Below are 57,671 nucleotides of genomic sequence, written 5' to 3' on the forward strand. Positions count from 1 at the left end.
CACTTGCTTTTCTTCCCTGGTCATTTTAAAATTCGCTTAAATTAAACTTTTATCTACGGTTACCGCAGGGCTCATTGTGCTAGACAATGTTACGCTTCTGATGTAAGTACCTTTGGCCGATGATGGCTTTAAACGGTTCAGGGTAGCAATAATTTCTGCAGCGTTTTCGGCAATCTGATCTGGTGAGAAAGAAACTTTGCCAATGCTGGTATGGATAATACCGGTTTTATCAACTTTAAAGTCAATTTTACCAGCTTTTACTTCTTTTACCGCTTTCGCTACATCTGGTGTTACTGTACCAGATTTTGGGTTTGGCATCAGGTTCCGAGGACCTAGTATTCTACCTAAACGACCTACTTTGGCCATTACCGAAGGCATGGTAATAATTACATCCACATCGGTCCAGCCTTTTTCAATCTTCTGGATATATTCATCCAAACCTACAAAGTCAGCGCCGGCATCTTTTGCTTCCTGCTCTTTATCAGGCGTGCAAAGTACCAAAACGCGAACCTGCTTACCAGTACCATGAGGTAAAGTGGCAATACCACGCACCATCTGGTCGGCCTTCCGCGGGTCTACGCCTAAACGTACATCAATATCTACAGAAGCATCGAACTTGGTGTAAGTAATTTCTTTTACCAGGCTTGCGGCATCCAGCAGTGCATATTCTTTATTCTGATCTACTTTCGCGAGAGCAGCTTTTCTTTTCTTTGTTAATTTTGCCATTTCTGATCCTCCTGCTTATTCGCTCCAGGGAGCTTTACCCGAAACTGTAATACCCATGCTACGCGCAGTACCCGCAATTAATTTCATTGCTGATTCTACTTTAAAAGCATTTAAATCAGGCATTTTAATTTCTGCAATTTCTCTGATTTGATCCCAGGTAACAGAACCTACTTTGTTCCGGTTAGGCTCTTTGGAACCACTTTTGATTTTAGCAGCATCCATTAACAATACTGGAGCCGGAGGAGTTTTCACCACAAAATCGAATGATTTATCGGTGTAGATGGTAATTAATACCGGACAAACCTGGCCGGCTTTATCCTGGGTTCTGGCATTAAACTGCTTACAGAATTCCATGATGTTTAAGCCCTTCGAACCAAGTGCAGGTCCAATCGGCGGCGATGGATTCGCGGCGCCTCCCTTTACCTGAAGCTTCAGATAACCTCTAATTTCTTTTGCCATTTTTTTCTAAGCTTCGGGCCTTTTACCCGTTGCGCTAAACTTTATTTAAATTTTGCCTCTTTTATATAAATTTTCTCCCGAGGCACTTCAGAGAAAACTTTTTAAGATTCTTTTTCTACCTGCATGTAGTTAAGTTCTACCGGTGTATTCCGGCCAAAAATCTTAACCATTACATTCAGCTTTTTCCGTTCTTCAAATACCTCTTCTACCGTTCCGGAGAAACCATTAAAAGGACCATCCATTACTTTTATGGTTTCACCCACAATAAACGGTGTATCCAGGGTTTCTACCTGCTCTTCGGTTTCGTCTACCTTACCTAAAATCCGGTTAACTTCCGACAAACGCAACGGAACTGGTTTCTTTACCGTTGTTCCTTCATTTGCACCCAAGAAACCAATCACCCCCGGAGTACTAATAATAATATGCTCCGCCTCGCCGTGGCTTAAATCCGCGTGAATCAGAATATAGCCAGGAAAAAAGCTACGTTCCCGTACCCGCTTCTTTCCATTCCGCATTTCATAAACTTTCTCTGACGGAATGAGCACTTGCGGCACGTATTCTTCCAGTTTTTGCCGGGCAATTTCGTTTTCCAAGTAAGCTTTCGCCTTCTTTTCCTGCCCGCTTACGGCTCTAACCACGTACCACTTTAAATCTGCCATACTTCTCCTGTTTAAAACTGGCTATAAAACCAACTAAGAGCAGTATCATAAACAAAGTCCATCGCACCCACTACAATAGCAAACACAACAGACCCTACCAGAACCAATACAGAGCTCTTCTGCAACTCAGCAAATTTAGGCCATGAGACTTTAAATCTCATTTCCTCTATTGTGTCGTTAATGTAACTTTTTACTTTGTCCATTTTATGCTGGATAGACTTTTTTATTCTTTGCACGGGTGGAGAGACTCGAACTCCCAGCCAATGGTTTTGGAGACCACTACTCTACCAATTGAGCTACACCCGTAAAAAAATGCACACCGCGAATATACTTTCAGATTCGGGAGTGCAAATGTACTTATTTTATTTAGATAAACAAAATCCGTCCCGGAAATTACTCCCAGGACGGATTAAATTTATTTAAAATTAGTCTAAAATTTCAGTTACCTGACCAGCACCAACGGTACGGCCACCTTCCCGAATCGCAAAACGCAGACCTTTTTCCATTGCCACCTTGTTAATCAGCTCAACTGTAATGGTAATGTTGTCGCCTGGCATAACCATTTCTACACCTTCTGGTAAAGAAATAACACCAGTTACGTCGGTAGTACGCAGGTAGAACTGCGGACGGTAGTTGTTAAAGAATGGCGTGTGACGACCACCTTCTTCTTTAGACAGTACGTAAACCTCAGCTTTAAATTTCTGGTGCGGTGTTACAGAACCTGGCTTACAAATAACCATACCACGACGGATTTGGTCTTTGTCAATACCACGTAACAATAAACCTACGTTATCACCAGCTTCGCCTCTGTCTAATATTTTGCGGAACATTTCCACACCAGTTACAGTAGACTTCAGGCCTTCTGCACCCATACCTAAGATATCAACCTGCTCACCAGTGTTTACAACACCACGCTCAATACGGCCGGTAGCAACAGTACCACGACCAGTAATTGAGAATACGTCTTCCACCGGCATCAGGAATGGCAGGTCAGTTAAACGAGTTGGAATTGGAATCCAGCTGTCAACGGCATCCATTAATTCTTCAATGGTTTTTACCCATTTGGCATCGCCATTCAGACCACCCAGGGCAGAACCTTGGATAACCGGAATGTTATCGCCGTCGAAATCATAGAATGATAATAATTCACGGATTTCCATTTCAACCAATTCTAACAATTCAGGGTCATCTACCATGTCCACTTTGTTCATGAACACTACCAGCTGAGGTACACCTACCTGACGGGCTAACAGTATGTGCTCCCGGGTTTGTGGCATTGGACCATCAGTAGCGGCAACTACCAGGATAGCACCGTCCATCTGAGCAGCACCTGTAACCATGTTTTTCACGTAGTCAGCGTGACCTGGGCAGTCAACGTGCGCGTAGTGACGGTTAGCAGTAGCATACTCTACGTGTGATGTATTGATAGTAATACCACGTTCTTTTTCTTCAGGAGCATTGTCAATTGAAGAGAAATCTCTTTTCTGGGCAAGACCTTTGTTCGCTAGAACCTGAGTAATAGCAGCAGTCAAAGTTGTTTTGCCATGGTCAACGTGACCGATAGTACCGATGTTTACGTGCGGTTTGGAGCGATCAAAATTTTCTTTAGCCATTTTATTAGAATTGTTGAATTGTTAATTTTTCGTTTAAACCTCTAACACAAAAAAAGCATAGGCAATCTGCCCTGCTTTTATCCAGTTAAGTTTGAGCCAACGATGGGAATTGAACCCACGACCCCTTCCTTACCAAGGAAGTACTCTACCCCTGAGCTACGTCGGCTTTTTAGTTATTAGTAATTAGATATTAGTGGTTAGTAAAAAACTAGATACTATTAACTAAGTACTCCTTACTTTTCTTGAGCGGGAGACGAGGTTCGAACCCGCGACCTACAGCTTGGAAGGCTGTCGCTCTACCAACTGAGCTACTCCCGCTTGTACTAATTAATGAGCGAATGTTTGGATTGTGAATGCCTGAATTTTATATTCACACATTAAACAAATCACACATTCACTCATTATTTGGTGTGGGGAGAGAAGGATTCGAACCTTCGAAAGATTACTCTAACGGAGTTACAGTCCGTCCCATTTGGCCACTCTGGAATCTCCCCAAACATAAGTAAAGTAAAAACTAAACTTAAGAACTACCCCCCGAAACCGCCGTTGTTTTACCAGTTGCCTTTCGTAAGGAGTTGCAAAATTAGAGGCTTTTTTTTCTTTGTCAAATATTTTAGTAAAAAAAATCTTTATTTGTTTTTGTTTACAGGTATATGTGGCTCTTTTATAACAGGTTACTTTTACAAAAAATCTATAATTATAAATTCCTTAAGTTTTTAACAGTATATTATTGAGTCAACTATTCTCCTGCTATTTCCCAATTTTATTTGTCCTTTTTCTTCAAATATTTAAGTAAATCATTGTTCCATTTTACGACCTAATTCGAATTTACACTTTAACTTACGCGTGCTGCTCCATTTTTACGCAATAATTATAATTATATCAATATTTTTTTACATCATTTTCCTTTAACCGCCGTAAGCTGATTAACTAGCGTTTTAGTAAATATCTCACCTACTTGAATTCAGTTGTAATTAGCCGAACCAGTATAATAGGGTAAAATTCAGATAAAAGATCAGTTATGTCAGAAACTCGCCCGGAAAAGGGAAATGCTTTTGATGAGGTTAATGCTAAGTTTGTAAGCCAACCTAAACCAATTCTAAGAATGGCTGATGCTATTTCTTTAATTGTTGGTATTGTTGTTGGTGCCGGTATTTTTCGCACGCCATCGCTGGTAGCTGCCAATACCAATTCTACCACCATGTTTTTAGCGGTATGGATTGTGGGCGGCATTATTTCGCTTATCGGGGCACTTTGTTATGCCGAGCTCACCACCACTTTTCCTAATACGGGTGGCGATTACCATTACATAACCAGAGCCTTCGGCCGGCGGCTGGGTTTTCTGTTTGCATGGGCCCGCATGAGCGTTGTACAAACCGGCTCTATAGCGTTGCTGGCTTTTATTGTCGGCGATTACCTGACTCAGATTTATAGCTTGGGCGCATTTTCTTCTGTTATTTACGCGGCATTAGTGGTTATCTCGCTTACAGGTATCAATATTATTGGCGTTAGATTTGGGACCAGCACGCAAAAGCTTTTAACTATGGTAGAGGTTTCGGGGATATTATTGATTACCCTGGCTGGCTTTCTTTTCACCCCAACCGCTAGTATTACCAGTACAGTTGCCGAAGCTTCTGTAACCCACAGCTCTTTAGGAATGGCTATGGTTTTTGTTCTGCTTACTTTCGGTGGCTGGAACGAAGCGGCCTATATATCTGCCGAACTGCGCTCAGGGCGTAGGGGCATGGCAAAGGCCTTAATTTTTGGTATAGTTATTATTACCCTTATTTATTTGCTTATTAACTTATCTTACCTGAAGGTGCTGGGGCTAAGTGGTATGGCAAAATCAGAGGCCGTTGCCGGCGATTTAATGCAGGTTGCTTTTGGTGAAGGAGGCATGGTGCTAATCGGAATTTTGGTAGCTATTTCGGCTTTGACCTCGGCAAACGCCACTATTTTTACGGGCGCTCGCACCAATTACGCCTTAGGTAAAGATTTCTCAGTTTTCAGAGTGCTTGGCAAATGGAATGCGCAGGCCAATTCACCGATAAATGCTTTGGTGGTACAGGGATTAATTTCGCTGGCGCTATTAGGCCTGGGATTATTCACCCGCCAAGGATTTGAAACCATTATTGATTATACGGCCCCGGTTTTCTGGTTTTTCTTTTTGCTGGTAGGAATTGCTGTTTTTGTTCTACGCCGCAAAGAACCAAACCGGGAACGGCCCTTCCGGGTACCTTTATATCCGCTTACCCCCCTTATTTTCTGCCTGACCAGTGCGTACCTGTTATATTCCAGTTTGGTTTATACCGGTTTAGGCGCCTTGGTGGGCATTGGGGTATTGATGGCCGGCCTGCTCTTGCTGCTGGCTTTACCAGTAATCGAAAAGTCTGCGCTGGCCAACCAGAAAGGTTAAGATTACAAATCCACTAAGAGGAAAAGATTCTCATTCTGTTCTGGGCACCTGATTTATATAAATTTAGTAATTAGCTTTCTGCAATTAGCTTATTAAATGTGTGGATTTACAAGTTTTTAACAATTAATGGTAAAAAGATGAAAACATTAACCAAATTACTCTCTATTGTTTTCCTTACTGTCTGGGTTACCACTTTTGCGTTGGCTCAGGAAACTGCCACCCGTACGCCGGATGTGCCTTACGTGCCAACCCGGCAGACCGTAGTTGACGCAATGCTTAAACTGGCAAAAGTTACCAAAAACGATGTGGTTTACGATTTGGGTTGCGGCGACGGACGCATTGTAATTACAGCGGCCAAGCAATATGGAGCCACCGGCACCGGTATTGATATTAACCCGGAACGCATTAAAGAAGCAAACCAAAACGCCCAGGTTGCTAAAGTAACCGACAAGGTAAAATTTGAACAAGCCGATTTATTCGAAACAGATTTTAGCAAAGCATCGGTGGTAACACTGTATCTATTGCCATCGGTAAACTTAAAGCTCCGTCCTATTTTGCAGAAGCAGCTAAAGCCGGGCTCCCGGATTGTTTCGCACGCTTTTGATATGGGCGATTGGCAACCAGACCAAAAAATAGAGGTTGATGGCTCTACCATTTACTTCTGGACGGTACCTGCTAAAAAATAAAACAGCTTCCAGCCTTCTCTGGTGACATAAGTTGTAATTTAAAGGATAATATCCCAGCACTATAAACATGCTTATAGTGCTAGGCTATTATTTAGCCGGATTCTGGTAATATGCCAGCTTGGAACAATGGTGTTAATTTATTAAATAGAGCTCTTATATTCCTGGAGAGTAGCAGCTATTTAATTACAGCATATAGCTGTTTAACCTAAACAGTATCAACACCCTATTGGGTATGGTGTTAAATCTAAAACTTAATAAGTAATATTTTCATAAATATCTATCAGCTTCGGGTCTTTTTCTTTGGCTTTTATGTCCTGCTTCAAGGCTTTCATTTCGGGTGAGTCGGAGGCCAGCGTAAGGGCCTGGTAAGCGCCTAACCGCACGTAGTAAGTTTCGTGGTGGCGGGCAATATTTTCCAGCTTAGCAATCGCTTTCTTTTGTTCGGCCGGCGATACTTTCATTAGATAGCCGCCAAAATTCTGCAGAAAGAAAAACATATCTTCGCCCCGCATTTTATCTAAAGTACTCAGGTACCAATCGTATTTTTCCGGACCGCCAAAATAAGCGTAATAGCCCGATAGCGCCCGCATTACTTTCCGGGAATCTTCTTTCTCCAGAGGCGAAAGGCGCGGAACCAAGTTACCCACTTTAGCCGCTACCAAACCATCTATAGCCGCCGCTACTACCGCATAAGAACTATCGGTTAAAGCCTGGTTATAAATACTACTGTTGTCAGTTTTCTCTAAAGTAGCCAGCATGGTAAGCGCATCGGCGCGCACGGTACTTTTAGGGTCTTTTAAAGCTAATTGCTGCACCTGTTGTACCAGCACATTGTCAGAAGCAGTATATTTTTCTAAAGCCGATAAAGCATCGCTCCGGATTTGCCAGAATTCATGTTGCAGCGCTGCCTTAAAAACAGCCACTACTTTCGGGTCGTTTACTTTGGCTTTTAACTGCTGCAGCGCTTCTCTTTGGGGCACGTATTGCTTGGTATTACCAAACTGATAAATATATTCGGCATCGGTTTTCGGGTGCGTTACCTGGGCAAGCAATTGCTGTTCGCCATCAAACAACACCAGATCCGGCGCAGCTGGCAAATCAAAAGTAAAAGTTTGGTAAGCTTTATTTATGTCTACCGGGTAATCGGTGCGCTTGTTTTTACTCCAAACCGAAACTTTTAGCGGCAGGCGGTAAATAGGGGTATAGGCCGAGTCTTGTAATTGCTGCACGCCTACTGTTAGCTTGCCGTTCTGGTACGTATGCTGCACACTTAATTGCGGGTGCCCCGGCGACAGAAACCACTGATCGAAAAACCAGTTTAAATCTTCGCCGGTTACGTCTTCAAATGCCATCCGCAATTCGGCTACTTCCACGCTCGTAAACTTGTGGGTGGTTAAGTACTGATTCAGCGCCGTAAAAAAGGCATCATCGCCCACGTAGTTCCGCAGCATGTGCAGCACCCGGCCGCCTTTAGCATACGAGTGGCTGTCGAACATATCTTCTTTATCCTGATAATGGTACCGGATTAAAGGTTCCTGCTTGTTTTCCGCTTCGGCTAAATATTGCTCCAGTTCTTTCAGGCCCGATGCATCAGCCGCCATTTTACCGTTTTTGTGTTCTTCCCACAAATATTCGCTGTAGTTGGCAAACGCTTCGTTCAGCGGCAAATTAGCCCACGATTCCAGGGTTACTAAATCGCCGAACCACTGGTGAAACAACTCGTGGGCAATAATATAATCCCAATTGGCATCCAGCAGGCCCCGGCGGTTTACCTGTAGCTCTTCCATAAACACCGAAGCCGTAGTATTTTCCATGGCCCCCGATACAAAATCGCGTACCACTATCTGGGCATATTTATTCCACTGAAAATCCATGCCCAGCTTTTTACTGAAAAAATCGAGCATGGCGGGCGTATTTCCGAAAACGGCTTTGGCGGTATTCCGGTAAGCCGGCTCCACGTAATAATTTACTTCTTTATCGCGCCATTTATCGGGCACCACCGCAAACTCACCTACAGCCATCATAGCCAGATAGGGCGCATGGGGTTTATCCAGTTTCCAGTGGTCGGTGCGGGTATTATCCGAATTTTTCTTAGCGCTGATTAACTGTCCATTGGAAAGCGTGGTATACCGGGTATCGACCGTGATAAAAATTTCCTGGGTCATGCGCTGGTTGGGCTTATCGATGGTGGGCAGCCAGACAGAGTTGGCCTCGGTTTCGCCCTGGGTCCAGATTTGGCGCGACCGATTGGGGTCGGTGCCCAGCGGGTTAATAAAATATAAGCCTTTATCGGAGGTAATAGCGGCGCTGCCTTTTGCTTCCAGTTCGTTGGGTTTGGCGGTATATTTAATATAAACCTGGTAGGTATCGGTGCGGGTATACGTTTTATCCAGCGAAATATTCAGCCGGGCTTTGTCGTAGGTATATTTCAGATTCTTTTTGCTGCGGCCGGTAACCAGTTGTACCTGGTCAATGTCCATACCCTTGGCATCGAGCACCAAGGTTTGCTGCGGATAAAAATAAGGCTTCAGGGTAAGCGTGGCCTCGCCGTAAGCAAATTGCTTTTGCCAATCGAACCGGATCTCCAGCGAAGTATGAATTAAATCGTGCAACTGGCGGGCCGATGGATTATAAGCGCCTTTCTTAGTAGCCCAAACCGGCGCTCCATCGGGTATAGTATCGGGCTTTACCATTGTTTCTACGCCTAGTGGTGCAACCGGGGCAAGGCTGGCCGCCGGGGCTTTAGGCGTTTGACAACTGATAAACCACCCGGCCAGACCCAGGTAACCGACTAATCCGAAAAGCTTAAAATTCATAAAGGAAAGTTTTATATTTGCCGCCAATTTGGAAAATTACTTTTAGATTTAAGCTAACTTTAAACCCGAAAATAATTCCGCGGTATGCTACAGGTTTTAACTGCTAACGATAAAAAATGGCAGATTGATTTTAATAAATCCGAAATACTTGTAGATAACACTCCTTTTGCGTGGGATATTACAGTAATCCGGCCCGGCATTTTTCATATTATAAAAGATGCGGTTTCTTACAACGCCGAATTAGTGCAGGCCGATTACCAGAATAAAACCTTCGTTATCAGAATAAATGGCCATTTACACAGCCTCACGGTAAAAGACCGGTTCGATTTGCTGCTCGATAAAATGGGCATGACGCAGGCCAATGTTCACAAAATAAACGAAATAAAAGCTCCCATGCCCGGCCTGATTGTGGCTATTAAAGTAGAAGCAGAACAGGAAGTAAAAAAAGGCGATCCGTTGCTGGTGCTGGAGGCCATGAAAATGGAGAATATTTTAAAATCGCCGGGCGATGGTGTGGTGAAAGCCATAAAAGTTAACCTGCGCGACAATGTGGAGAAAAACCAGGTGCTAATTCTGTTTAAGTAAAAAAGAGCGGAAAATATTGCTGATTGGCGCTTCCGACGTACCTGCCAATAAGCATTACTAAACCAAATAGAATATTTAAAGTTTAAACAAGTCGGGATAAAAAAGAATAAACTAACAACTAATATAACAGCGTGAAATACAAACGGATTCTTTTAAAGCTCAGTGGTGAAGCCTTAATGGGCGACCAGCAATACGGCATCGACACCAACCGGCTCCTGCAGTACGCCGAAGATATTAAAGGAGTAGTAGAAAGCGGCGTAGAACTAGCCGTGGTTATTGGGGGCGGCAATATTTACCGGGGCTCGCAGGCCGAACACATGGGTTTAGATCGTGTGCAGGGCGATTACATGGGAATGCTGGCCACCGTTATAAACAGTATGGCGTTGCAAAGCGCTTTGGAAAAATCTGGCATCCACACCCGTTTGCTCTCAGGTATAAATATTCAGCAGGTGTGCGAACCTTACATCCGCCGGCGGGCCATGCGTCACTTAGAAAAGGGCCGGGTAGTTATTTTTGGCGCCGGCATTGGCAGTCCTTACTTTACCACCGATTCGGCTGCCAGCTTGCGCGCCATTGAAATTGAAGCCGATGTAGTACTAAAAGGTACCCGCGTAGATGGTATTTATTCGGCCGATCCGGAAAAAGATCCCACCGCCGTGCGCTACGAAAATATTACTTTCCAGGACGTGTTCGAGAAAAACCTGAACGTAATGGACATGACGGCCTTTACCTTATGCCGCGAAAACGAATTGCCGATAATTGTTTTTGACATGAACAAACGTGGTAACCTGCGGCGCGTAACCGACGGCGAAAGTGTAGGTACGCTGGTATCTGTTTAACCAATTCTTCTCAGGGTAATTAAGCTAATAACAATATTGGTTCGCCCTGAATCAGAGGATGTAATTTTTAGTCATTTTTCTTTTAGCATAAAATATTGTTTTTTTGAAAACAACTTGGCGCCAGATTAGTAATTAAAGCTATTGCCAACTAGCGCCACACTACCAGAAACGGACAACTAAATAAATATGGAAGAAGAAATTCAGTTTTATCTGAGCGAAGCCGAAGAATCGATGCAGAAAGCTTTGCAGCACACCAGCACAGAGCTAAGTAAAATCAGAGCGGGTAAAGCCTCCCCGGCCATGGTCAATGATATTCGGGTAGATTACTACGGTACCCCTACTCCATTATCGCAGGTAGCTAATGTTAGCACCCCCGACACCCGCACCATCTTTATTAAACCCTGGGAAAAAAATATGGTTGGGGAAATTAACAAAGCTATCAAAAACAGCGATTTAGGCATTCAGCCGTTGCAGGAAGCCGATGGCGTGCGCCTGAATATTCCGGCCCTGACCGAGCAACGCCGCCGCGACCTGGTAAAGCAGGCTAAATCGGAAGGTGAAAGCGGTAAAGTGCGGGTTCGTAATATCCGGAAAGATGTAAACGACTCGCTGCGGAAACTCCTGAAAGAAGGGGCGGCCGAAGACGCCGTGAAAGATGCCGAAGGGAAAGTTCAGAAACTGACCGACAGCTACATTGTAAAAGTAGATGAATTGCTTAGCAAGAAAGAATCAGAAATAATGACTATCTGATTTAATATTCAAGTATAATAAAAAAGCCTCCTGTTAAAGTAACAGGAGGCTTTTTTATTATACCCGAGCTGTGGTAGTACGAATCGGGGCTCTGAATTTTTGTTTCTTCTTCCGGTTTTTCTTCAATCGGTTCAGCCACAATATTACCCCGGTAACCGGGAAGGTTACGCCTAGCAAGCAAGTAATAAGGGCAACAATTTTAGAAGGCAGGCCAAAGATAGACCCGGTGTGGACCGGCTTAAACGTAGATCTTACGCGCTGCCCCAGGTTTTTGTCATCAAACTTTAAAGAGCCAATTACCTGTCCGCTATACTGGTCGATGTAATAATTATCGGTGGCAGATTCCTGCCGGCCCGGCTGGTGCACGTTAATGGCATAAATGCCCGCCGAATCTTTAGGCGCCGAAATATTATAAAAATCGCTGTTCTGAATGTGTTGGGTAGCGGTTTGCAGCACGGCATCTAAAGTTACCGGCGAAGCACCTACTATATATTCTGAAACCGGCGGCTCGGCTGGTTTCATATCCGAGTTGGTTACCTTGTAAATACCATCGTTAAACCACTTAAAAGACCAGGCTAAACCGGTAAAAGCAAAAATAAACAGGAAAATAGCCGAATAGAATCCGAGCACGATATGAAAATCGTGGTTCAGGCGTTTCCAGCCGCCATCTAGCTTAACTTTTAATCGTTGGGCCAATACTTTTTGGGTTTTAGGCCACCACAAAATAATACCGGTTAGCAAAATAAACAGAAATATAAAAGTAGATACGCCTACAATTAACTTACCAATGCCGTCCTGGCTGCCCAGCAGCCACCGGTGCAACGCGAACATGGTGTAGAAAAATGTTTCGCGGTAAGTATAGACCTCCTGCACATGCCCGGTATACGGGTTTACGAAAGCAGTATGGCTGGGCCGGCCACCACCGCTTTTCTTAGCTTCGCCTCCACCCGAACCGCCAGGCCCTTTTTTACCGGCTTCAGCTTTGTCTGCCTGGGCTTTTTCAGGGCCGTGGCCACCACCACCTTCGCCCTGTTTCTCCGGCATCATCAAACCCACTTCTACGGTACGGGCCGGATTGGTGTAAACTTTAACGGATGCTACTTTACCGGTCGGCACTTCCTGCTGTACACCTGTTACTAATTGCGCCAGTGGCAAAGGCTTTCCGGAGGGGGTTACATAATACCTATCGGGGTTAAAGGCTTCCTGCAGTTCTTTTTCGAACACCAGTACCGCCCCCGTAAAACAAACCACTGCTATTACCAGCCCCGCAGCCAGGCTCAGATACAAGTGAATAACCCGGAAAAACTTTTTCATGTGTGCCTTATTTATGCGTTATCAGGTTTAGAATTTAATATTTTTTTTGGAAAGTTTTTAAAAATCAATTTCCGGCGCTGCCTGAACATCGCCGGAAATCAGGTAATTTATTTAGTTATCTATTATAGTTTAAAATTTGTAAGAAAGCGTGGTTACCACCTGGCGCGGCGGTATTGGGTTTACACTATAGTTTTCGTGTACATAATAATTCAGCTCGTTGGTAATATTCGACAGCTTACCGATGAAGGACAGTTGTTTATAAGAATAACCCAAAGATAAATCGAAGGTAGTAAAGCCAGATACCGGAACCAGACGATAGTTCAGGGTTCTGGAAACTGAACCATCTTTTCCGTATTTTACCACGTGGGCGGTATTCCAGCCGGCATTCCGTTCGCCGGTATAAAAGCCAGATACACCTACTTTCAATCCTTTTAAAGCGGTATATGGCAGGGTATAAAACAGAGTGGCATTGGTGGTGTGGGCCGGATTACTAACCAACCGTTCTCCTTCCAGGTAGCTGCCATTTTCACCGGAAGTTTTGGTATAACGCATAAAGTTATAGCTGTAGCCGGCCAAAAAGTTTAATCCTTCCACAATAGAACCATTTACATCTACTTCTATCCCATCGCTGGTAGTTTGGCCGGTTAATTCTTTAATATTGGCATCTGTATTAATAGTTGTCCCATCGGCTAAAAATTGTGCCTGCTGGGCCAGGTTGTTGTTGATTACTTTATAAAAAGTCAGGTTTACCGATAATTTATCTTTCAGGAGATCATTTTTCACCCCCACTTCATATTGGTCGATAATTGATGCTTCCAGGTTTTGTTCGTACACATCTTTACCGGTGTTGGGCGTAAAATTATTAGAATAACTGGCAAAAAACGAGGTATTGGTGCGTGGCTGGTAAACTAAACCTACCCGGGGAGAAAAAGCCCGGTCGTAGCGCGTGGTAGCGGTGGTACTCTTGGTTACTTCATTGGAGGTAACATCGTAAATTTTAGCCACGGCTAATTTCTGGTACGACCAACGTAAACCGGCCAGTACTTTAAATTTATTCGAAAGGCTGATTAAATCCTGAATATAAGTACCAAAACGGTAAGTCGGCGTTTCGGTCCGGGACTTTATCGGGCTGACCGGCATATCGGTGCGGGCAATATATTTAGTAGGGTCCAGAATGTTAATGCTATCGTAAGCTGTTTTTAGGTTAAAGGTGTGGGTGGTGTTTAAATAGCTTTCGGCGTCGGTTCCTACCAAAAGGGTGTGGCTGATACTGCCGGTTTTAACCGTGCCGGTTAAGTTTACCTGCCCGGTGTAATAATCTTCGGCAATTTTAGAACGGGTTAAGTTCCGGCCCCAGTCTCCTCGTGCATTGGCCTGGATACGTTCCGTAGAAAAGTAGTCGCGGTTAAACAACTGGCGGGAACCCACAAAATTTAACTTCCAGTTTTGGTTCAGCTGGTGATTTACATTAACCGAAGCTGTGGTCTGCTCTACTTTATTATAAGCCCATGGCGTGTTAAAATAGGCGGAGCGCGAAATAGAAATGGGTATTTTACTAGCCAAAGTGCCGATACCAAAATCCGGGGTAAGATCATTTTTCAGGTAATCGCCTTGTACCAGAATTTCGGTTTTAGATCCTAATTTATACAACAAAGAAGGGTTTACATAAAAACGTTCCGATTCTACGCTGTTGCGGTAACTCTTGGCGGTTTCATAAGTTCCAATCAGCCGGAAAGCCAGGTTTTGGGTAATCGGGCCGTACACATCGGCAATAGGCTTGTATAAATTAAAGCTGCCGGCCCGCAGCGCTACCTCGCCTCCGTATTCAAATTTGGGCTGTTTGGTAACCATGTTTATTACCGCACCACCGCTTACGTTACCATAAAGCAAAGCCGCACTACCTTTTAATACTTCTACTCTTTCTAAAGTACTGGCTTCCGGAATTACGGCCGAGTTAGAACGGGCCCCGTTCTTAAAAATATTATTAGCGCCCAAATTATAACCCCGGGCAAAAAAGGTTTCTGATGTTGCACCGCGGGTAGTGCCTAGGGCCACGCCGTTTACGTTTTTAATTACATCACTTAATTTAGAGGCCTGCTGCTCCGAGATAATTTTATTATCAATCACGGCCATGCTCTGGGGCATATCCAGCGGGTTAATGGCTATTTTACCAATGGCAACCGGCTTTTTATTCATGCTTCTGGTTTCGGTTACCACTACTTCGTTCAACTGCTGAGAGCTGTGAGGTAAAACCAGGTCAATCTGGCTGGTTTGGCCCGCCTGTACGGTAACTTCTTTTTCCTGTGCCTCCAAGCCTACGTAAGTGGCAATTAAGGTATAGGTACCTGCCTTAATATTTCTAATCTGAAATTTACCGTCTTCGGTGGTAATACTTCCCTTAGTAGTACCTTTTAGCATCACGCTTACAAAACCAACCGGGCTATTATCGTTGGTTTTAACTTCGCCGGTTATGTTGCCGTTTTGGGAGTTCCCCTCAAGCAGGGCCAGGGTTTGGGATTTGGCAGATAGAATAGTAAAGAAGGAAATTAATATAGCAAAAATGAAGGTTGCACGGGAATTAGTATAGTTTAATCTCATAGTTTAACAGGATTGCGTTGGTTTACTATTTATCTTCTGAGGGCCTTTATTATTTAGAATCATTTTAAACAGCAGCAAAGGAAAACACTATTTAGAATTAATCCAAATAAAAATTTAATAAAAAATGAGGCTATCCAATACTGCTAAAATGAGGCTATCCAATACTGCTAATTTTAAGTGACTGAGATAATCACATTAACACTATTTAATACTTCTGAATAACAAGTATGTATAAAGCCGAAAAAAATTAATACCGCATATAGGCGCTGATGAATATCGCTTTAGGCTATTATGCGGCTGTTTGGCAGAAGTTTTAGCATTAAACCCGGGTGGCTGCTGGTTAATTTTAATTATGTTAAAGCGGTTAGTGGGGAGTTCCTAAGCTGCCTGTTGGTCTATTGGATAGATGTGTCTTGTACCTGATAAAGAATAAAAAGGGGAATTTTCAAATTATTCCGGGCTAACCAACCCTAAATTATATTACCGGCAACAGTCTTGTCCGGAAAAAAACTATCTTGTTCCGTAAATAATTCGTTTATTCAGGCAAGTTCTGTTACTATAGATTAAACTATGAAAAATATACCACCGGTGCTGCAATTGGTTAAGGACGATCCCTGGCTTACACCTTACGAGCCGGACTTGCTCGAACGGCAGCAAACGTACCAGCAGGTTAAAAGAAATATTGAACAGGAATATGGTTCGCTGGATTATTATGCCCAAGCCCATAAATATTTAGGTATTAATTACGACCCGGAGCAAAAAGGCTGGTGGTACCGCGAATGGGCTCCGGCCGCATATGCCTTATTCTTAATCGGCGATTTTAATAACTGGAACCGCGAATCGCATCCACTTTCGGTTAATGAACGGGGCATCTGGGAAATATTTTTGCCCGATGCCGAATACCAGGATACTTTTACGTCCGGTTCTTTGGTGAAAGTACATATAAAAGCGGCTAACGGCAATTTAGATCGTATTCCACCTTATATCCGGCGGACGGTACAAAACCCCGAAACATACGATTTTGCCGGACAAGTCTGGCAAATGGCCCCGTTTACCTGGCAGGACGAAAACTTTAACCCCGCTACTATAACTGAACCAATCATATACGAAGCCCATGTGGGCATGGCGCAGGAAAAAGAAGGTATTGGTACGTTCCTGGAATTTACCCAGAATGTGTTGCCCCGTATTCACGCCGTCGGTTACAACTGCATTCAGCTAATGGCCGTGATGGAGCACCCGTATTATGGTTCTTTTGGCTACCACGTTTCAAACTTCTTTGCCGTTTCGTCGCGGTTTGGTACGCCCGAAGAGTTAAAGCAACTGGTAAACGAAGCGCACAAGCTGGGCATTGCGGTTATTATGGATGTAGTGCACTCGCACGCCGTTAAAAACGTAGCCGAAGGTCTGGTAAATTTCGATGGTTCCGGCCACCAGTATTTTCACCCCGGCCCGCAGGGCTATCACCCGGCCTGGGATTCGCGCGTGTTCGACTACGGTAAAAAAGAAGTGCGGCAGTTTTTGCTTTCCAATATCCGCTACTGGCTGGAGGAGTTTCATTTCGACGGTTTCCGGTTCGATGGCGTCACTTCTATGCTGTACCAGCACCACGGCGAAGGCGTTTCTTTCGACCATTACGACCGTTATTTCCGGGCGGGGGTAGATAAACACGCTATAACCTATTTACAACTGGCCACCACCATGGTGCAGCAGATAAAACCAGGCGCACTCTGCATTGCCGAAGATATGAGCGGGATGCCCGGCTTGTGCCGTACCATTGCCGATGGCGGCATTGGTTTTGACTACCGCCTGGGCATGGGTATTCCGGATTACTGGATAAAACTGCTGAAACACCAGCGCGACGAAGACTGGAATATTTACGAAATGTGGGGGGTACTTACCAATCGGCGCTACAAAGAAAAAACGGTTGCCTACGCCGAATCGCACGACCAGGCCATGGTGGGCGATAAAACCTTAGCCTTCTGGCTGATGGATAAGGAGATGTACTTCCACATGAGCGTAGACGATCCGAACCTGGTGATTGACCGCGGACTGGCTATACACAAACTAATCCGGTTGTTTACTATTTCGCTCGGCGGCGAGGCTTACCTCAATTTTATGGGCAACGAGTTCGGTCACCCCGAGTGGATTGATTTTCCAAGGCAGGGCAATAACTGGAGCTACAAGTACGCCCGTCGGCAATGGAGTTTGGTTGATAACCCAAATTTGAAGTATAAATATTTCGCTGCTTTCGATCAGGCCATGACCCACGTTATCCGGAAATACAAAGTAGTTTCGGCGCCGGCTGCCTGGCAGCTAAACATGGACACCAGTAATAAAGTAGTAATATTTGAGCGCGGCGGCCTGATATTTATTTTTAATTTCAGCCCAACTAACTCTATTCCGGATTACAAACTCTGGGTGCCGGCCGCCGGTTCTTATCAGATAATTTTAAATTCGGATCGTCCGGAGTTTGGCGGCTTTAACCGCATTGCCGACGATATTTTATATCCTTCTTTCAGCGAAGACAAATCGAACAAACTCCGGTTATACATTACAAATCGCACCGCTTTGGTATTGAAGCGGCAGGAATAACCCGGAATAAATATTAAATAAAAAAGGAGATGCAGATTAAATGGCATCTCCTTTTTTATTTTAGGTCCAGTATAAAATGGGGGCCTGCGGAAAGCGCTGCTTTAGTTCGCTGTAAAAGAAGCTGCGCAGGGCTGCCATGGTTAAGGGTTTATACACAAACTTTTTCCCTCCGAATTTATTAAACTTCAAGACCCGGTTAGTTTCGTCAAAATCGATGCTGGTATTGGGGTACCATTCCTGCAAAATAGCCTTAGAACCCGGGGTAAATCGGTGGCTGATTAGCTCAAAGGTAATATCACAGGAAAAATCCAGGGTTTGTTCTAATTTATCCAGCAAATGGGTATACTGCTCTTCCCAGTCGGGTAGCGGCATAATGGGCGCAATTACCAAACCTACTTTATAGCCACCACCACCCAAAGCCCGCGGCAGAGCCATTTTGCGCACGGCCGCTAACCGGTCGTCTAACGAAGCGGTACCCCCTTCCATCCGCCGGGATACAAAATCGGTATTTAAACTGAAGCGGGGGCGCACCTGGTGTTTATGGTCGAGGTTAAGCAAACCATCTACCTGGCTGTACTTGGTAACCCACCGTAAATGCATATCCTTCTGCTCGCCAAAAAACCGGATAGTTTCGGCCAGGCTACGGGTTAAATGCTCAATGCCCAACGGGTCGGTATAACAACTGGCCTCAAAGGAAGTAACCTGCCCCGGCTTTTTGTAATGCGGCAAATTATTTAGGATAGTAGGCAAATTGGCGAAAACGCGGATAACCGGCGGGCCCTGCAAACTACCTGCTAAATAACAATACTGGCAGTGCGCCGGGCAACCTTCAGCCAAATGGAACTGGTAATCGGCAGAGGGCGGGATGGGTTGTAATTTTAGGGCACTCGCCGGGGCTGTAACAATAGCCAGAGTGTTTTTAGCAATGCGGTAAGTTTCCCGCTCATCTTCTCCTCTTAAATTTATCAACCGGTTTTGTTTGAGTTCCTGTACCGGCAAGCCTAATCTTTTTACCCGTTCATAAATTTGCTGGCCCCAGGGTTCTTCCAGGGCTGCTGGGGTTACTAATACCTGTTTAGGCATCCACAACTTGGCAGCACGCGGTTCAACAATATTATTTATACTTTCAGCAGTAGCAATCATGCGTTAGTTCTTGATTTCGAATATTCGATTAACCGCTCCGAACTGGCAAAAACCAGGAAGCCATGGTTATAAAATAAACAAAATACACCGCTGTATAATTCGAATTAAGCGGCTAACAAGCCTAAGTAATCGCATTGATTATCAGAAACTTAATATACTACTTAAAATAACTTAAATTAAATACCTGGTCAAAATTAAATCACACCCTAATCACCTACCCAGGACTCATTGTTTATGTCTTAATAATTAATTATTGAGAACCTAATAATTGCTGCTTACTTAAAATACCATTGATGCGAAGGCAAAATATCCCTAGCAGATACCATTTCAAAAATAGAAATTGATGTTGAAGCGTGGTTACTACCCAGGAAGTTTGGTTATAAGTAGTAGGAAAGGAAACGGTTCCTAACTTTATGAAGTAGGCAGGTGGCAGCAGCTAATAGAAGATAGAAGACAAGTGAACAGGCAATAAATTCTACATACCGCAGCTGGTCGGAAAAATGGCAGAAGTAATAGCTTCGTCTGGTGAATATAATATTATCATTCATGTCCCGGCTGCCATTATCAGAGCATGAGAAATGTCAAATATTTTGAGGTTCTAATTCCCGATGACACCAAAAAAGGCTTAAGCAAATTAGTAATAACAGATGAGGCTGGTGTTGGTTAAACGTTATCAAGTTTCACCAACCTCAGATTATGTTACGAAACCCGTAAAAAGAATAAACTTCGCCCGCTGAAAACGTACTTTGTTTTTGCGGCAATTCCAGAAAACCATCTGCCGAAAGTAGTGCGGCAAAATCACCGGAGCCACCAATATGGATTGGTTTAGCCGTAAGCATGCCGCTGGTACCAATGGCAACTTTCACCGGCAAAAAATAAGTCAGGTTGGGCCGAAAAACAGTTTCTTCCTGCAAAATGGCTTTGGGTACTAATGCAGCCGGCGCACCCAAACTAGCCCGTACCCACGGCCGGACGTATTTATAAAAACAAACAAATGTAGAAACCGGGTTGCCCGGCAACGCAAATACTATCGGACCATCCGGAACCCGGCCAAACCAGAAAGGCTTACCGGGGCGTTGCGCCACCTCATGAAAAAGCTTCTGTACGCCTAATTCTGCTAAAACTTCCGGAATAAAATCTGCTTTCCCTTTCGAAACACCACCGCTCAGTATTAATGCATCAAAACGAGATAACAGGGTTTTCAGCTCCGCGAATAAAGCGGCTTTATCGTCGCGCAGGTGAAAACGCTCTGCTTTTACGCCCTGCTCCTGCAAAGCGGCCTGCAACAGATAGCTGTTCGATTGCCGGATTTGGTGCGGCAGCGGCATTTCCGATACCTCCACCAGTTCGTCGCCGGTAGAAATGATGGCAATACGGGGAGGCTGGCTAACCTGTACGGTGGTTTTACCCACGGTTGCAATAACTGCTATTTCGGCGGGTGAAAGTAAAGTACCGGCTGGGATGAGTAAATCGGAAGCGCGGCGGTCGGAACCGCATTGGTGAACATTCTGCATCCGGCCTTTCGGCGCCGCAAAAATATGGGCGTACCGGATGCCATTCCGCTCAAATATTTTTAAATCTTCGTACCGGATTACCGTATCGGTGTTACCGGGTAAAATGGCACCGGTCATTACTTCCAGGCAATTATCCGCCTGTTGTAAGGTTTGGGCAGGCGCTCCGGCTAACTGCACCCCTTCAATCCGGAAAGTATCTTCACCGGTCTGAAAACTGGCAAACCGGATAGCAATACCATCCATACTCACCCGATGAAACGGCGGAAAATCGCGATCGGCCGAAATCGGCTCTCTTAAAACTGCTCCATTGGCCTCGGTTAAAGCAACTTCAGTAATGGGTAAGGTTAAAATATTTTCTCCAATTAATCGGACGGCTTCGGTAACGGTTATCATATCTTGGAAACGGAAGCCAAACCTACAAATTTTATTTCGGCTGGAAAAAGCCTTATTCCAGCCGGTTATTAATATTTTTCGCTTCTAATAAGTTTAGCTAAGATTATTTTCACCAACAATAACTTTAAGCAGCTATTTCACTTTCATTGGCCGGCATCAGCTTAAACGCACTTTTGGGCGCCTCACAAAGCGGACAGGTATAATCGGCTGGTAAATCCGGGAAAGGTACGCCGGGCAAAATATTGCCATCGCCAAAAGCCGGGTCATAAACGGTGAGGCAATCCGGACATTGGTGCAAGTTTGGCTGCGGTTTACTTTCAGCAATTGGTTTATTTACTTTTACTTCGGGCTCGTAGTTTAGCTGTTCATAGTACAAACAGCTTAATTCCATCAGCAAAGGCGCCAAATCTTCTTTCAACACATCTTTCGCAAACGTAATGTACTTCCGTTTATTCGGGTTAAAGTCCTGGCAATACAGTACATTGTAAGTATCGAGTAACTCGTACTTATCGGCGTACTGCGAAACCGGGTTCTTCTCGATAACAATCGCCGTAAATAATACCATCGGCACGGTTTTAACGGCAAAGGTTAAGCCTTCGGTACTGATATCGTTCTGGTCGAAGGTTCGGACCAAGTAACGCTTTAATTGTAAGGCTTCTTCGTCGAGAACCGGTAAGTGCCAGTTGAGTTCCAGCGACGAGTGCCGCATGTTGATACCATATTTACCCAGCAGCTTTTCGTATTTAATTTTATCTTTCTCCGAAATCCCCTTGATGATAAATGACTTCCAGGTGGTAAGGCTGATTTTACCAATATTGGTTTCGACGCATAAATCGCAGAGTGCTTTTAAGAATTTAATGGTGTAGCAGTTGTTGCGCCAGTAAAGCCCCAGCCAATATTTATCGCCGGCCATTTTGTTCATCCCCTCGTACGAAGGGAACGGCGTTTTAGAGAGTTCTAACCCACCATCTAACGGCCGGTTGTTCGCTTTCATGCGGGCGTTGGTTTGGGAAAATAATTCGTTAACGGGCAAATTCGGCTTTTCTAAATATACTTCTTCCAACGCCTTCACGGTTCGGACCACATCAAAAGTAAACACCAGGGCCGGCCATAGCACCAGTTCCTCCCCCAGTTCAGGCAAACTCAGGTAGAGATACCAGTAATTATCCTGTTTAGAAGCAACAAAGTTCAGGTTACCGGTAAACAAGGGTACCAGGGTCTGGCGCGGATCGGCAATATTTATTTTAAGCTTGGTACGGTACTGTTCAAAATCGTCGAGAATGTAGAGGTAGGTATCGGAATGCAGCCAACTGGTATTGGGCAGCATATCGGCGGCCACGTATGAGCTCACTATGTTCTGGTAATTATTGCCGTCGAAGTCGTACTCAGTCCGGATAGCCTGGAAGGTATGGTCAAGGATAGTTTTGCTGCGGATATTTACCGGGAATAATATATCCTGCCGAGAACCGAAATGAATGGTCTCGTTGCCAAAGTCTTCGGCGGTTTCCAGAATTTTTTTCATGTCGCCGGGAGATACTACCCCACCTCTCGCGAATACCCGGATTAAGTCATTCTTCTCCATACCGTTTAAAATTTATACTTACTGCTACTTACTGCACTTATTACTGGCGCGAGGCTCCGCCTCATGTCTTTTATTTATCAGGCCTCTGGCCGATAATGAGTTAATTATTTACTAGCGGCCAGAGGCCGGAAGGAAGTCGTCACGAGCGAGACGCTCGCGACAGCAAACGTTTTGTAATTTTCTGGCTTATAGCCACCAGTTTTTTCCCTTCCGCCCTCCGGACACCTTTCCTAAAACAGGGAAGGAGTTGCGACTAATGCTTTAGATGGGCCTAAGTTTTGCATCAGCCGCAGTTCCCCGCCTATTTTAGGAGGGGTTAGGGGTGGTAAAATAATTATACCCAATTATTTAAACTGCTACCTGCTCTACTTCCTGTAGCTTTTCCAAAATATTCTTTACTTCTGGTTTGCAGCTACCGCAGCCCATACCGGCGCCCGATTGCTGGCAGAGCTGGCGGAATTCGGTGCAGCCACCTTTTATCATATTCGTGAGGTTACCTTCGCCTACGTTGTTGCAGGAGCAAACCAGTTTACCCAATACCGGGGCGGCTGCTTTGCCCGAGCGCAGCAATTCCATCCGCTTATCAGATAACTCCAGTTTATTCTCAATGAGGGTTTTAAACTCGGCAAACTCACTTTTATCGCCCATCAAAATGGCTCCTACCAGGCGATCCTGGTGAATAATACATTTCTTGTAGTAACGATTGGCCTTGTCGGTGAATATTACTTCTTCGTACTCCGGGTTATTATCCGGAGCTTCTACCATCCCCAATGAGCACAAATCCTGGCCCGATAATTTGAGAATATTCATGAAGATGGAACCGGAATAATAGCTACTCTGGTCGCCGGTCAAAAAACGGGCGGCTACATCGGCTTGGGCTTCTGCGGCCATGGTAATACCGTTTACTATGCCGTTAAATTCGGCGACCTCGCCCATGGCAAAAATATCCTGGTCGCTGGTTTGCAGGTATTCGTTAACCACCACGCCTCTGCCGCACTGGAGCTTGGCCTCCAGGGCTAATTCCATATTGGGTCGGGTACCGATGGCATAAACGGCGGCATTACAGGTTATGGTTTTACCACTTTTTAGATTTACCACCAAACCAGGCTCATTTTTGTTCGGAAATACGGTTTGTACCTGGTCGTTAAAATATACCTGAATACCCAATTCCTCTACATATTCCCGGAGCAAATCGCCGGAAATCTGGTCGAGTTGCCGCTCCATCAGGCGGGAGCTTAACTGCACAATGGTCACGTTAATGTCTATTTCGCGCAGCGAAGCCGCTAATTCCAGCCCCAGCAAACCACCCCCTACGATTACCACGTGGCCTTCGTAGTTCAGGAAAGTCTTCAGGCGGTCGGCATCGCCACGGTTACGCATAGTAAAGATGCCCGGCAAATCCATGGGTACATCTTTGGGTACAAAAGCCCGGCTGCCGGTAGCAATAATTAATTTATCGTAAGAATGTACCTGGTCTCTGGTATCCGTAACCGTTTTGTTTTCGCGGTTTATGGCGGCGATACCAGTAGCCTGATGTAGATGCACATCCAGTTTGGCCAGTTCGCCGGCTTTAAATTTTTCGAGCTGCTCCCAGTTTAGGTGGCCATTTAAATACTCCGGCAATAACACCCGGTTGTAAAACGGATATTCTTCCTGCGAAAACACGTGAATTTCATCGCGCCGGTTTTTCTCGCGGTAGGTATTAATTAAGCGGTAGGCGGCCGCTCCCGCCCCGATTACCACTATCTTCTCGAAAGGCTTTTCGTACTTCTGTACCTGTACTGCCGAGTATTTAAAATCCGGTTCTTTTGATTTCGGGTCTACTAAATTATTGGTGAGGTTATTCGTCCGCCCAAAGTCACGGTTTAATATTTTACCCCAGTGCATCGGCAGGAAAACCACACCGGTTTTGATATCGGTGGTTAACACGGCATTTACACAAACCTTTCCGCGCGCACTATTAATTTCTATCGTATCGCCATCGTTAATGCCGCGCAGGGCCGCATCAATCGGGTTTATTTCGATAAAAGGTTTGCTCAGGTGCTGGTTTAGTTTGTTTACCTTGCCGGTTTTGGTCATGGTATGCCACTGGTCGCGGATACGGCCTGTGGTGAGCACCAACGGAAACTCCCCGGTTAATGGCTCGGATTGGTTAACCACACTGGCGGGGGTATGGATTTGGGCCCGCTGGTTAGGCGTATAAAACTTTTTATCCTGAAACAACCGGGGCGTTCCAGCATTGCCGCTGACGGGCACCGGCCATTGTATGGTTTGCTTTTCTATTAAATCAGCATAGTTTAAGCCGCTCACATCAATATTGGTGCCTTTGGTTAAGCCGGCATGCTCTTCGTAAATTTCGCCTACACTATTGTAATCAAAGCCCGGGAACTGCATCTTCTGAGCGAAGCGGCACAAAATTTCTACATCCGGCAGGGCTTCACCGGGTGGCGGCAATACGGCATTCAGGTAGCTGATGCGACGCTCTGAGTTGGTCATGGTGCCTTCTTTTTCGAGCCAACCGGCGGCCGGTAATACTAAATCGGCGTATTGCAAAGTATCGGAACGGCCCGAAATATCCTGCACCACCACAAAACGCGCTTTCTTTAATGCTTCTTCTATCATGCCGGCATCCGGCATACTCACCAGGGGGTTGGTGCAAATAATCCAGACGGCTTTTACCTTGTCGTCGCGCAGACCTTCGAATAATTGGGTAGCGGTCAGGCCGGGCTGCGCTGGCACACTCGGTACGCCCCAGTAATCCGCTACTTCCTGCCGGTGCACCGGGTTGGCTAAATCGCGGTGCGCCGAAAGCAGGTTGGCCATTCCTCCCACTTCGCGACCACCCATGGCATTGGGCTGACCGGTTAAGGAAAAAGGGCCAGCACCGGGCTTGCCAATTTGCCCGGTAATGAGGGATAAATTTAATAAAGCTAAATTTTTATCAACCCCAATTACGCTCTGGTTCAGCCCCATGGCCCACATAGAAATGAAACCTTTGGCCTGGCCAATGTAGGTAGCTGCTATCTTGATATCGGCTACGGAAACATCGCAGATAACCGCCGCTTCTTCCAGCGAGGTTTGCAGCACAAACTCCCGGAAAGTTGCGAATCCATCGGTGTGCTGCGCCAGGAAGGCATCATCAATTAAATTTTCTTCTATCAGGTGCCGGGCGATGGCGTGATATAATACAATATCGGTACCGGGATTTATTTGTAGGTGTAAATCGGCCAGGGCGCAGGTTTGCGTGCGGCGGGGGTCTACCACCACAATCTTTACATCCGGGTTTTCTTCTTTGTGTTTTTCGATGCGCCGGAATACAATGGGATGACACCAGGCCGGATTGGCACCGGCAATTAAAAAGCAATCAGCTAATTCGATATCGTCGTAGCAGGTGGGTACAGCATCTTCGCCGAGGGTCATTTTATAGCCTACTACTGCCGAACTCATGCACAGCCGGGAGTTGGTATCGATGTTATTCGTACCCAGAAAGCCTTTTGCTAGTTTATTGGCAACATAATATTCCTCGGTTAAGCACTGACCCGAAATATAAAAGCCGACCGAATCCGGGCCATATTTAGAAATAATAGATTTGAAAACGGCAGCGGCCCGGTCTAAAGCGGTATCCCAGCTTACCCGTTGCCGCGGCTGGTTTTTAGCCCAGCGCATTTCGGGGTACAGCAGGCGGTCGGAGTAATCGGAGGCGACGTAATGCAGGTTTAGGCCTTTGGAGCAAAGCATGCCTTTGTTGGTGGGGTGCTCGGGATCACCTTCCACACGGATTTTACCTTTGGCATCCTGCTGCACGATTATGCCGCACCCTACTCCGCAGTAAGAACACGTGGTTTTAAAGCTTTTTTCTTTGCCTTTTTTCATTTTGGTCTTAAGCTTTTTTAGCTGGTTAAGGCTACTATTTTATTTGGTTGTTATTTTTTGAAAGATTGCATCTTTCAATGTGAAGGTGCTAACTGGCTGCCTCTTCCTAAGTTGCCTCCCGGCCGGCGGGCCCCGTTTGGTCATTCGGGCTGTTAAGCCTTCCTTTGCTCGTACCTCGCAATGCCTCCTCCGTCGGCACCGGAACTCTTAAAGGCCCTCATCGCCCAAACTGCTGTCGTTTGTTTGAAGCTACTGCTTGTCTAATTTTAACTTTTCTTTTTCTATCAAGAGAAAATATCGAACTTCCTCTTTTCAACCTTTTCCAAGGAAGGGCGCTAAAATACCCCGCAATGGAATAGCAGTGGCGGGTGCAACAGCAACGCTTCACTGTTCGAGCGGTCAGCGAGTTTGAAGCGTCTTGATTCTTTTGCTTACTTTTCTCATCAAGGAGAAAAGTAAGTGCCCGCCGCACAGGCGAAAGCTAGAACAAAGAAAGACTTCAACTACTGGCAAAAACCATTAGCAAATCCGCTTCTTATATTTCTGCTAAAGCCGGCTTCAACTTACCTTCCGTAACCGGAATCCCCCCCAGCGAAGCATCCATTTCAGATTGGGCTTCAGCCTCATGGGCTTTAGAGAATTTCACTAAAAATGAGGTAAACGAAACGGCTATCACCACACAACCTATAATAAAGAGCGCATCGCTGTAGGTTAAATTTTCTTCTTTTAATAAAAACCCGGCTAACACGGCCCCTACGTTACCGCCCGCACCTACAATACCCGAAACTGTGCCAATGGCCTTTTTATTGATGAATGGTACCACTGAATAAGTAGCGCCTTCTGACATTTTAACGAACAAGCTAAAGAACAGCATGGTGGCGATAGCAATGGGCAGCACGGTCATCTGGGAGAATAAAAGGAGCGTAACACCTTCCATGAACAAGGCGAAAGCCAGGAACAGCACGCGGCCTCTTAAACCGTAGCGGATACCAAATTTGTCGCCGAAGTAACCACCCAGGGTGCGGGCGAAAATATTCATCATGCCAAACAGACCGGCAATTAATCCAGCCGTTTCCAGGCTCAGCTTAAACTTATCGAAGTAATAAATGGCGGCAATATTATCGATGGTAATTTCAATACCGAAACAGGCGCCGTAGATTAAGAACAGCATCCACACCCGGATGTCTTTGCAGGCTTTCCAGAAAGCGCCTTTGGCTTCGGCGGCTTTCATGCGGTATTCCGGATCGGATTTTTTCAGGTCGGCCACGTTACCTTCGGGTGTATCCTGGGTAAATTTGTAATAAACAATACCCATCAAAAACAGCATCACGCCGGGTACCACCATGGCATAGCGCCAGGCACTGGCTTCTACAAAACCAAACCCAACTAATCCGGCAAAAATCAACGGCATTACTATTTGGGTAACGCCGCCGCCCATATTTCCCCAACCGGCGGTAGTAGCATTAGCCGTGCCCACCACATTAGGACCGAACATCATGGAGGTGTGGAATTGTGTTACCACGAAAGAGGCGCCGATAATACCAATGGCCAACCGGAACAGCAGGAATGATTCGTAACTATTGCTCAGGCCGATGAACATTACCGGCAGTGAACCTAAAATTAAAATATAAGTGTAGGTAACCCGGGGACCAAATTTATCGCAGAGCCAGCCAATTAACAGGCGGGCAAATATGGTAATAGTTACCGACGAAATTACAATATTACCAATCTGGGATTTGGTCAAGGCTAATTCTTCCCGGATAATGGGCATGAGCGGCGCTACGCCAAACCAGCCAAAAAAACATAAAAAGAAGGCAAACCAGGTAACATGAAACGTGCGCATGTGCGGCGTTGCCAGACTAAAAAGGTTAATACGGGAGGCCTTGCCTACTTTAGGAGTTGAAACTGCTTTCATCTTTTACTTTTAAGCTGTGGTTGCTGATTATTTATTCTGTTATCCCGATGTACACGAAGCCATCTTCTACTTTCACGGGGTACGTCTGAATCTCGTAGCATTCGCCGTTCAGGTTTTCGCCGGTTAGCAGGGAGAAGGTTTTTTTGTGGAACGGGCAGGCTACTTTAGGCTCGCCGCACTGGTCGCCTACGAGGCCGCGGGCTAATATCATTTGCTGCTTGTGGGGACACATATTCTGGCAGGCGTACCATTCGTTGCGGCGGGTAAAGTTAAAAACCGCAATCTGCTGGTTCTGGTATTTTACACAAGCGCCACCGTCTGCGGGGAAAGCACTTACTTCGGCCGCTTTAAACCAATAGGTAACTTCTGAAGAGCGGGTATCGGGGTTTTGTGTGCTTAACATAGCTGTATTTATTTTTATTTCTGATTTTTCAGGAAAAAGCCAGCCCGGGGTGGCCTTTCCGGCCACCAAATTCAGGCTTAAAGAATTTTATATAGTTTAGATTACCGGCACTTTCTGTCCGCGCTCGGGTCGGAAATTAATAGATGGGTCTGGTTCGGGGGTATTGACAAAGTGCTGGAAACGCTTGCGTAATTCGGGGTTGTTTACCACTTCTTTCCACTCGCAGGCGTAGGTATCCACCATAAATTCCATTTCGCGTTCCAGGTCGGCACAAATACCCAAAGAGTCTTCGATAATTACCTGCCGCAAATATTCAATACCACCTTCCATTTTATTTAACCAGGTAGCGGTGCGGTTCAGCGGTTCGGCCGTTTTGATGTAGAACATCAGGAACCGGTCTAAATAACGAAGGCAGGTTTCGGTGTCGAGGTCGGTGGCGAAAAGTTGCGCGTGCTGCGGTTTGGCGCCGCCATTGCCGCAGATGTACAGGTTCCAGCCTTTTTCGGTGGCAATAATACCAAAGTCTTTTGATTGCGCTTCGGCGCATTCGCGTACACAACCCGATACGCCGCCTTTTAATTTATGAGGCGACCGCAGGCCCCGGTACCGTTCTTCTATTTGAATCGCAAAACCTACCGAATCGTGCAAACCGTAGCGGCACCAGGTAGAACCAACGCAGCTTTTTACGGTACGCAAGCTTTTGCCGTAGGCATGGCCGCTCTCGAAACCGGCGTTTACCAGTTCTTCCCAGATATCGGGCAGCTGATCTACCCGTGCACCAAACATATCGATGCGCTGGCCGCCGGTTATTTTGGTATACAGGCCGTATTTAGCTGCTACCTGGCCAATCACAATCAGCTTTTCTGGGGTAATTTCGCCGCCGGCAATCCGGGGAACAACCGAATAGGTACCACCTTTCTGAATGTTAGCCAGGTAACGGTCGTTGGTATCCTGGATGGTAGCTTGTTTTAAGATAAGTTCGTTCCAGGTGCTCGCCAGAATGGAAGCTACGGCTGGTTTACAAATTTCGCAGCCATCACCTTTGCCATGGTGACTGATTAACTCATCAAAAGTGCGGATATTATTAACTTTTACGATGTCCAGAATTTCGTGGCGGGAATACTGGAAGTGCTCGCACAAAACCTGCTTCACTTCCTGGCCCATTTCTTTCAGGGTGGCATTGAGTAAATCGCCCAGCATGGGTACACAGCCACCGCAACTGGTACCGGCTTTTGTACATTTTTTAATACTGGCTACATCGCAAAGTTTTTCATCTTTAATAGAATTGCAGATAGTGCCCTTGCTTACGCCTTCGCAGGAGCAAATAGTAGCTTCTTCGGGTAAGCTCAACACACCGGCTCCGGCAGACTCACTGCCGCCGCCCCGGCTGCCCAGGATTAAATCTTCGGCATCTGGTGGTACAATAATCCGGTTTTGTACTGTTTGCAGCAGCATGTTGTAGTTAGCCGCTTCGCCTACTAAAATACCACCCAGCAAATATTTGCCGTCTTCCGAAATATTAATGCGCTTGTAAATACCTTTAATCCGATCTTCGAAAACAATGGTGCGGGCATTCGGCTCCGAGATAAAAGGATCTCCAAAGCTGGCTACATCTACCCCAATTAGTTTTAGTTTGGTAGACATATCGAAACCTTTAAAGGTTTTTTCACCGCCCACCAGGTTAGTTACCACCGTTTCGGCCATATCATAGCCGGGGGCTACTAGTCCGTAAATCATGCCGCCGTGCAAAGCACTTTCGCCAATGGCATATATATCGGGATCAGAGGTTTGCAATGCATCGTTTACCAGAATACCACCCCGCGGACCTACCGACAGACCGGCTTTAACGGCTAACTCATCGCGCGGCTTAATACCCGCCGATACAATTATCATATCAACGTCCAGCTCACTGCCGTCCGCAAAAGTCATTTTACGTACGCCGGGCTCACCCAGAATAGCAGTTGTACTTTTATTTAAATGAATGCTGATGCCCAGGTTTTCCAGTTTTTTCTTCAGCATATCGGAGCCGAACTCATCTAACTGCCGCGGCATTAACCGGGAAGCAAATTCTATTACGTGCGTAGTCAGTCCCATATCCATCGCCGCTTTAGCTGCTTCCAGGCCCAGTAAACCACCGCCAATTACAGCGGCTGTTCTGGCTTTGGGTGCATATTCCAGCATGGCATCCAGGTCTTCGATGGTGCGGTAAACAAACACGCCTTCTTTTTCTACGCCGTTAATGGGTGGTACAAAGGCGCTGGAACCAGTTGCCAGGATTAATTTATCGTAGCTAATGGCTAAACCTTTATGCGTCGTAATTAATTTGCTGGTAGCATCAATGCCGGTAACCAGCTCGCCTAAATGCAGATTAATATTATTCTCTTCGTACCACGAAACGGGAGCCATGGTTAATTCTTCGGCGGTGGTGCCGGAAAAATAAGCGCTTAAGTGTACCCGGTCGTAAGCTGGACGGGGTTCTTCCCCGAAAACTGTTATCTGGTAAGCACCAGGCTGGGCTTTTGCTACTAACTTTTCGCAAAACTTATAGCCGACCATGCCATTGCCTATTACTACTATACGCTGCGGATGTGCTGGAGAACTGCTCATAGGTTTTAAGTCTTAAAAAATAATTATAAAATGAACCTTTAATTATTGCCTTAACAGGAGTTGCCGCTCCTGCTAAGGATGTATCTTATAAATTCAGGCTTTACTTTTCATTTTAGTAGAGTTTTCAGCCAAACAGGTTTACTTTTGAACCTCTTTTATTTAAAAACCTATTCTTTTATTGATAAGCGCCTCTATTTTTAACCTTTTGTTGAGTAAAAATACTCAAATCCTCTATACATGGCTATTTTTTTAACTACTTTTTTATAAAATTTATGTTTTTCTATAAAATTGCCTCTTAAAACAGGGTATTATTTTAAATATTTCAGATTTTGAACAAGTTTATTAGGAACCTGGTATTACAATTTTTCCTAATTTCCTGGCAAAAGTGTTCTAATGCTGCCATCTTAAACTCGGTAGCACCTAATTTTTATACCTTTTTGTATTAAATCAGGCGCAAAAAGAACATAATAACCTATATTTGGCCATTGTTATTAATCTGGGTAGCTTAATTTTTCGAAACTGGTTGAACAATAGTATCCCGAACCGGATATTCTAAGATTAGAATAATATCCAGAACCAATCAATAGTCCGGGAATATCCAGACAGCATTACCTATAAAAAACTATGAGTAGAATTACTCAAGTTTTATAGAACAAAATATTCTGGGTTCATACTATAGAAAAAGCTTTAACAACAAAAAAGCCTGCCGATTACGAATCAGCAGGCTTTCGCTTTTTTACTTATATTATTTTCTAGAAACGCACCAAATCGGCAAACATCTGTACCCGGGCGTCTATCTCTTCTTGACTTAAATTAACTAATCGCTCGGTACCGAATTTTTCTACGCAAAACGAAGCCATAGCCGAACCATGTATAACGGCGCTCTTCATGTTGTTAAAGCTTACATCTCCAGCCTTGGCTAAATAACCAATGAAACCACCGGCAAAAGTATCGCCGGCTCCGGTTGGGTCAAATACATCTTCCAGCGGCAGCGCTGGGGCATAAAATATTTCGTTCTGGCCGAAAAGTAAAGCACCGTGCTCGCCTTTTTTAATAATTAAATATTTAGGGCCCATTGCCATAATCTTCCGGGCGGCTTTCACCAGCGAATATTCGCCGGATAACTGGCGGGCTTCTTCGTCGTTAATAGACAGCACATCTACCAGCGCAATGGTTTTTACCAACTCATCGTAAGCAATATCCATCCAGAAATTCATGGTATCCATTACAATCAGTTTCGGGCGGTTTTGCAGTCGCTCGATTACGGTGCGCTGCACCTGAGGAGCCAGGTTACCCAGCATCAGGTACTCGCAGTTCTGGTAAGCCTCCGGAATAATCGGGTCGAAATCGCCTAACACATTCAGCTCAGTGACTAGCGTTTCGCGGCTGTTCATGTCGTTGAAGTACCGCCCGGACCAGAAAAAAGATTTTTCGTTTTCTTTAATCTGCAAACCGGCAGTATCAACCCCGTGCTCCTGAAATAATTCGATATCGGACTTTAGAAAATCACCGCCCACCACTGCAACCAGGTTCACCGGCTTCACAAAGTACGACGATGATAAAGAAATATAGGAAGCCGCGCCGCCTACAATTTTATCGGTTTTACCAAAAGGCGTTTCCAGGGCATCGAAAGCTACCGACCCAATTACTATTAAGCTCATTTTATAGATTTATCTTTAGAATACAAGAGATTAAACAAGGGGCAAAAATAAGATTTTAATTTATACTTCTGCTTAAGCCTTCGTTTAGGCCTGATAAAATTCCAATAGAAACTCCGTAAAAAGAAAGCAAAAGCCCAAACCAAGTTAATCCGTAAGGTTAAAGCTTTTATTTAGAGAGAAAAGTTGGTTTGATGTTAATCATCAGGTAAGCCCAATCAGCTTGCAAATCAGGATTAGAAACGTTCTTTACCGCTGAGGAAGCCAGGGTAGAAGTAGCAAAGAAATGGGAATAGCCGGCTTCCAGATTTATCATTTTGGTTAAGCCGTAGTTTACCACCAAATCGAGTTCAGTACCAAAGTTGCGGTCCAGGCTTATGCGGTCGTTGTTTACTACATTATTAGAAGCCACAAACTGGTGCGCATCCAGGTTCATCACCAGGTTATCTTTTAATTTATAGCGGGATTTTAGGTAGTAGTTGATTAAGCCGTTTTTGCCAAAGCCATCGGCTACGTAAAAGTAATCCATGTTGCCCCAGAACTTATGCGGCGTACCGTAAAGCGGATCGAACTGCCGGTTAGTGGCATTAGGCGTAACGCGGTTATTGCCGGAAGTATAATCAATGCCGGGCCCAATGCTTAGCTGCGGCGAAACCGCGTACATGGCCGCTGCGGAAACCAGGTGCGAACGCAGTTTGCCGCCGTTTTTATCTTTGCCGCTTTGCAGGTAAGCGCTGCCGGTAAAGCTAATTTTTGGCGAAAGATTGGTAGCTACATAAAATCCGGAAGTAACCCGGCTCCAGGTACCTTTATCCAGCACCCGTACGGTGCTATCTAGGTGGTATTTATTAAAGTCATCTTTCAGAACCAGAAAAGATGCACTGCCTTTACCAAATTTACGACCAACGTACAGAAACTGCATCGACTTATATAAGGAACCAATGCCATTGGTACCCGCAGTGTAACCCGTAGGTATACCATTATAGATAGTACTGGCTTTGCGCTCCTGGTTTTGGTTATAAGCTACGCCCAAATGCCCCATCCAGCCCTGGTGTTCCAGTTTGAGCAAGGCTAAATCGTGGCGACGGCCTTGTTGCAGCCAGTCCAGGTTACCCAACAGGCGCGAGTCATCGTAAACCAGTTCCTGCCGACCTATTTTTAAAGAGAGATTTTCAATGGCTGCGGTAGTATCCAACAGCATTATTTCGCCCCAGGCTTCGTGCATCATTAGGCCATCATTGGCATCCGGCGTAACGCGGTTAATGGTAGAGGCATCCTGTCCCCAAACCCGTACATCCTGAATAGCGGTGAAAAGTTTGAAGCGGTAACCCGCGTAACCTACATTTAAGCGGGTGCGCTGGGAGGTAAAAAAAGCGGGTGCCGCCTCTTTGGTGGTTAGGGTGCCCTGCCCGTCGCGCAACTCCGAACGGGTACGTACCTGCCCCGAAATGGTAAACTGCGCCAAGGCAAAATTACTACTCAACAGCCCCAGCATTAGCGCGCCGAAAAGTTGATTCCGTAACTTTTTTTTCATAAGTTTGAATAGTTTTAAGTTAGAAATAATTTAAAATGAACCTTTAATTATTGCCCTGGAAGAGTTGCCGCTCTTCCAGGGTTTTTTATTGCTGTTTTGTTAAGCTTCCGAAAAATTTATACTTATTCCTCACTTACCTACCTATTAATTAAATAACTCCCTTTAATAATATTTTATTAAATCAGGTATTTACTTAATATTTTAACCTAGACTCTGAGTAATTATACTTAATTCATCAATACACACCTAAATTTTTAAGAGTTATTTTACAAATTTAGTTTTTTATTGTAAAAAATACCTTATTTGAAAGGCTTGTTTGCGAAATAATCAACTTTAAAGTACTTTTATTAAATACTTAAAAAGTAACAATCCTATAAATTTATAATAGTTACTTAGTTAAGATTACGCTGCTTATTTCACTATAGCTTTAACCTAAACCAAAAACCAATTACCGCCACCAAATCGCTGCCTCTAAACGCTTTTTATGAATTTATCCGCTGACCCACAGATTGCCCGTAAAATTACCCGCCTGTATTTGCTGGCTCTCACGGCAGTGGCATTATTATCGGTAGGTGGGCAATATTTGGTGCAGCGTTCGCTGGAGAGTCAATCTTCCGATTCGCGGGTGGTAAATATTGCGGGCCGGCAGCGCATGCTTAGCCAGAAAATAACCAAAACGGTTTTGTTGCTGCAGGAGCAACCCGACAGCTTGCTACTAGCTACTTACCTGGCCGATTTGGATGAGGCGCTGGATTTGTGGCAGAAAAGCCATAAAGGTTTGCAAAGCGGTTATCTGGCATATATTCAAACACCGGTAAACAACAGCGATTCTACCCGTGCTATGTTTGCGGCCATTAATCCGCTTTTTGGAGCTATCTATAATAATGCCACTGCTGTAAGTAAATATTTTCATCAGCAGGGAGACAATATTCCAGTACCAGCGGACATCCGAAACAACATCCGGATAATTCTTGCCAACGAGCGAACTTACCTGCAAGGCATGAACCAGATTGTTTTTCAGTACGATGCCGAAGCCAAAAGGCGGGTAAACGCCTCGCAGCAAATTGAGCTTATACTATTATTATGTACGCTGATTATTCTGGTACTCGAAGGCTTGTTTATTTTCCGGCCGGCTGTGCGGCAAATTCAGCGAACCATTGGGTTGCTCATCGATTCGGAACAACGCACCCACCGGGTAAACGAAGAACTGGTTGGGGTAAATAAATCGCTGGAAGAAACCCGCGAAGCCTTACTGCGGGCCACCGACGAAAAATACCGCCAGCAAATAAACGAGCAGAAAATGCGGTCGGCGTATTTGATTGAAGGTCAGGAGGAAGAACGCAAGCGGGTAGCTTTAGAAATTCACGACGGCCTGGGCCAGATGCTGACGGCACTAAAATTTGGCATTGAGAAAATTGGCGACTCGGTAAACAGTACCGTAACCGCGCAGCAAAACCTGGATGAACTCCGCGGTCTGGTGAGCCAGGCTATTTCGGAAGCCCGCACTATTTCGTTTAATTTAATGCCGGCCGTACTAAACGACTTTGGCATTTCGTCGGCTTTAAAATTACTAACCTCCCAAGTAGCCTCCAATGCCGGCATTAACGTTACGTTTAATACCAACTGGAACGGCAAAAGATTAACCCGCAACCTCGAAATTGGGCTGTACCGGGTAAGCCAGGAAGCCCTTAACAACGCAATAAAATACGCCGAAGCTACCGATATCACCGTCGAGCTCTGGCATAAAAAGAAATATATTCACCTAACCATCCTGGACAACGGGCGCGGCTTTAGTCCCCAGAAATTATCCACCCGTTCGCGCAAAACCGGTCCCTCGCACGGCATCAGCAATATGAAAGAACGCGTTTACATTATTAACGGCGATATAAACATAAATTCCAAACCCGGACAGGGCACCCAGATATACGTAAAAGTACCTTTACTCCCAACCGAACATGCATAAAATAAAAGTAATCTTAGCCGACGACCACACCATAGTGCGCAACGGCATTCGGTCTTTACTCGAAGGCCTTACTGATGTAGAAATTATTGGCGAAGCCCAAAATGGTGCCGAAGCCATTAGTAAAGTGCAGGAACTGGCTCCTGATGTATTAATGATTGATATTGCCATGCCAGTAATGAACGGCATTGAAGCTACCGCCCAGCTCAACAAACTGCATAAAAGCACCAAATGCCTGATGCTATCGATGCACAACAACGAAGATTATATTCTAAAATCGGTGGAGGCCGGGGCTTACGGCTATTTATTAAAAGATACTACCCGCGACGAAATGCTGCGGGCCATCCGGACGGTTGCGGGCGGCGAAAAATATTACAGCCCTTCGGTATCCAATATTATTATTAGTTCCTACCTGCAAAAAGTAAAACTGCCCGAAACAGCGCTGCCGCCAAAAAAGAAGCTGAGCAAACAGGAAAAAGCCATCTTAAAATTTATTGTGGAAGGCTCGAACAGCCGCGAAATTGCCGAAAAGCTAAACCTCAGCGTACGCACCATCGACAACCACCGGGCCAGCATGATGAAACGCCTGAGCGTAAAAAATGCCGTTGAACTGGTTCGTAAAGCTTTGGAAGAGAAATTGGTTTAGGTTTTGTTATGAGTACTTCATAATATCAAATAACAGTTGCGTAGTCGGCATGACCATAAATAAAGTAAAGCACCTACTTGCATGTAGGAGCGCCAGGCAAACGTCCTCAACTAGCAGCTATTTTGGAGCCTATTTATTAGTATTATAGGGCAGACGCAAGAAGCTCTACAGTAGGATTAACAAAGTAGGATTAACAAAGGTTAATAAGCCAGCCAGCGGCCACAAACAATAACCCCTACCCACAATAGAATAGAGAAAACAGCGGCAAATTTTGCGCCTTTAGGAGAAACATTATCTGAATTCCAGACCGAAACCGATGGTAAAGTATATTGGTGAAATACCAGTGCATTCAGTCCGGCTAAAAGCAGCAAAGTCATTTTAAACCAAAAGGTCAGGTCGTAACCCAAAACCGAGGCATCGGTTATGAAAAGCAACATACCCGAGGGTATCACTAGCAGTAAGCCTCTTCTGGACCAGGTTAACAAATGGTTTGCCAGTGCCTTAACGGGTAGTTCCCAGGTATACCCCAGCAGCCGCAAATCAAACATAAAGGCTGCACCTACCAACAAGACAATACCTACCAGGTGTACTACTTCCAGCGCCGGATAGAGCCATGCTGATTGCCGGATGGTAACCGCCCAGATGCTATTTTCCAGCCATTGGAGCAAATCAGCGTAGCGAACCGACATGCTTACCGGCGCATTTGATATTCTTTGCCTTGAATAAATATTGTTTCGGCCCGCATTTCATCTTTTACTTCCCGGTGCGGATACCCAATTACCCGGATAGTAGTACCCTTTTGCAACATAGCAGCGGTAACCCCTCTTTCCTGCATACGGCTGGTGGGCGCCAGCACTACGGTCCAGGTTTTATCTTTAAAATTTACTTTAGCAGTAGCATGGGGATTCTCGTAGGTGGCTTGCTGAATAACGCCCGTGTAATCGAGACGCTTCTCCTGGTCATAATTAGCCCAGCCATGATGAAAGAAGGTAAAAGCGGTGCTTACGAAAAAGAGAAACAACAGAACAAATAGCTTTATTGAATTCATAACAAATAGTATTTAGTACAACCTCTTCATTACTAACGCAACAGCTTTCAATTTTATATCTACAACGCGCTTAAACTTTAAAGGTTAAAAACATCAACAACCTAAAAGCTTTTGAAAATTAAAATAAATTCGAGGGGTACTGGCAATTCCAAAACAACTTAGTTTACGCCCATTCCTGTGGTTTTTAGTAATATTTTTAGATTAAGACCAATTTTAATAGTATCTGTAAAGACAAACATTTACTCAAACAACCTTATAGTATAGCTATTTCCGGGTTCTCTTGGTAGCTTATGATATAATCAAAAATAAAGATTTACTCTTTCAAGCATCCAAAGTATCGTTGGTAGCAATTTTACAAGAAACAGGGGCTGCACTCATCCCCGGATAAAATGGGAATACCAAGGAAACCAGTAAGTTTACCTGTTTATTATAGTTTATCTTGCCGGATGAGTTTACGGTAGGTACTTTCAAGTTTAGTTTGAGAAAGACCCAGGTTATATAAAATATAAACCAGAAAGAATATTGCCTGGGTTTTATAGATGCCATTCTCCAGATATTTCCGGGCTGAAGTTATAACCGGCCTTTTTATAACTTTAAAAGAACCTATTTGGCTGAGTTGTTTAATAATATGCTGATCTTCCAGCACCAGGTGTTTTTCGCAGAAGCCTCCTACTGCCAAAAATTTATCTTTTGCTAAGAACAAACTTTGATCGCCGAAGCGGAATGCATTCAGATTGAACCGGGTAAACCAGCAATTTGCCTTCAGAAACCAATGTGGATAGTCAAAAGCCAACCTGAAACAGCCCGCACTGGTACCTTGGTTAAACAATGCAACTATCTCCTGGGTAAAACCCGGTGGCGGAATAGTATCGGCGTGCAGGAAATAAAGAATATGCTGGGTGGCCAGTGCGGCGCCGTAGTTCATTTGGGCCGCCCGTCCTTTCTTCGGACAAATAACGACTTTTGCTCCTTCGGATTTTGCCCAATCAATTGTATTGTCCTGGCTATTCGCATCTACCACAATAACCTCTGCAATTAAACCGGCAATATCGTTGTTTCTTAAAGCTTTTAAGGTGGCTTTAATATGACTTTCTTCCTGGTAGGTCGGAATAATTACACTAATCATACAGCAACAAGTTGAAACCCAAAGCAGCCACTCTATTTATTTAACTTCGACCTGGCTTTAAATTATTGATACGGCGACGGAGCGTAAAAAATCTAAGCGGCAAACCACTTAATCGGCCTAGTACCCCAACTCTTCTCCCTGCTTGGAAGATTCGCCTGCAAAGTTCAATATTATTTAAGCTGTCTAATTCCCGTCTACCCAAAATTCGCTGAAACGAAACAGATTTTTACTTTTAGGATCAATGTCTATTTTAACGCCGTGCATATCGTATTCACCAAAAACCATTACAGAAGTAAAATTGGTTAAGAGTTTGCCACTGGCATTTACCAGTGGTTTCTCAATTAAAAAACGGTGGTAATCGCCGTACACGAGTAAGACCGGGCGTTTAAATTTTTCTACCCGATCGCGTAATTTCTGAACTATTTTAAAATGGCCGGAGGCTTTATCGCCTTTAAAGTTCATGGCGGCTTGGGTAAACAGAACCACCCCTTTGTGTTTTTTTCTATCTGCTTCGTCAAAAATATAATCCAGCCAATCCAGGTTGGCTGCGTCACGCTCGTAAAATTCCTGGTTTTTATCCGGGTCCGATTGCAGGTTGTTATTGCTGCCAACTACATGAATGGTACCAAAACTAATTTTAGCATGTTCCCAGTACTGGTTTTCTACAAACTTCTCAAAACCCTTGCGATTGCTTTGGTTAAAGGTCGGCAATGGTTTTTTACCCAACGATTGGCGGCCATCGTAAAATACACTTCTTAGTTTTTGCAACCGTTCTACTGTATTATAATTACCGCTCGCCGGCCGGTAACAATCAGTCCAGTCATTATCGCCGGGCGTAAAAATAAGCGGACCTTTAAACTGCATAAACATACTTTTAATCAGTTCGAAGTAGGCATCGCTGCAATCGGAATAGCCATTTTTGATATCGCCCACGTGCACCGCCAAGTAAGGATTAGCCTGGTTTACCGCAGCCGTTAATTTTTTAAAACGCTCAAAATCTGCCGGTACATGGTAGGGCATATCGCCAAAAGCAATTATGGAAAAGCGCTTTTGCGCCTGCACCTGAAGAAAACTTACATAAAATAATAAGGATAAAAGAAATTTTAATTTAGAAAAATGTAAAGGTTGCAAAATCATAACACAATTAATTTACCCGTGTGGCTTAAATTTTTCCTTTAATTTACTTTAGACCGGTGCCAATCAGGAGTTGTTACCTAAAAACAAATATAAGCTGAAGCTTCTGAATAGACATTGCTGAACGGTTTTAACATAGATTTTTCTTAAAGTCAAATGCGGTGGACCCCACTTGGAATTGAACCAAGCACCCACTGATTATGAGTCAGTTGCTCTAACCAGAATAAACTATAGGCTCGTTAAAGAGAATTTAACTGTATAATTTAGCTTCTCTAATTATGTATCTGAAAGTAAACTATAAATTATGTTAGTTTACTCAAGGGTACTAAAGTAAACTAACATAATTTATAGTTTACTTTGTAGCAGAAAATAATCTCATGAGCATACAGCTTGAAAAATATAAAGCCGGACATTGGCAGCCAGCGACTGGCTATAAATACTTTATGCCGGCCAAGATAAACGATCAATGGCAATGGAACGATGCGCAGCTAAATACTTTACTGGAAAAAGCATCAATCCGATTAGGAGAGCTTAACTCTTATGCCCGTCTGGTACCCAACATAGATTTATTCATTTCGCTGCACGTTACCAAAGAAGCCGTAGTATCAAGCCGGATTGAGGGTACACAGACCAATATTGCCGAAGCGATGTTGCCTGAAGAAGAAATTACTCCCAAAAGACGAAACGATTGGAAAGAAGTTAATAATTATACGAATGCTCTAAATGAGGCCATAAAAGGCTTAGAAAAATTACCGTTGTCTTCCCGGTTACTGAAGCAGGCGCATCAGAGACTATTAAGTGGTGTAAGAGGCGAACATAAATTACCTGGGGAATTCCGTAGTAGCCAAAATTGGATAGGTGGTAGCGGCCCCGCCGATGCGATTTTTGTTCCGCCAGCCCACCCTCATGTAGATGCGCTAATCGGCGATTTAGAAAATTTTCTGCATAACGATCAAATTAACGTTCCATCTCTTATTCGCATTGCTATTGCCCATTATCAATTCGAAACTATCCACCCATTTTTGGACGGCAACGGACGAATAGGCCGTTTACTCATAACCTTGTTTCTGGTAGATCAAGCCATTCTGCATCAGCCGCTTTTATACTTATCGACTTACTTCGAAAAAAACAAATCTCATTATTATGATAACCTTACCCGAGTCCGGGAGAAAAACGATATGCTGCACTGGCTCAAATACTTTCTTATTGGTGTAGAAAGAACGGCACAAGAGGCGGTAGATACGCTTTCAAAAATCATTAAGTTAAAACAAGACCTCGAGAACAACATACATCAGCATTGGGGAAAGCGCACCCAGTCGGCGCTGAAATTACTTTTGCGGTTATTTGTGCAACCAATAGTAACGGTAAAAGATGTACAAGGCATCTGCCAGCTTAGCAAAAAATCGGCCGGCGAATTAACAGAAAGCTTCCAGAAGTCAGGAACGCTGGTAGAACAAACAGGACAGAGCCGCAACCGAATTTACTACTTTGTGCCTTATTTAGATTTATTTAAGGGCTAATGCTAACATAAGGCAAATGAGCCTTAATATTAGTTAAATGGCAGGTAAATAAAAAAGCACTTACCGAATTGCTTCATGTAAGTGCTTGATTATGAAGTGGGCCCACTTGGAATCGAACCAAGCACCTACTGATTATGAGTCAGTTGCTCTAACCGAATGAGCTATAGGCCCGTCAAAAAGAATTTCTGTTCTCTTTGATTTTGGAGGTGCAATTTTACATATTTGCACCGCATTTTCCAAACAAATACTTAACCTTTTTAGAATAAATTTGACTCCTATGCTACTGGACGGCATTAAAAATATTATTTTCGATTTAGGCGGCGTTATTATTAATATACGGTTTCAGTTAGCGCTGGATGCCTTTCAGAAACTAAGTAAAAGCGGTAAGGTGCTGGAGTTTACCCAACAACAGCAATCGGCTTTGTTCGATGCCTACGAAACCGGCCGTATTTCGGATACTGAATTCCGCGATGGCCTGCGGCAACATTACGAGATAGAAGCCACCGACGAAGAAATAGATGCCGCCTGGAATGCTTTGCTCCTGGATATACCGAAAGAGCGGATTGCCCTGTTGCGGGAACTCGGTAAAAAATACCGTTTGTTTTTGCTGAGTAACACCAATGCCATTCACCTGGTAAAATTCACCCAGCTTGTAGCCGATAAGTTTACTATTCCGAGCCTCGACGCGCTGTTCGAGAAAACGTATTATTCGCACCTGATAGGGCAACGCAAGCCCGATGCCATCGTATTTGAGCAGATACTGGCCCAGAATAATTTACAGGCAGCCGAAACACTTTTTGTCGACGACAGCATCCAACACATCGAGGGGGCGAAAACCGTAGGATTACACACGTTGTTTCTGGCGCCTCCCCTTACCATAAACGAGGCTTTTAAAGATGCTTTATAAAAAAGCAAAGGGGTACGCCCTGCATATTTTTTTATTTTTACTAACCTTACTTACCACTACCATTGCCGGGGCCGAATGGCTTTACGGGCGATCCATTTTTGGGCTTAATGAGGAATATAGCCTGGTTCAGGGAATAGACTGGCAACGGCTACAAGGCGGCTTGCTTTTTTCTTTGCCGTTCCTGTTTGTGCTGACCTGCCATGAGTTTGGTCATTATTTTACGGCGCGGTATTACAAAATACGGGTAACGCTGCCTTATTACATTCCAATCTGGCTGGGTTTTACGTCTACTATTGGTACCATGGGGGCATTTATCCGGATTAAAGACCGGATATTTTCGAAGAAAGAGTTTTTTGATGTGGGCATTGCCGGTCCGCTGGCCGGGTTTGTGGTGGCTTTGCCGCTGCTGTATTACGGCTTTACCCATTTGCCCGAGCCCGAATATATATTCCAGATTCACCCGGATTACAAGCAATATGGTTTAGACTACCCTAAATACGTGTATCAGAATACCCTAGGCACGATTACTTTGGGCGACAACCTGTTATTCCTGTTTTTTGAAAATTATGTAGCCGATCCACGGCTTTTGCCAAACCAGTACGAGATAATTCATTACCCTTTACTGTTCGCCGGCTACTTATCTTTATTTTTCACTGCACTTAATTTGTTACCCATTGGGCAGTTGGATGGAGGCCATATTCTGTACGGTTTAATCGGGTACCGCAATTTCAACCGGTTATCTCCGGTTCTGTTTTTTGTTTTTATTTTCTATGCCGGGCTCGGCATTTTATCACCCTATGTACCCATGGAAACAGCCCAGTGGCTTTACCCGGCTTATGCCTTTTACCTTTTCCTGGTATTTCAGCGTACGGTGCCGCATGTAAAGTATGCTTTTATGCAGATGGGGGTAGTTATGGCCGTGCAGTTTGGCCTGGCCTGGCTGTTCCCAGATTTACACGGTTATCCGGGGTGGCTATTATTCGGACTCCTACTATCGCGGTTTTTAGGAATATTTCACCCACCGGCACCCGATGAGCGGCCTCTTTCAACGGGCCGGAAAGTTCTAGGCTGTGTAGCTCTATTGATTTTTATTTTGTGCTTCTCACCTACCCCTTTAGTAATCAGGTAAAGGTTTGTTATAAGCTGAATCAAAGTAATTATTCCAGCAGCAAAGACGGTAATAGTATCAGTTTTATCAGCAATTAAAGATAAAAAAGAACACTTATACGCTGCTTTAAAACCTCACCCTGCCCTTTCCGCCAGGAGAGGGCTAGGTGAGGTTTTTACATCTCTTCTACTGCACAACACAAGTACAGACGCGGAATGCTGGTTTCAAACCATGCTCTTAAGCATTATACGCCAGGATACCACCCGTCAAATTCCGGACATTCTTAAAGCCTTGCTGCTCCAGAAAGGCCTTGGCCGAGGCAGACCGGGCGCCGGATCGGCAATGCACAACTACTTCCTGGTCTTTGTAATCTTCTAAATCGTCTAGGCGGGTGGGTAAGGCTCCTAACGGAATATTCAGGGCGCCAATATTCTGCTCGGCGTATTCGTACGGCTCCCGCACATCTATTACGATTAAATCTGGTTCCTGCGCCAGGCGCTCTTTCAGCTCGGCGGGCGTTATGTCGTTTGCCATAATAGTAAAAGAATAATTATCGGGTTAATATTATTTTTTTGGTGCGGGTAATATTCTTCTGGGTAAACTGCAACAAGTACATGCCTTTGGCCAGGTTACCTAAGTTTAGCTGATTACCGGCTTCTGCTTTGGTTTTACAGAAAATAACTTTGCCGGCCAGATCGGTCAGGCAAACCTGCTGGTAAAGGCCTTCTATGTTAATTAAACCCGCGCTGGGGTTCGGGAATACTTTTAAAGCGGTCTCCGGGGCCGGCGGATTGGCAGGGTCTTCGGGGTCATCCGGACTGGATAAAACATTGCCCATAACCGGGCGCATGAGCAAAGCTCCGCGTTCGTCTTCGAAAGTAAGCCAGCCCCCGCCATTGTTGTAGTTTATCCGGCCGGGTGCTTCTTCGTTTAAATCAAAACCAAAGTTCACAAATTCGGCTACCGCCGAAGTTAAGCTATAGCCAATGTAAAACTGGTTCGTTACGGCTACCGGCGTAGCAAAAGCAATTTCATAAAAACGGTTTAAAGAATCGATGGGCGGAATGGTAAATGATTTCTGCGCTGCCGCGGCACCGGCCGGCTTCCCGTTTTCATCGTTCCACACCCGGAAATTTATAACGCCACCGGGTACGTTGGTTTTGGTCAGGTATACCCGAATAGCCACTACCCGGTCGGGCATGTTTACATCAAAACGGTAAGCCAACTGGCGGGTTCCAAAATTATTCAGCGAGAAGTTGGTTTCGGCGGTACCATCGTCGTAAGCAAAATAATCGCTTAAAACGGTTATCCGGGAAACGGTATCATTCTGCCGGAGGCGGGCATCTGACTCGCGGGTACTCAGGAACAATGAATGCTTAATTTCGAGGGCATTGCCGGTAGTGCCAATGGCAGTTGGGTTGGGTTTGCCGTTTATTAAATATTGCCGCACCACCGGTTCTATGGCGGCATTGCCCCGCAAGAAGGTGTCGGCAGGCGCTGCCGGGCTAATGGGTTTTACGTACCCCCGCCAGGCAATTGGCGCAAAAAGATTATTAAAGTTATTAATGCGGGTAAAAGCAGAATCGTTTGTTTCGGCTACTTGCTGCGCAAAAAAATGCGAGGCCGGCATGGCCGTATACCTTTTCAGTAACGAATTTAGGTTCTGGCTAATAGCTACATCGCGCAGATCCGGTGCCGCCGGGTCGCGTTTTTTATCTAAGTAAATATAATCCAGGTTCCAGGTATCGCCGGTGCCGCGCTGCAGCCCCGATTGCCGGAACCGAAACTGGAAGCCCGCGTGGAAATAAGCGGCATTGTTGACAGGTAATATTACCCGGTTAAATTCAGTTTTCTGGTTAGCTCCCAATTGCTGCCATACCCGCTGCCAGTTACCGCTATGGTCTTTAAACTCTAACTCCAAAAAAGAAGGCTGACTGGTCGAATTAATTTCCGGCGAACCGCCCAGGCCGCCGGCCTGCCAGTAAAAACTGAGGTAAACCGCTTCCGTAGCAGGATTAAGGCCATTTAACCGAATTGGTTTGGAAGTAAGGGTATCGCTGTAGCCATAAGTAGCCGTGGCGCTGTAAGGCCGTCCGGCCGCATTTACGCCTTCGAAAGTAGCTACATTAACAGAGGGCGGATTTACCCCAAACTGGTTGTTGATGTAAACGCCGCCCCCGCTTTGCCAGTAATTTGCACTCGGGGCCCCGGTGTAGCCGGCAAAATCATCAAAAAAAGGCAAGGCCAGGGTATCGCCGGTGGCTTGGGTACGGGCATTACGGGTAACCGAAGCTTTAACCGATTGCAGGATCGGGTAAGATGCTAAAGGCGTAATTACCTGCCCCCAACTATTTAAAACAAAACCCAGCGAGCAGAAGAGCCCTATTAAGAACTTTGGCATCTTACGGATGATAGAATTTGGCAATAAGCAAAAAATATTCAGACTAATATTTTTACGGATAAAATGCTTTAATATTGCTGCCATTCTCCAATTAAAGCTATTTACGCCTTTAGCCGGCATACTACTGCGGGTTCTTTTTTCTTTTGTAAAACAGAATTATTCAATTGCCGGGGCCGGATTAGAACCTGCTACCCAAATATCTACCAATTCGCCTACCCGTATTTTGGCGCCCGGCGCTGCGATAGGCCGTTGGCGCACAACGGTGCCTTCGGGCTCACCGTTCGGGGCTGTTATATATTGTACGGCTCCCATCTGCAAACCGGCTCCCACCAGTAAAGTAGTGGCTTCATCGGCGGGCATACCTACTACATTTGGCACCTGGAACTCCGCATTGCCTAAGCCATCGCCCACTACCAAGTCCACCGCCGAACCTTTCGGAATGGGAGCACCGGCTGCTATTTCTTTACCCTTTACCAGTTGTTTTAAAACAGCGTTTTGTGCCAAATCCGGCACGTATTCTATTTTACCCACCTGCAAATCCGAAGTTTTCAAAATCATCTGGGCATTTTTTAAAGAAAGTTCAACCAGCTTAGGCATTTTAATCATGGGAGCGGTTTTCATGTTATAGGTAACGTAAATCTTACGATCTACTTTTACCTTGGCGCCCGGCTGCGGATCTTGCTTGGTTACGGTAAACGGCTCTTTTTCGGAACTATAACTGGAGTCGCTCACATAAAATTGCAACGAATGCTCTTCCAGGAAGTCCTCAATTTCGTTCAGCTTCATGCCTTCTACTTTGGGAACGGTTATGGTTTCGCCGTGGTTGGTAGTAGCCGGCAAGTACACAAAAAAGAAGAAAAACAACATTAAAGCTATAATAATAATAATTACGGCTATGTGCTTAATTACGTCGCCCAAAGTATTTGCTTTAAAAAACACTGTTTTTAAATAATTTTAATTTTAGAATAAACCTCAACAGAATAAGACCGGCAAAATACAATGGTAATCACGCGGGTCGGCATTCCGGGAACAAAAGTAATAATATCTCAGCGCTTTACCCGCTATTTTAACTTTCTTCCCAAAACTGTTTTCCCGCTCCTGTTTATAACCCGCATCACCGGCCCTGTAAAGCCCCATATTCTTAAGTTTAAGCTAATGGTAATATTACCGGGCTAAAATTCGGTATGCCGATGGCCATGTACTTTCTTTTGCCGCCGTTCCAGGGCAAACTGCAGCATGCGGTCGATAAAACGGTCAGGTGTAAGGCCATGCAGGGCTGCTGCCTGCAAGATTTCGGACATGGCAGTAAGAACCGGAAATAAATTAACTCGCTGAATAATGGTCTCTACTTCCTGGCTTTCTTTTATCCGGACTAAAACCTGCAGTTGGGCGTAGCTTTGAGTATTCAAAACCTGAGCGGCTTTCTTTAAGTCAGATTCTACTTTTTTTAAGATGAACTTGTTTACGTTCTGGTCCTGGTTATAAAGCGGTAAAAAACAAACACCTGGTCTACCCTCTATTGCCTTTTCTTGGTTGCTAACCGCTGTTAGGTCCGAAACGGTTGAGGTCTGGAATATTTCGTAATCCAGGCGACCATCGGGTAAATATTGGGTTAGCAAATTGCCGGTTATTTCCAGCCAATGTTCAGCCGATCCCGTTTGAGCAACCACCCTATCAGCAGGTTTGGCTAAGCTCCGTTCCGTTGCAGCAAATTCTTGTTGCTGCCCTACGTCCTGCTGCCGGGCCATATTTTTGGCTAAATGCAGGCCCGATAAGTCAGAACCGGAATAAGCCACCTTTATTTTTTCCAACTCTGCCTGCAATTCTCCGGTTGCTGCTTCCTGCTCGGGTAAAGCAATGAATACCGCATCTACCAAGTTAGGCAAATGCTCGAAAAAAATAAATTGTGGTTCGCGTAGCAAAGGTCCGGCAAAGGTGGCGGTCAGGTGGCTGGCCGCGGTTCTTACTTCTTCCAGCAAATCATCTGGTTGGCCTTCCGGAGCGTGGAGTATTTTATCCCGTATAGCCTCGGCCTTGGGCGGACACAACAAATTTAGCGGCAGAATATAATACCGAAACTGTTCGGCTGGGCCTAACCGGAAAATGGGAACGGGCTGGTATTTCTCTGAAGCCGCCAGCAACTGGTAAATATATCCGCCACTCGCTATAAATTCGTCGGCATCTTCGGATTCGCCGCCCATCAGAATGCCCACCTTTATTTTGTGCTGACGTTGTTGGTGGCTTTCCTGAATAGCAGCATCCAATTGGTTTAACCTTATTTGCGCTGAAGATGGATCCGGCAATGTTTTCAGATTAATTGCTACAGCCTGCCGGATAATAAAAGTTAAAAATTGGGTAGGATTCAGGCCAATAACTGCGGCTTGCCGGAATACCGGGGCAGTTGACAGCATTTTGGGTGTAGGCTGTACCGCATCCAGGTAAATATTGCCGGCATCATCTATAAAACCGGTCAGGCCAACATACCCCTTAAAATCCAGCGACTGGCACATGCGCTGACATTCCTGCCGGATTCCCGTTATTTGCGCCAAATTCAATTGCGCTTTATTCGATTGTTCTTCAGGATTAAATACCAGCGGCTTTTCCAACTCTTCTGCATTCCTCAAACTTATTTCCGGCACTAAAGCCAGCGGCTCACCATCCGCCTCTCGCATTACCAGACAAGAAAAATTTACTCCTGCCGAAGCGGCTTCCACCACAGCCAAAACCTCTTCCCTACCGGTTGTATATAAAGTTAATCGCTGCAGGTCTGTTTCAGTAAATAACCGATTAAGTACCTTGTGCAACTGCTCCGGATGATGCAGGACAGTACCATTTCGGGTACGCACCGGCCAGCCAATGCCCGTTTGGATATGTGTAATTTGGGAAATCTGGATTAATTGTTCGGTTAGGTCTAGTTCCTGCCATTTTTGCCTGTAAACCGTATGCTGGCCAAGGCTCCGTTCCAAACTTTCCGAGAACAGATCAAAATTATTATCGCTAATTACGGTATTCCCAAAAGTTCCGGGTTGACTTGTAGACCTGATTACGAAAGGCAAACCTAATTCCTGCTGTAATTGCGCAAAAAGCGCTTTCCGCTGATCTCCTGCTTCCCAGTCTTTGTTCGATACTACCCGATACGGAAATACCGGGAAGCCCAGCTGGGTTAACGCTTGTTTCAGGCGCAACCGATTTGTACTAATAGCTGCGGTTAATGCGCCCGGACCGGAATTTGGGATATTGTTTTCGGCCAGCACACTTTGTAAGCTATCTAAGCCGGCGGCATTATCGGGCAAAACCAGGAAAGCAAAATCAAAATATCTTTTAAAATCGGCCGGATATATTTGTTGGCCTACCCGGCTAATAATTTCGGTTTGGTGTGCCGAAGATAAATTACCAAGCGACTCGATATAAACCGGCATCTGGTGCACCGATGCCGGCAATACCTCCGTAGGCGGATAGAAAGTACGGATGCCGGCTTTGTACAGATGTGGCCAATCCAACAGAATAAAATTACCGAGGCTGTCTACAAAAATGGGTACGGCCTCGAAAATAGATTTATCCAGGTTGTCGTAAACGGTTCTGCCGCCGGCGTAAGCGCTTTCCCGCTCATTACCAGTTCCGCCGAAAATAATTCCTACTTTCATCCGTGTATATTTATTTCTTTTTTCCATGTAATAGGCCCAGTTGGTACTTACCGGCTTATACTTACGCAGTTCCGGCTATACCGGAGAATAAGGAAAAATTCGGGTGCCTGCTAGTTTAATATTCTGATTTTAATTTTAAGTAAAAAGTAAATCTCCAGCCTTTAAGCTAAAAACAGAACTTTGTAAAACAAGGCGTAATCAGTTACGCCGGATTCTGCTCTAAAATGCTTAATCTAAAGCTTCTTTTCTTAAAATATTATACATTTGCCCTGCTTCCCGTAAAAGCTAATTCCACCTGTTCAAAAATAACGAAAATACTATGAAGACAGTCGACCAGTACAATTTTGCCGGTAAACGCGCCCTCGTTCGGGTAGATTTTAACGTACCCTTAAACGAACAATACGAAATTACCGACGATACCCGCATCCGGGCTGCCGTACCTACCATTCAGAAAATATTAAAAGATGGCGGCGCGGTTATTCTGATGTCGCACCTAGGCCGCCCCAAAAATGGCCCTACCGAAAAATATTCTTTGCGGCACCTGGTTCCGCACCTGGCCAACACCTTTAATACCGAAGTTAAATTTGCCCCGGATTGCATTGGACCGGAGGCTTACGAATTAGCGCAAAGCCTGAAACCCGGCCAGATTTTATTATTAGAAAACCTGCGTTTTTACCCCGAAGAAGAAAAAGGCGATGCGGCTTTTGCCGAAAAACTGAGCAAATTGGGTGATGTGTATGTGAACGATGCTTTTGGTACCGCTCACCGGGCCCACGCCTCTACCGCCGTTATTGCCCAGTTTTTCCCGAATGATAAAATGACTGGTTATGTAATGCAGGCCGAGCTGGAAAATGCCCGGCGGGTACTGGATAACGTAGAGCGGCCTTACACCGCCATTATGGGCGGGGCCAAAATATCTGACAAAATACAGATTATAGAGCGCCTGCTGGATAAAGTAGATAACCTGATTATTGGCGGCGGCATGGCTTACACCTTCTCCAAAGCCGAAGGCGGTGAAATTGGTAATTCTTTACTCGAAGCCGATAAAACCGATCTGGCTTTAAGCTTAATAGCCAAGGCCAGAGAAAAAGGCGTAAACCTGTATCTGCCCGAAGATTCAATTATTGCCAACGCCTTCAGCAACGATGCCGATATTGATATAAAACACAACCACCATATACCGGCTACCTGGATGGGCCTGGATATAGGACCGGAAGCCCGTGAACAATTTGCCGAGGTAATCCGCAACTCCCGCACCATTCTCTGGAACGGCCCGATGGGTGTTTTTGAAATGTCGAACTTCTCGATGGGTACCCAAACCGTAGCGGAAGCCGTAGTGGAAGCGACCCGTAACGGCGCTTTCTCGTTAATTGGCGGCGGCGACTCAGCGGCAGCGGTTAACCAGTTTGGTTACGGCAACGATGTTTCTTACGTTTCGACGGGTGGTGGCGCCCTGCTGGAATATATGGAAGGCAGAACCTTACCGGGCGTAGCCGCTTTAGAAACGGTTTAAAAGTATATTATGAAACTACCTAAAAATACCCGGCCAGTGAAGCCGGGTATTTTTGTTTACGGTGCTCTGGTTTTGCCGCTTTACTTAACCCACTTTAATTTACCGTCGGCTTCGTACTGCACCTGCCCTACTTCCAGCAACTGACTAATTACGTCCGAAATATAGGCTATATCTTTGGTATCCAACTGGTTTGCCAATTCCTTCGGGTGCAGGTTGGTTTCGTTCAAGAATTGCTGAATCTGGCTGCGCAGCTGATCCCGGATAGCCTGCGCCCGTTTACGTTTCCGCTGCTGCAAACAATAATCACAAATGCGGCAAGCCTTATCTGAAATTTCCCCGAAATATTCCAGCAATAATTGGGTCCGGCATTTTTTTTGGGTTTGCGCGTACCGGATTACGGCCTCCATTTTTTGTTGCGCATTTTGCCGCAAAGCATTGTACCTTCTAACGTTTATCGGTAAATCAGCCGCGTCGTAGCGCTGGGTGGTAAAAACTACCTGGGGCTGATCGTGTTGCGGTTCGTAAATCAGAATACCCCGCTGGTGCAGATACAGCAGGCTTTTCTTTACTGTCTGCGCAGGGGTTTTCAGCTTCTCAGCCAGGGATTTTTCCGATATTTTTACAAACGAAGTATACACGTTGCCCCCGTAAATCCGCAGAAGCATTTTCAACAGAGGGTCGTGTTCGGGGTTGGCTACCTGAAATTTATACAACTCCTCGTGCTCGGTAGTAATTAATATTTTAGATGGCGAAAAATACGCTTCATTTAGTTGCAAAAAACCTTCGGTCTGGAGTTTCTGGAGCGCATAATAGGTTTCCAGAGCTTTTAACTTATACGTTCGGGTAAAATCTTCGAGGTTAAAATCAAAAGACTGCAAAGCACCACTGCCTACCGCTAATTGGTAATAATTAGCCAGACACTGGTATATTTTGCGCAGCGTTTCTGCGGGCGGGTGCGCTTCTGTTACTTTGGTGCGCAGGGTATCGGCATCGGTTGGGCCCAGCAAAAGGGTAGCGTAGGCGTATTTTTCATCACGACCGGCACGGCCGGCTTCCTGGTAATAAGCCTCCAGGGTTTCGGGCATATCCAGGTGCACCACCAGCCGCACATCCGGTTTATCAATGCCCATCCCGAAGGCGTTGGTGGCTACCATTACGGGCGTTTTGTCCTGCAGCCATTCGGTTTGCACCCGGTGCCGCTCCTGGTGCGAGAGGCCGGCGTGGTAGGCCGCCGCTGCAATCCGGTAATGCCGCAGTTGCCGGGCTACTTCTTCGGTCAGGCGGCGGGTGCCCACGTACACAATGGCCGCCCCCGGCACACCTTGCAGAATAGCACGCAAGCGGCCTATTTTATCTTCGGTTTCGAGGCAGGAGTATGACAAATTAGCCCGGGCAAAGCTTTTCTGAAATACTTTCCCGTTCCGGAACTGTAGCTTCACCTGAATATCGGCTTTAACTTCGGCAGTGGCAGTGGCCGTTAGGGCAATAATGGGTACGTTGGGTAATAATTCCCGTAATTCGGCAATTTGCAGGTAAGGCGGCCGGAACTCGTAACCCCATTGCGAAATACAATGCGCTTCGTCTACGGCAATCAGGTTCACGTTCATGCGGGTAACCCGCTCCCGGAAAATATCAGTAAGTAAGCGCTCCGGCGACAAATACAAAAACTTGACGTTGCCATATACACAATTATCCAGGGCAATATCAATTTCGCGCTTGTGCAAACCCGAATGAACGGCCACGGCCGGTATTTCGCGCCGTTGCAACTGGGCTACCTGATCTTTCATGAGGGCTACCAGCGGTGAAATTACCAAACATAGCCCATCTTTGGCCAATGCAGGCACCTGGAAACAGATAGATTTACCGCCACCGGTAGGCAACAAGGCCAGTGTATCGTGCCCTGCCAGTACCGATTGCACAATATCTTCCTGCAAAGGCCGGAATGCCTCGTAACCCCAATATTTCTTTAAAAGCTGCTTAATCTCCGACACCAATACACCTGTTAAACGAAGGCGAAGTTAAGCGAAAGAGAGCTAAAGTCTGCGGCGGGTCAAATTAAAAATCAGGCAGAAAATCGGGTTAGTAAATATTTTAAACAGCAGGCAGTTCTTTCCAGAACAAATATTCTATGCATCAATAGCTTTGTTTACCGGCCCGTAAAAACAAAACCCCGGCCGTTAAGGGGCCGGGGTTTGCAGGAGACACTAATAGGTTTGATATATTTTTAAGCAGCGGCTGATTGCTCTTCGCGCTCTTCAATTACTTTTTTCAGCTTCGCAATGGCTTGCACAGCCCGCTCTTCGTCGAGTTTATTTATGTTCAGGAGCATTTTGGTTTTCTCCTGACGGGTAATTACCGGGTTATTTAACAACCGTATAATTTCCTCTTTTTGTTTAGCCGAAGCATATTTTACACCGTTAGAAACCTGCGCTTCGGCAGCTACTGGTTGTGCGGGTTCCTCCGGCACAGCTTTAATAGCTGGCTTGGCTACCGCTACTGCCGGCTGCTCTACTTTGGCTTCGGGTGCATTGCCGTTATAATCCATTTCCTCGGCCGGCGTAGGCTCATAACCCGCTGCCCGGATAATCCAGGCTAAAATATTGCGGTAAGCTTTACCAATAGCCCTGGTTTGCGCCATTGAGGCAATAGCAAACTCCTGGTAAAATTTCTTGCCTTGTTCCTTATTCGAGCAGATAGCAAAGCCGGCGCCTACTACTTGCTCGGTACGCAGGTTCAATAGGTTAACCTTGGCCTGGTACTTCAACTCGGTATCGGTGCTCACGTTAATTACGTGCTCTACTACCGGCAGAATACCCAAACGAGAACCAGCATACTGCCAGCCTTCTACGTTTACATACTCTTTGCCCTGAATATTCTGATACAGTTTGTTCTCTTTAATGAACTTAGCCAGATCTATCGCCAGGTGCATGGTCTCGTCAGACTTCGCAATGTCGTAGCTCTCGATCTTGTTCTTCTTAACCAATTTGTTATCCATATTTTCCTGATTCATCTCTTTTTTTCTTATATAATATTTAAACGTAATATACTAAATATAAGTGCAAAATAAGAGTACTTTTTTTATAAAATAATTACATTGATTATCAAATACTTATCAATTAAATTCTGTTCTTAAAGAATTATTTTTCTAAGTTTATTGTACCTGTTTTAAATTGCTAAAATATTTAGTTTTAACTTGTTTCTTATAGATTTATACGAAACAAAACAAAATAAGAAAACAGCTTAAGAATAAAAGATGAGAAATCGGTGATAGAATATAATGGCAACTAATTCAGGACCTTTTTAGGACTTCAGGCATTTTACATCTTTGCCACCATTATTGGTGCTTTCACTAAAAATTATATGGCTTTAATAAGGCTACTTGCCGGTTAAAACATACGGTAGGGGCGCAATTAATCCGGTTTTCAAAATCTTGATTAGGTTCTTATATATTACACCATCTTAGGCGATGAAAGTATTAGGTTGGAACTACAGAAAAGAATGTATAAAGCTTTTAATCAGCAAAAAGCCCACCAAAGCATGCACCACCCGGCGGCTGTTCAGAAAACGTTATTGTAAATAATTATTCAGCAAATGTAAAATTTGGAGACAGGAACTTCAATTATATTTTTTACAAGTAAATATTACAGCTTTTAGCTCAGAATAAAACCGTCTTTCATTACCAGCTTGCGGTCGGCCATATTGGCAAGTTGCTCGTTGTGCGTAATAATTACAAAAGTTTGGTTCAGTTCGGCCCGGAGCCGGAAAAATATTTCGTGCAGTTCCTGGGCATTGGCCGAGTCGAGGTTACCGCTGGGCTCGTCGGCAAAAATTATTTCGGGAGAGTTAATCAGGGCGCGGGCTACTGCGGTACGCTGCTGCTCACCACCCGACATTTCGGAAGGCTTATGGTCGAGGCGATGTCCCAAATTAAGCATTTTCAGCAGGTTAGCAGCCCGGTGTTTTACTTCGTCTTCGGGCGTATTGGCCAAAAAGCCGGGTAAGCAAACGTTTTCGTGGGCGGTAAATTCGGGCAATAAATTATGAAACTGAAAAATAAAGCCGATGTGCTGGTTCCGGAAACGGGCCAGTTGGTTGCTGTTAAAATTATTTACCAGTTGGCCACTAAATCGAACCTCGCCCTGATCGGCACTGTCTAAAGTACCCAGAATATGCAGTAGCGTACTTTTACCGGCCCCGGAGGCTCCTACTATAGATACCACTTCTCCTTGCTGAATAGTCAGATCGATGCCTTTTAACACCTGCAGCGCGCCGTAGGACTTGTGTATGTTGGTTGCTTGTAGCAATGTCTTTAATTAATATTCCGGCAAATCTACAAATATTGCCTCTATTTATTTCTATTACCCGGTGGGGCAATCTTAATACGAACCTGCCAAAATAAGTTTAAATATATATTTGCAATAAATTTTTAAGGGCTAACTTTTGCTATACCAAATCCTGAAGGTTTAGGGTGACAAAGCTGCTGCCAATTTCCAAGTGATATCCAAACCTCATAATTTTATTTTTTAATTAAGCTATCTTGAAAGGACCTATTGTATAAAAAAAGTCTTACAGGTAACTACCAGTAGAACTTTTGTTGCCTTTTTACTTTCTAAACAATAAAGCTATCCAAAACGCTACCTGGTACAAGGCACTTGCCTCGGATAATAGCAGGAGTAAAAGTTGGTTTAATAAAGGCTTAAACAGAAAAAGAGCCTCTGAAAGGCTCTTTTTTAATGTTACTGGTTTTAATTATTGGGGGATATAGCGGATTATTTTTGAACTAGATTTGGCTTTTCTAATAACTTTTGAAACACGTTTACCATATTGGAGGCTGTTTCCTGCCAATCCAACGACTCGGCAATTGGCGTAGTGGCAGTTTCGACTGAAGTGGCTGTTGCGGTAGGCGCTGCTGGTTCAGAAGTAACTGTAGGTTCTTCTTCCTCTTCTTCGACTAATTCGGCCGGGAATGGTTCATCCAGGTTATTCAAACTGCGGATTTTAGCAGCCGGAATATCGTAACGTGCCTCAATGGTACTTACTAACCCATCGGATTGGGCAATTATTAAATCTGCTTTTTCCAGCGCTTGTTTCTCTATTTCGTAAGCCCAACCTTTGCTATCGGGGCCGCCGCGTTCTTCGCAAAGCGATGCTACGTGCACTACCAGCAATTTACCGCTCACCAATTTTAGTTCAATACCGGCCAAGTAAGTCATCCAGTCGTAAGCATAAATAACATCGTAATGCTTTTGCGCTGCCAAACGGGTAGCATAACGGGCAAAATGAATAACCTGTGTATTGTAATCTAATTGGCTAAAATCGGTTTGCCCGAAAATATTCAACTCTTCTACGGATTCGGTAGTAATGGTACGGTCCTGACTACCGGCTAATTCGCCCACTGTCTCCGCTTCGCCCGGCTGCTCGTAAGCAGGTGCCTGCAGTTCCTCTTGCCCAGTATAAGTAGGTGCGCCGTAAGGCTTAATTTCTGGCTGCGGAACGGCCTGGTGCCCGAAAACCTGGTATTTGGGTTTAGCCGGAGCCGGCGTATCCTGCAGGTTAATATTGTTTAACCCGGTTAGCTCTACATTGCTTAGAACGTATTGTGAATCGGTTTTTGGCAAAATAAGAGACAAATTTACCTGGCTGGCTAACTCTTTAGCCAATTCATAACAAGCAACACCCGAGTCGCCGGCTACCAAAGGCGGAAATTCCCACCCCAATAGGAGTACATCTAATTGTTTCATATAATTAATTTAAAGAGATTTCGAACCCGGAGATCAACAATATTCATCAGCTCGTATATTGAACAAAAACAATATAAAGGTAAATCAGAAATAAACTGCTATTTTATGGCCCAGCTTTAACAATTTGTCAAAACTAATTTACAAGTATGAATATAAAAAGGTAAATCAAAAAGTTTAGAGCTTTTTGATTATTAATTCGTATAATATTTTGCTTTACAAATTTAGTTATAAAATTCATAAACAAATAA

General features: G+C 44.9%; 42 protein-coding genes and 6 tRNA genes (1 of these 48 cut by a window edge). 12 read left to right on the plus strand and 36 right to left on the minus strand.

Annotation, left to right across the window (positions count from 1 at the left end):
• The 10 genes from rplJ to AAE02nite_RS00610 all read right to left on the minus strand — a co-directional run.
• A protein-coding gene (rplJ, locus tag AAE02nite_RS00565) for a 50S ribosomal protein L10 (protein WP_146894493.1) crosses the window boundary here: on the minus strand, positions 1–24 show its 5' end (the start). It extends 519 nt beyond the left edge of the window; only the first 24 of its 543 coding nucleotides appear in the window; the start codon lies at positions 22–24; its stop codon lies beyond the left edge, outside the window.
• A 12-nt stretch (positions 25–36) separates the two neighbouring features.
• Positions 37–726, minus strand: a complete 690-nt coding sequence (gene rplA / locus AAE02nite_RS00570; protein ID WP_146894494.1) for a 50S ribosomal protein L1 — start codon at positions 724–726, stop codon at positions 37–39.
• A 15-nt stretch (positions 727–741) separates the two neighbouring features.
• A complete protein-coding gene (rplK, locus tag AAE02nite_RS00575) occupies positions 742–1,185 on the minus strand; it encodes a 50S ribosomal protein L11 (RefSeq protein ID WP_146894495.1) in 444 nt (147 codons plus the stop codon).
• A gap of 101 nt (positions 1,186–1,286) precedes the next feature.
• Complete coding sequence (gene nusG / locus AAE02nite_RS00580) at positions 1,287–1,844, minus strand: transcription termination/antitermination protein NusG (protein ID WP_146894496.1); 558 nt, start codon at positions 1,842–1,844, stop codon at positions 1,287–1,289.
• 11 nt (positions 1,845–1,855) lie between these two features.
• The gene (gene secE, locus AAE02nite_RS00585; protein WP_146894497.1) at positions 1,856–2,047 is read right to left on the minus strand and encodes a preprotein translocase subunit SecE; all 192 of its coding nucleotides are present in this window, start codon (positions 2,045–2,047) and stop codon (positions 1,856–1,858) included.
• 30 nt (positions 2,048–2,077) lie between these two features.
• Positions 2,078–2,150 (minus strand) — tRNA-Trp (locus AAE02nite_RS00590).
• 119 nt (positions 2,151–2,269) lie between these two features.
• A complete protein-coding gene (gene tuf / locus AAE02nite_RS00595; RefSeq protein ID WP_146894498.1) occupies positions 2,270–3,457 on the minus strand; it encodes an elongation factor Tu in 1,188 nt (395 codons plus the stop codon).
• Between the two features lie 94 nt (positions 3,458–3,551).
• Positions 3,552–3,623: transfer RNA gene (locus tag AAE02nite_RS00600), tRNA-Thr, on the minus strand.
• Positions 3,624–3,702: 79 nt separating this feature from the next.
• Positions 3,703–3,775: transfer RNA gene (locus AAE02nite_RS00605), tRNA-Gly, on the minus strand.
• A gap of 93 nt (positions 3,776–3,868) precedes the next feature.
• Positions 3,869–3,951, minus strand: a tRNA-Tyr gene (locus AAE02nite_RS00610).
• Between the two features lie 527 nt (positions 3,952–4,478).
• Between AAE02nite_RS00610 and AAE02nite_RS00615 the strand changes: the two genes are divergently transcribed.
• Positions 4,479–5,873: an APC family permease gene (locus tag AAE02nite_RS00615; RefSeq protein WP_146894499.1), complete on the plus strand. Its 1,395-nt coding sequence runs from the start codon at positions 4,479–4,481 to the stop codon at positions 5,871–5,873.
• A gap of 137 nt (positions 5,874–6,010) precedes the next feature.
• Complete coding sequence (locus AAE02nite_RS00620; protein ID WP_146894500.1) at positions 6,011–6,559, plus strand: methyltransferase domain-containing protein; 549 nt, start codon at positions 6,011–6,013, stop codon at positions 6,557–6,559.
• 251 nt (positions 6,560–6,810) lie between these two features.
• On the opposite strand, the gene AAE02nite_RS00625 is transcribed toward AAE02nite_RS00620, so the two are convergent.
• Positions 6,811–9,375 carry a M1 family metallopeptidase gene (locus AAE02nite_RS00625; protein ID WP_146894501.1) on the minus strand — a complete coding sequence of 855 codons (2,565 nt, stop codon included), beginning with the start codon at positions 9,373–9,375 and terminating at the stop codon, positions 6,811–6,813.
• Between the two features lie 84 nt (positions 9,376–9,459).
• Between AAE02nite_RS00625 and AAE02nite_RS00630 the strand changes: the two genes are divergently transcribed.
• The 3 genes from AAE02nite_RS00630 to frr all read left to right on the plus strand — a co-directional run bounded on the left by AAE02nite_RS00630 (position 9,460) and on the right by frr (position 11,549).
• Entirely contained in the window at positions 9,460–9,960 is a 501-nt protein-coding gene (locus tag AAE02nite_RS00630) for an acyl-CoA carboxylase biotin carboxyl carrier protein subunit (protein WP_146894502.1), read from the plus strand.
• Between the two features lie 131 nt (positions 9,961–10,091).
• Positions 10,092–10,799 (plus strand): UMP kinase, encoded by a 708-nt coding sequence (gene pyrH / locus AAE02nite_RS00635; protein WP_146894503.1) that lies wholly within the window; start codon positions 10,092–10,094, stop codon positions 10,797–10,799.
• 186 nt (positions 10,800–10,985) lie between these two features.
• Positions 10,986–11,549 carry a ribosome recycling factor gene (gene frr / locus AAE02nite_RS00640; RefSeq protein ID WP_146894504.1) on the plus strand — a complete coding sequence of 188 codons (564 nt, stop codon included), beginning with the start codon at positions 10,986–10,988 and terminating at the stop codon, positions 11,547–11,549.
• A gap of 57 nt (positions 11,550–11,606) precedes the next feature.
• On the opposite strand, the gene AAE02nite_RS00645 is transcribed toward frr, so the two are convergent.
• Both AAE02nite_RS00645 and AAE02nite_RS00650 read right to left on the minus strand, forming a co-directional pair.
• Entirely contained in the window at positions 11,607–12,863 is a 1,257-nt protein-coding gene (locus AAE02nite_RS00645; protein ID WP_146894505.1) for a PepSY-associated TM helix domain-containing protein, read from the minus strand.
• A 129-nt stretch (positions 12,864–12,992) separates the two neighbouring features.
• The gene (locus tag AAE02nite_RS00650) at positions 12,993–15,461 is read right to left on the minus strand and encodes a TonB-dependent receptor (protein WP_146894506.1); all 2,469 of its coding nucleotides are present in this window, start codon (positions 15,459–15,461) and stop codon (positions 12,993–12,995) included.
• Positions 15,462–16,031: 570 nt separating this feature from the next.
• Between AAE02nite_RS00650 and AAE02nite_RS00655 the strand changes: the two genes are divergently transcribed.
• Entirely contained in the window at positions 16,032–18,053 is a 2,022-nt protein-coding gene (locus AAE02nite_RS00655) for an alpha amylase C-terminal domain-containing protein (protein ID WP_146894507.1), read from the plus strand.
• Positions 18,054–18,113: 60 nt separating this feature from the next.
• Here the strand turns inward: AAE02nite_RS00655 and AAE02nite_RS00660 are convergent, their stop codons facing one another.
• From AAE02nite_RS00660 to AAE02nite_RS00700, 9 genes are all read right to left on the minus strand, one after another.
• On the minus strand, positions 18,114–19,196 hold the full coding sequence (locus tag AAE02nite_RS00660; protein WP_146894508.1) for an SPL family radical SAM protein: 1,083 nt from the start codon (positions 19,194–19,196) through the stop codon (positions 18,114–18,116).
• A gap of 689 nt (positions 19,197–19,885) precedes the next feature.
• A complete protein-coding gene (locus AAE02nite_RS00665) occupies positions 19,886–21,103 on the minus strand; it encodes a molybdopterin molybdotransferase MoeA (RefSeq protein ID WP_146894509.1) in 1,218 nt (405 codons plus the stop codon).
• Between the two features lie 124 nt (positions 21,104–21,227).
• Entirely contained in the window at positions 21,228–22,685 is a 1,458-nt protein-coding gene (locus AAE02nite_RS00670) for a ferredoxin-like domain-containing protein (RefSeq protein ID WP_146894510.1), read from the minus strand.
• Between the two features lie 348 nt (positions 22,686–23,033).
• The gene (locus AAE02nite_RS00675) at positions 23,034–26,558 is read right to left on the minus strand and encodes a nitrate reductase (RefSeq protein ID WP_146894511.1); all 3,525 of its coding nucleotides are present in this window, start codon (positions 26,556–26,558) and stop codon (positions 23,034–23,036) included.
• 535 nt (positions 26,559–27,093) lie between these two features.
• Positions 27,094–28,473, minus strand: a complete 1,380-nt coding sequence (locus AAE02nite_RS00680) for a NarK family nitrate/nitrite MFS transporter (RefSeq protein ID WP_174761888.1) — start codon at positions 28,471–28,473, stop codon at positions 27,094–27,096.
• A 31-nt stretch (positions 28,474–28,504) separates the two neighbouring features.
• Complete coding sequence (gene nirD / locus AAE02nite_RS00685) at positions 28,505–28,876, minus strand: nitrite reductase small subunit NirD (RefSeq protein WP_146894512.1); 372 nt, start codon at positions 28,874–28,876, stop codon at positions 28,505–28,507.
• Positions 28,877–28,972: 96 nt separating this feature from the next.
• Positions 28,973–31,483 carry a nitrite reductase large subunit NirB gene (gene nirB / locus AAE02nite_RS00690; protein ID WP_146894513.1) on the minus strand — a complete coding sequence of 837 codons (2,511 nt, stop codon included), beginning with the start codon at positions 31,481–31,483 and terminating at the stop codon, positions 28,973–28,975.
• Between the two features lie 752 nt (positions 31,484–32,235).
• Complete coding sequence (locus tag AAE02nite_RS00695; RefSeq protein ID WP_146894514.1) at positions 32,236–33,144, minus strand: PfkB family carbohydrate kinase; 909 nt, start codon at positions 33,142–33,144, stop codon at positions 32,236–32,238.
• A gap of 166 nt (positions 33,145–33,310) precedes the next feature.
• Entirely contained in the window at positions 33,311–34,675 is a 1,365-nt protein-coding gene (locus AAE02nite_RS00700; RefSeq protein ID WP_146894515.1) for an alginate export family protein, read from the minus strand.
• 484 nt (positions 34,676–35,159) lie between these two features.
• Here AAE02nite_RS00700 and AAE02nite_RS00705 point away from each other — a divergent pair, with 484 nt between their 5' ends.
• Positions 35,160–36,638 (plus strand): ATP-binding protein, encoded by a 1,479-nt coding sequence (locus AAE02nite_RS00705; protein WP_146894516.1) that lies wholly within the window; start codon positions 35,160–35,162, stop codon positions 36,636–36,638.
• Positions 36,631–37,281, plus strand: coding sequence for a response regulator transcription factor (locus AAE02nite_RS00710; protein ID WP_174761890.1), 651 nt, complete (start codon positions 36,631–36,633; stop codon positions 37,279–37,281). The genes AAE02nite_RS00705 and AAE02nite_RS00710 overlap by 8 nt, the downstream gene beginning before the upstream one ends.
• Before the next feature lie 200 nt (positions 37,282–37,481).
• Here AAE02nite_RS00710 and AAE02nite_RS00715 read toward each other — a convergent pair whose 3' ends face one another.
• The 5 genes from AAE02nite_RS00715 to AAE02nite_RS00735 all read right to left on the minus strand — a co-directional run bounded on the left by AAE02nite_RS00715 (position 37,482) and on the right by AAE02nite_RS00735 (position 40,827).
• Positions 37,482–37,970, minus strand: coding sequence for a DUF6644 family protein (locus AAE02nite_RS00715; RefSeq protein WP_146894517.1), 489 nt, complete (start codon positions 37,968–37,970; stop codon positions 37,482–37,484).
• Between the two features lie 2 nt (positions 37,971–37,972).
• Positions 37,973–38,329 (minus strand): DUF6152 family protein, encoded by a 357-nt coding sequence (locus AAE02nite_RS00720; RefSeq protein WP_146894518.1) that lies wholly within the window; start codon positions 38,327–38,329, stop codon positions 37,973–37,975.
• A gap of 427 nt (positions 38,330–38,756) precedes the next feature.
• Positions 38,757–39,455, minus strand: a complete 699-nt coding sequence (locus AAE02nite_RS00725) for a TIGR04283 family arsenosugar biosynthesis glycosyltransferase (protein ID WP_146894519.1) — start codon at positions 39,453–39,455, stop codon at positions 38,757–38,759.
• A 183-nt stretch (positions 39,456–39,638) separates the two neighbouring features.
• Positions 39,639–40,592, minus strand: a complete 954-nt coding sequence (locus AAE02nite_RS00730; protein ID WP_146894520.1) for a metallophosphoesterase — start codon at positions 40,590–40,592, stop codon at positions 39,639–39,641.
• A 160-nt stretch (positions 40,593–40,752) separates the two neighbouring features.
• A tRNA-Ile gene (locus tag AAE02nite_RS00735) sits at positions 40,753–40,827 on the minus strand.
• Between the two features lie 139 nt (positions 40,828–40,966).
• Between AAE02nite_RS00735 and AAE02nite_RS00740 the strand changes: the two genes are divergently transcribed.
• Positions 40,967–42,109, plus strand: coding sequence for a Fic family protein (locus tag AAE02nite_RS00740; protein ID WP_146894521.1), 1,143 nt, complete (start codon positions 40,967–40,969; stop codon positions 42,107–42,109).
• A 97-nt stretch (positions 42,110–42,206) separates the two neighbouring features.
• Here AAE02nite_RS00740 and AAE02nite_RS00745 read toward each other — a convergent pair.
• Positions 42,207–42,280: transfer RNA gene (locus AAE02nite_RS00745), tRNA-Ile, on the minus strand.
• A 106-nt stretch (positions 42,281–42,386) separates the two neighbouring features.
• Here AAE02nite_RS00745 and AAE02nite_RS00750 point away from each other — a divergent pair.
• Together AAE02nite_RS00750 and AAE02nite_RS00755 are read left to right on the plus strand one after the other, a co-directional pair.
• On the plus strand, positions 42,387–43,016 hold the full coding sequence (locus AAE02nite_RS00750; RefSeq protein WP_146894760.1) for an HAD family hydrolase: 630 nt from the start codon (positions 42,387–42,389) through the stop codon (positions 43,014–43,016).
• On the plus strand, positions 43,006–44,145 hold the full coding sequence (locus tag AAE02nite_RS00755; protein ID WP_146894522.1) for a site-2 protease family protein: 1,140 nt from the start codon (positions 43,006–43,008) through the stop codon (positions 44,143–44,145). The genes AAE02nite_RS00750 and AAE02nite_RS00755 overlap by 11 nt, the downstream gene beginning before the upstream one ends.
• Before the next feature lie 216 nt (positions 44,146–44,361).
• On the opposite strand, the gene AAE02nite_RS00760 is transcribed toward AAE02nite_RS00755, so the two are convergent.
• From AAE02nite_RS00760 to AAE02nite_RS00775, 4 genes are all read right to left on the minus strand, one after another.
• A complete protein-coding gene (locus AAE02nite_RS00760) occupies positions 44,362–44,658 on the minus strand; it encodes a rhodanese-like domain-containing protein (protein ID WP_146894523.1) in 297 nt (98 codons plus the stop codon).
• A gap of 16 nt (positions 44,659–44,674) precedes the next feature.
• Positions 44,675–46,525: a T9SS type A sorting domain-containing protein gene (locus tag AAE02nite_RS00765; protein ID WP_170252494.1), complete on the minus strand. Its 1,851-nt coding sequence runs from the start codon at positions 46,523–46,525 to the stop codon at positions 44,675–44,677.
• Between the two features lie 156 nt (positions 46,526–46,681).
• Positions 46,682–47,464: a PASTA domain-containing protein gene (locus tag AAE02nite_RS00770; protein ID WP_246150706.1), complete on the minus strand. Its 783-nt coding sequence runs from the start codon at positions 47,462–47,464 to the stop codon at positions 46,682–46,684.
• Positions 47,465–47,697: 233 nt separating this feature from the next.
• Entirely contained in the window at positions 47,698–50,169 is a 2,472-nt protein-coding gene (locus tag AAE02nite_RS00775) for a D-alanine--D-alanine ligase (RefSeq protein ID WP_146894525.1), read from the minus strand.
• 319 nt (positions 50,170–50,488) lie between these two features.
• On the opposite strand from AAE02nite_RS00775, the gene AAE02nite_RS00780 reads away from it, so the two are divergent.
• Entirely contained in the window at positions 50,489–51,682 is a 1,194-nt protein-coding gene (locus AAE02nite_RS00780; protein WP_146894526.1) for a phosphoglycerate kinase, read from the plus strand.
• Positions 51,683–51,762: 80 nt separating this feature from the next.
• On the opposite strand, the gene AAE02nite_RS00785 is transcribed toward AAE02nite_RS00780, so the two are convergent.
• The 4 genes from AAE02nite_RS00785 to AAE02nite_RS00800 form a co-directional block, all read right to left on the minus strand.
• Complete coding sequence (locus AAE02nite_RS00785; protein WP_146894527.1) at positions 51,763–53,673, minus strand: RecQ family ATP-dependent DNA helicase; 1,911 nt, start codon at positions 53,671–53,673, stop codon at positions 51,763–51,765.
• A 233-nt stretch (positions 53,674–53,906) separates the two neighbouring features.
• The gene (locus AAE02nite_RS00790) at positions 53,907–54,692 is read right to left on the minus strand and encodes a hypothetical protein (protein WP_146894528.1); all 786 of its coding nucleotides are present in this window, start codon (positions 54,690–54,692) and stop codon (positions 53,907–53,909) included.
• A 640-nt stretch (positions 54,693–55,332) separates the two neighbouring features.
• Positions 55,333–55,986 (minus strand): ABC transporter ATP-binding protein, encoded by a 654-nt coding sequence (locus AAE02nite_RS00795; protein ID WP_146894529.1) that lies wholly within the window; start codon positions 55,984–55,986, stop codon positions 55,333–55,335.
• A 465-nt stretch (positions 55,987–56,451) separates the two neighbouring features.
• Complete coding sequence (locus AAE02nite_RS00800) at positions 56,452–57,423, minus strand: glycosyltransferase (RefSeq protein ID WP_146894530.1); 972 nt, start codon at positions 57,421–57,423, stop codon at positions 56,452–56,454.
• Positions 57,424–57,671 lie beyond the last annotated feature (248 nt).

The sequence above is a fragment of the Adhaeribacter aerolatus genome, assembly GCF_007991635.1.
GTDB classification, from domain to species: domain Bacteria; phylum Bacteroidota; class Bacteroidia; order Cytophagales; family Hymenobacteraceae; genus Adhaeribacter; species Adhaeribacter aerolatus.

Excerpts from the sequence above, each read along its gene's own strand:
- rplA (WP_146894494.1), bottom strand. The coding sequence starts at position 726 with ATGGCAAAATTAACAAAGAAAAGAAAAGCTGCTCTCGCGAAAGTAGAT.
- rplK (WP_146894495.1), bottom strand. The coding sequence starts at position 1,185 with ATGGCAAAAGAAATTAGAGGTTATCTGAAGCTTCAGGTAAAGGGAGGC.
- nusG (WP_146894496.1), bottom strand. The coding sequence starts at position 1,844 with ATGGCAGATTTAAAGTGGTACGTGGTTAGAGCCGTAAGCGGGCAGGAA.
- secE (WP_146894497.1), bottom strand. The coding sequence starts at position 2,047 with ATGGACAAAGTAAAAAGTTACATTAACGACACAATAGAGGAAATGAGA.
- tuf (WP_146894498.1), bottom strand. The coding sequence starts at position 3,457 with ATGGCTAAAGAAAATTTTGATCGCTCCAAACCGCACGTAAACATCGGT.
- AAE02nite_RS00615 (WP_146894499.1), top strand. The coding sequence starts at position 4,479 with ATGTCAGAAACTCGCCCGGAAAAGGGAAATGCTTTTGATGAGGTTAAT.
- AAE02nite_RS00620 (WP_146894500.1), top strand. The coding sequence starts at position 6,011 with ATGAAAACATTAACCAAATTACTCTCTATTGTTTTCCTTACTGTCTGG.
- AAE02nite_RS00625 (WP_146894501.1), bottom strand. The coding sequence starts at position 9,375 with ATGAATTTTAAGCTTTTCGGATTAGTCGGTTACCTGGGTCTGGCCGGG.
- AAE02nite_RS00630 (WP_146894502.1), top strand. The coding sequence starts at position 9,460 with ATGCTACAGGTTTTAACTGCTAACGATAAAAAATGGCAGATTGATTTT.
- frr (WP_146894504.1), top strand. The coding sequence starts at position 10,986 with ATGGAAGAAGAAATTCAGTTTTATCTGAGCGAAGCCGAAGAATCGATG.
- AAE02nite_RS00645 (WP_146894505.1), bottom strand. The coding sequence starts at position 12,863 with ATGAAAAAGTTTTTCCGGGTTATTCACTTGTATCTGAGCCTGGCTGCG.
- AAE02nite_RS00650 (WP_146894506.1), bottom strand. The coding sequence starts at position 15,461 with ATGAGATTAAACTATACTAATTCCCGTGCAACCTTCATTTTTGCTATA.
- AAE02nite_RS00655 (WP_146894507.1), top strand. The coding sequence starts at position 16,032 with ATGAAAAATATACCACCGGTGCTGCAATTGGTTAAGGACGATCCCTGG.
- AAE02nite_RS00660 (WP_146894508.1), bottom strand. The coding sequence starts at position 19,196 with ATGATTGCTACTGCTGAAAGTATAAATAATATTGTTGAACCGCGTGCT.
- AAE02nite_RS00665 (WP_146894509.1), bottom strand. The coding sequence starts at position 21,103 with ATGATAACCGTTACCGAAGCCGTCCGATTAATTGGAGAAAATATTTTA.
- AAE02nite_RS00670 (WP_146894510.1), bottom strand. The coding sequence starts at position 22,685 with ATGGAGAAGAATGACTTAATCCGGGTATTCGCGAGAGGTGGGGTAGTA.
- AAE02nite_RS00675 (WP_146894511.1), bottom strand. The coding sequence starts at position 26,558 with ATGAAAAAAGGCAAAGAAAAAAGCTTTAAAACCACGTGTTCTTACTGC.
- AAE02nite_RS00680 (WP_174761888.1), bottom strand. The coding sequence starts at position 28,473 with ATGAAAGCAGTTTCAACTCCTAAAGTAGGCAAGGCCTCCCGTATTAAC.
- nirD (WP_146894512.1), bottom strand. The coding sequence starts at position 28,876 with ATGTTAAGCACACAAAACCCCGATACCCGCTCTTCAGAAGTTACCTAT.
- nirB (WP_146894513.1), bottom strand. The coding sequence starts at position 31,483 with ATGAGCAGTTCTCCAGCACATCCGCAGCGTATAGTAGTAATAGGCAAT.
- AAE02nite_RS00695 (WP_146894514.1), bottom strand. The coding sequence starts at position 33,144 with ATGAGCTTAATAGTAATTGGGTCGGTAGCTTTCGATGCCCTGGAAACG.
- AAE02nite_RS00700 (WP_146894515.1), bottom strand. The coding sequence starts at position 34,675 with ATGAAAAAAAAGTTACGGAATCAACTTTTCGGCGCGCTAATGCTGGGG.
- AAE02nite_RS00705 (WP_146894516.1), top strand. The coding sequence starts at position 35,160 with ATGAATTTATCCGCTGACCCACAGATTGCCCGTAAAATTACCCGCCTG.
- AAE02nite_RS00710 (WP_174761890.1), top strand. The coding sequence starts at position 36,631 with ATGCATAAAATAAAAGTAATCTTAGCCGACGACCACACCATAGTGCGC.
- AAE02nite_RS00715 (WP_146894517.1), bottom strand. The coding sequence starts at position 37,970 with ATGTCGGTTCGCTACGCTGATTTGCTCCAATGGCTGGAAAATAGCATC.
- AAE02nite_RS00720 (WP_146894518.1), bottom strand. The coding sequence starts at position 38,329 with ATGAATTCAATAAAGCTATTTGTTCTGTTGTTTCTCTTTTTCGTAAGC.
- AAE02nite_RS00725 (WP_146894519.1), bottom strand. The coding sequence starts at position 39,455 with ATGATTAGTGTAATTATTCCGACCTACCAGGAAGAAAGTCATATTAAA.
- AAE02nite_RS00730 (WP_146894520.1), bottom strand. The coding sequence starts at position 40,592 with ATGATTTTGCAACCTTTACATTTTTCTAAATTAAAATTTCTTTTATCC.
- AAE02nite_RS00740 (WP_146894521.1), top strand. The coding sequence starts at position 40,967 with ATGAGCATACAGCTTGAAAAATATAAAGCCGGACATTGGCAGCCAGCG.
- AAE02nite_RS00750 (WP_146894760.1), top strand. The coding sequence starts at position 42,387 with ATGCTACTGGACGGCATTAAAAATATTATTTTCGATTTAGGCGGCGTT.
- AAE02nite_RS00755 (WP_146894522.1), top strand. The coding sequence starts at position 43,006 with ATGCTTTATAAAAAAGCAAAGGGGTACGCCCTGCATATTTTTTTATTT.
- AAE02nite_RS00760 (WP_146894523.1), bottom strand. The coding sequence starts at position 44,658 with ATGGCAAACGACATAACGCCCGCCGAGCTGAAAGAGCGCCTGGCGCAG.
- AAE02nite_RS00765 (WP_170252494.1), bottom strand. The coding sequence starts at position 46,525 with ATGCCAAAGTTCTTAATAGGGCTCTTCTGCTCGCTGGGTTTTGTTTTA.
- AAE02nite_RS00775 (WP_146894525.1), bottom strand. The coding sequence starts at position 50,169 with ATGAAAGTAGGAATTATTTTCGGCGGAACTGGTAATGAGCGGGAAAGC.
- AAE02nite_RS00780 (WP_146894526.1), top strand. The coding sequence starts at position 50,489 with ATGAAGACAGTCGACCAGTACAATTTTGCCGGTAAACGCGCCCTCGTT.
- AAE02nite_RS00790 (WP_146894528.1), bottom strand. The coding sequence starts at position 54,692 with ATGAATCAGGAAAATATGGATAACAAATTGGTTAAGAAGAACAAGATC.
- AAE02nite_RS00800 (WP_146894530.1), bottom strand. The coding sequence starts at position 57,423 with ATGAAACAATTAGATGTACTCCTATTGGGGTGGGAATTTCCGCCTTTG.